The organism is Mediterraneibacter sp. HA8405 (assembly GCF_056148955.1).
In genome coordinates this window covers 748,743-806,413 of record NZ_CM148758.1, presented here as the reverse complement: position 1 = coordinate 806,413, position 57,671 = coordinate 748,743, and the positions used below count along the sequence as shown (strand labels likewise).

The following is a 57,671-nucleotide window of genomic DNA, read 5'->3' as shown; positions in this document are numbered from 1 at the left end:
AAGTCCCGCCAGTCCGATCACATAGAATACCGCCAGACCCGCGGCCCGGAATCCGATTCCCGAAAACAGGGGCAGCCCCACGATCTGCTGGGCCACTCCGGTGGTAAATGTATTCATCAGGCCTGAGGTAAAGCCAACCGTACTTCCCACAATCGCGAGCCCGGTTCCGACCATCCGGTCATATCCCAGCGCGAATCCGATGGTTACGGCAAGGGGATAAAACGGATATGCCGCTTCCCCGTATCCCAGCACTCCGAAGATCACAAAGATCGTATAGAAGATGCAGACCACGGAAAATTCTTTTCCTTTTGTCTTCTTCAGAATCGCGTTGATCCCGGCTCCAAAAGCTCCGCTGACCTCCAGAAGATAAATCATCCCCGAACTGATAAAAAGCGTGCCCATAATTGTGGCGCCGTTTACGAACCCGGTGTAGACTGCTTCAAAATAATCCATGAATCCGATGGGATTCTCATTTTCAACATAGGAAAATGTATCCGGATCGATTACAGTAATTCCTGCGCTGTCCTCAATCCGCTCATACATTCCGCTTGGTATTATGTAGGACAGCACTACGATAAACAGCATAATAACAAGAAGAATGATAAATACATGGGGCATGTGAAAGCCCTTTTTTTCTGCTTTCTGTTTCATTTTTTCTTTTCCCTCCCATGGTCTCTCAGCCAGGATACCGCCACATTGGCATGCACTGCCGCTCCGATCGGCAGTACGGCTTCATCCAGCACCATTCTCGGGCTGTGAAGCGGAGCATTCCCCGGCGCTCCTGCTCCGATAAACGCGAACATGCCCGGAACCTGTTCCGTCACATATCCGAAATCCTCTGTTCCTGTCATGGGAGGAATCTGTTTCACATTGTCCTCTCCCACAATTTCACTGATATACGGCACGGCCTCCCTGCAGAATGTCTCGTCCGTCCAGGTACAGGGCGTGTGGAAGACGGTCATCTCATACTCCCCGTTCCAGGCCTTTACATAATGATCCACCAGTTCCGGAATCCGTCTGGTCAGACGGGCTGCCGCCTCCACGTCCTGGGTGCGCAGTCCGATATGAAGCTCCGCCTCATCCGGTATAATGTTGACCGCGGTTCCTCCTTTTGCCACGCCGCAGGTCAGGGCCACCGCGGCGGCCGGATCTGCCTCCCGGGTTGCCAGAAGATTCACCGCCTGATAGAGCTGATTCATAATCATCAGCGGATCCACACAGAGCTGGGGCTGGGAACTGTGTCCCCCTTTCCCCTTTATTTTCACGATAAATGTATCCAGGGAAGAAGAATTTACTCCCACAGCATACCCCACCTGGCCGGTGGGATCCACGGACTGTACATGCAGGCCGAAGGCAGCGTCCGGTTTCGGATTTTCCAGCACCCCGTTTTCCACCAGGATGCGGGCCCCCGCTCCGGTTTCCTCGCCTGGCTGAAACATCAGCTTCACCGTACCTTCCAGCTCATCTTCCATTTCTTTTAAAATCCGGGCAGCTCCCAACAGCATGGCCGCATGGCTGTCATGGCCGCACATATGACCGTATCCGTTTTCCGAGCGGAACTCCAGGTCATTTTCTTCCTTAATCGGAAGCGCATCCATATCCGCCCGCAGCAGGATACAGGGTTCACCTTTCCCGATCACGGCAGTTACTCCTGTAGCCCGTTCCATCCGCGGAAATCCTGCTCTGATATAATCTTCCGTCATCTTCTCTGACAGTGGTCCTCCACAGGGCTGCCAGGGAATCCCCATCTCGTCCAGCCGGCGGCAGATATAGGCGGTAGTCTGCGGTACATCTGTCCCGATTTCCGGAATCTGATGAAGATATCTCCGGTCCTCTCTGATCTGTCCGAACAGTTCCTCCGCCCGTTTCTTTATCTTCCCGGCTTTCTTCTGCTCATTTTCCATAATGATCTCCTCAAAAAGCAAAGAACCCCGAATTTCAGACATTCCACATTCGGAGTTCTTTTATAATTATAACTGCTAATGAATAATTATTCTAATGTTATCACTTTCCCCAGAATTTATCAATGTTTCTGTTAAGATTTTGCAAAAATATGTAAAATTGCAATAACCGCTACCGCTGCATTCGCAAATTCACGAATTTTCAGGATGGAAATGAAACGCATCCTGACAAATCATTCCACTTCTGGTATGATTATAACATCGGTATGTACAACGCCATACCTTTTTATCAAAGGAGTGTGAAACATCATGTCATCAGACAGACACTTATTTACAAATGGAAACATTTTTACCTCCGCCGGTGATCAGCCCTGCGCGGACGCGATGGCAGTAGAAAACGGCCGCATTCTGTGGATCGGAAAACAGCCAGAAATGCCGGAGTCCCTTTCCTCCTGCCCTTCTGTCACAGATCTGGGCGGCAGGCGGGTCATCCCGGGATTCATTGACGCGCATATGCACCCGGTTATGCTGGCGGATATGCGCAAACAGATCACAGTCATGCCCCCGGCGATCAATTCGATAGAAGAACTTGTCTCAGCTGTGAAAAAGCGCCGGGAAACCCAGAAGCCCGGAGAATGGATCAGCGGCTGGGGCTACGACGAACACGGCCTGAAGGAACAGCGTTCTCCCAGCCGGTATGACCTGGACCGGGGATGCAGCGATTCACCGGTCTATATGCTGCGCACCTGCGCGCATATCTGCTGTGTCAACAGTATGGCCCTGAAGCTGGCCGGAATTGACCGGAACACACCGGATCCGCCGGGCGGAGAAATCGAGCGCGGAGAAGACGGAGAGCCCACCGGCGTTCTCAAGGAAAATGCCCGCAGCCTTATCTCTGTCCTGCTGCCCCCTGAGTCCCGGGAGCAGAAAGTACAGAACCTTCTGGAGCTGGGCGGTCTTCTCACCTCCCAGGGAATCACCGCCATCTGCGATATGGGCAACCTGGACCATGAAGATAATCTGCCCATCTATGAGGCGGCGGCAGAAAAAGGGTTCCGCCAGCACGTCGGAGTCTATTATATGTGGGATTTCTTTGCGGACGACAAAGACTTCCATATCCCCCCGGAACTCCTGGACCGGAACCGCTCGATTTTCGCGGCCGGTCTGAAGCTGATCGGCGACGGAAGCGTCTCCGGGCGGACCGCCTGGATGAACCGGCCTTACCCCGGCACAGACGGGGAATACGGCATTTCCGTATGCAGCGACAATCTGGTGGAATCCGCCGTTTCCTTCTGCAGGAAAAACCACTGTCAGCTCTCCATGCACGCCATGGGCGGACGGGCAATTTCCCGGATGATCGACCGGGCGTGCCAGGAGGAAAAATGGACGCCGGAGGGCATTCCCTACGTCAGAATCGAGCATGCCACAGATCCCTCAGACGGCAGTCTGAAAAAAGCTGCCGGACACGGCATTTCCTTTGTAACACAGCCCATTTTCCTGTACGCGGAAAGTAAAAGTTATCTGTCCAATCTGGGACAGGAGTGGACCCGCCGGTGCTATCCCATCCGCCATATCCTGGATGAAGGAGTTGTGCTGGGATTTTCCACCGATGCCCCGGCCACTTTCTGGGCCGTGCCTTCCGATCCGTTCCCGGGCATCAAACTGGCGGTAACCCGCACTGCGGCTGACGGCACTGACTGCGGCAGGGATCAGGCCGTAGACGCGGAAACCGCTGTAAGACTCTACACCGCCGGAGCGGCGCAGGCCGCAGGTTTCCCGGACATGGGAATGCTGGTTCCCGGATACCGCGCGGACTTCGCAGTGCTCAGCGATGATATTCTGAATATTCCTCCGGAAAAGATCGATCAGATCCGGGTGGAAGAAACCTATATCGGCGGGGAATGCGTTTACCGCCGGAACGAAAAATAACTGCAGCAGTAAATAATGAGAGGAAAGAGGAAATTTATATGTTTGAATTACCACGCTACAAAGAACCTGATTTTTCAGATCCCGGATTTGCCAATGCGCCGGATGCCGCATACGGAGAAGTTACCATCGACGGCGTTGCCCCGGAAAACTACCACAGCACTTCCATGTATCCGGAGTATTTTAAAATAAACGGAACCTGGACACTTGCCAGAGAAAGCCGAATGGACTCCAGTGTCGTCCTCCGCGACAGCGGAGAGCTGGACGTGGTGGAAAACCGCAATCTGAAAAAGGGAGACAAAGTGATCCTGGGCCGTACTGAAAACGGGGAAGAGGGCATCTACCTGCACAGCACCGGATTTGAATCACCGGAGGAGGCAGACGGCGACCAGTTCGTTTTCCGGCAGGGCCGAAGCAGGGAGACTTCTTATGCCAGAGATTACGACCGTCTTTTTGAGCTGCTCAAATACGAAAGAGAACACGGAAACATTCTCTGGGTTATGGGACCTGCCTTTTCTTTCGACGCTGACGCCAGAAGAGCCATGCAGGCCATGGTGGAGCACGGATATGTAGACGGTCTCATGGCCGGGAACGCGCTGGCTACCCACGACCTGGAAGGCTCCATGTTCCACACGGCTCTGGGGCAGGATATCTACACGCAGAGATCCCATCCCAACGGCCACTACAACCATCTGGATGTAATCAACCGGGTGCGCAAAAGCGGCTCCATCGCCCAGTTTATTGAAGACTATAACATTGACAACGGAATCATGTACAGCTGTGTAAAAAACAATGTTCCCTTTGTTCTCACCGGCTCCATCCGGGACGACGGTCCTCTGCCGGAAGTCATCGGGGACGCTTACGCCGGACAGACAGCAATGCGCGGCATGGTGAAAAAAGCAACCACCGTAATCTGTCTTGCCACCATGCTTCATACCATTGCCACAGGAAACATGACTCCCTCCTACCGTGTGCTGGAAGACGGTACAGTCCGACCGGTCTTTCTCTACACTGTAGACGCCGACGAATTTGTAGTAAATAAGCTGCTGGACAGAGGCAGCCTGGCCGCTACAACAATCGTAACCAATGTACAGGACTTCATCATGATCGTAGCCAAAGGACTGGGGATTCTGTAATCTGCGGCTGATGAGGCCGTAGTGTGGAGATCGTCCGAAACCACCGGGATACATGGTGGATGTTTACGTATTCCGGGGAAGAGGTGGGGAAGTTCGGTTCCGTTACCACGGCTAAGTAAAACTAACAACCGGGAATCTGGCTAAAACAAGATTCACAATGGCAACTCGCGTACCGCTCGAACAGTCCCATTGTGAATCTTAACGCCTGATTCCCGGTTTTAAGTTTTACTAAAGCCGTTCAAAAGTCACCGACCTCCCCCACCTCTTCCCCCGGAAGGTCGCATCCATCCGTCAGTATCCCGCCGCTTTCTGTGTTCCTCCAGACAAACAGCAGCTTCGTCAGCTGCAGATCACAGAAAAAAGAAGCACTCCATACCAGTCCGGGCCCTTTCCCGACACACTCCCGCCTTCCCGGCGTCCTTTTGCCGTTTATAAATTCTGTAATCTCAGCGGATCAGAATTTCATAGCTCTGCTGGAATTTTTCTCCTCCGGCAACTTTGTTTACACCATGTTTTTCAGAGAGCTCGGAAGTGAATCCCACATCGTCGCATCTGCCCATCCACGGTTCCAGGCATACGAACGGCGCGTCTTTTACGGACCAGATGCCGAAGCTGGGGAATCCCTGGCACTTCAGTCCCACATAGGGAGTGCGGTCTTTATGGCACAGCCATACTTCTTCAATCTGGCCGCCGTCAAAGATCATGGCATCTTTTTCAAACATTTCTTCTGTAACCGGAACATACCCTTCTTCCAGTTTCAACTCATAAACGGTATCCGGATCGGCTGCCGCCTGAGGCAGATCAATAAGAATATAATTCAGAGAATCTTTCCCCGGGAACCACAGCAGGTAATCTGATTTTTTCTCATTCTTCTCCGCGAAACGGAACGCCGGATGCCCGCCGATTGTAAAATACATTGTTTCATCTGCAGGATTTTTTACTTCCCACATTACCTGTATCCTGTCTTCTTTCAGAACATATGTAACCATGAGTTCAAAATCAAAGGGATATACTTCTTTTGTATCTTCTGTAGAGACAAGAAGAAATGATGCCTTCTCTCTGCCTGAAGCAATACAGCGAAATTCACTGTCCCTGGCAAACCCGTGCTGGGCAGTCGGATACTGAACTCCGTTAATAAGCACTGTATTCCTGTATGTTTTTCCTACATTTGGAAAAAGTACTGGTGAATGTCGCTTCCAGTATACCGGATCTCCTTCCCAGAGAATGTCTGTTTCCGTCTTTCTGTCGTAAATCCGGGTCAGCTCTGCTCCCAGTTCTGCTATTTCGACACAGAATCTTTCATTTTCAAGTCTCATACAGTTCTCCTCCTTTAAATAATTTTATATTATGTCAGCAGTATTTCCGCCTGTCCGCCTATTCTGCGCTGTCGGCAGAGTCAGAAGTATTCCCTGAGCCTGTGTCTTCCGAGCTGCTGTCATCGGAACTGCTGTCCGTCTGTTCTACCTGTACGCACTGGTCAACCAGGTACTGCATCACAGCGTCCTGACGGATTACATCTTTCAGGAGATCCTCTCCCACTGATTCTGCATAAGCTTCCACATCTGTTGTCCCGGCCATAACTGCATAACGGAGCATTCCCTCCTGATACTCTTCTTCAGAAGGCTCCAGATTCAGTTTGTCTGCCAGAAGTTTTACTGCCTCCTGCGTCTTGACAACATTCTGCGCGCTCTCCTTCATCTGTGCGTCAAAGTCTTCCCTTGTCATGCCTATATAATTTTCTATAAATGTATCCAGATCAAGTCCTACGCTTACCGCGTACTGATTATAGTACTCCTCCCCGTCGGAGATCTGGGCCTCTACCTCGCCCTCCGGATACTTCTTTGCTTCTATCTGATCCATAAATACGTCCTGCATTTCAGTTGCCAGCAGCTGATCAATGCAGAACTGGCGGATCTCTTCCTTATATTCATCTACTGTTTCAGACTCTTCACTGTTTTCCTTCACCCATTCATCCGTCAGTTCCGGAACTTCAGATGTGTAGATCTTGTTCAGCACAATGTGGAAGTCCGCAACAACGCCGGACATATCCGGGTTCAGCGAATAATCTTCCGGGAATTGAACCTGAATATCAAATTCATCCCCTGTATTGTGTCCGACAATCTGTTCTTCGAAGCCTTTATAGTCATCTGTCGCCCCGATCATTGCTCCTGAACCAAGCTGGAAAGCATATCCCTCTGCCGATCCCCCGCTGAATTCTTCCCCGTCTATAGTACCGGTGAAATCAATATCTACCATATCTCCGTCCTGAGCCGGTCTGTCCGTAATGGTCTCTTCTTTCACTGACATCTGCAGACGGATCTGGATTTCCGAATCAATGTCATCATCCGTTATGTCCTCCGGAAGCACCTGGGCAACTTCAAGGCCCTTATACTGCTTCACCGTCACATATTCATTTGACAGCTCTCCCGAGCATCCGGCAAGTGAAACAGCCAGAACACCTGCCGTAAGTAATGTAATCAGTTTCTTCTTCATTGTTCTTCTCCTTTTTCCGCGCGTATTATTTTTTTTGCGCTGTATTTTATTTTCAACCGTCTGATTTTCCTCTGTCTTTTACAGAAGAGGAGAAAGCAGACGCGAAAACTGCTCTTTTGCTTTAATCACAAGGCTTCTCTCGTCATATACTTTTCTCGTCACATGGGTACACCGGGTCATATCATTTTCAAAAGCGCTTTCCAGCCGCTGCACGGTTCTCTCACTGTAAATCACAGCATTTACCTCAAAATTCAGGCCAAAACTGCGGATATCCATATTTGCCGTACCCACGCAGGCTACCATGCCGTCTACACTCAATGTCTTGGCATGAAGGAATCCGTTATTATATACGTAACATTTGGCGCCTGCCGCCACCATGTCTCCGATATAGGAGTATGTGGCCCAGTAAACAAAAGGATGATCCGGTTTACACGGAACCATAATACGGACATCAATTCCCGATCTGCTTGCGATTTTCAGGGCATCCAGTATGGATTCGTCCGGTATAAAATACGGAGTCTGAATATATACATGATCTTTTGCGCTGTGAATCAGACGCAGGTAATTGTCATGGATCGTCTTAATCTGGGAGTCCGGTCCGCTGGAAATAATCTGCACCGGGTCTCTTCCCTTCCGCAGATACACAGGAAGCTCAAACAGTGTATCTGCCAGAAACAGATTTTCTTTTGCGGCATAATTCCAGTCCAGCACAAATCGGACCGCCAGTGATGTAACGGCGGCTCCTTCGATACACAAATGTGTATCCCTCCAGTAACCGAACTTTTTATCCCGGCCAAGGTACTCCCGGCCCACGTTAAACCCGCCTACAAAGCCGATTCTTCCGTCGATTACCACTATCTTTCTGTGATTTCTGTAGTTTACGCGAAGCTGAAGCTTTCCCAGAAGAGCCGGGAAAAACTCCGCTACCATAATCCCCTCTGCCTCCAGCCTCTTCCAGTCTTTGTTATGCATGGTTCTGCATCCCATACTGTCAAAAAGCACCCGGACCTGAACTCCCTCCCGGGCTTTCTGTATAAGAACCTTTTCTATTTCCTGCCACAGCTCATCATTACGGATAATATAATACTGCAGATGGATGTATTTTTGAGCCTGTTTCATCTCGTCAATGAGTGCGCGGAACTTTGCCTTTCCGTCCGTATAAATCCGGATATCATTATTATCCGTCAGAACCGCTTCCCCTGCTTCCAGATTATAAAGAATCAGGTCCTTAAACCGGTTCATTTCCGGATTGGCCAGGCGCAGCCTTTTGTGATATATGGTTTCCTCCTGCCTCCGGACCGCATATTTCAATTCGCCCTCAATTTCTTTTGCCTTGAACATCCTGCTTTTATGAAAATCCTGTCCGATGACCAGATAGAGAACAAATCCTAAAATCGGTATAAAATACATCAGAAGAAGCCAGGTCCAGACTGTCTGCGGGGATCTTCTCTGAAAGAACACAATAATAAGCGAAAGAAAGATGTTAATAATGAACAGATTGTCCATAATGAAATCAGAAACCGTCACCACTCCGCTCCAAATTGTTTCCGCCATATAGTAAAACTCCTTTATTTTATGCGGCCCGCCGCATGCAGTACCGCCGGCATACAAAAAGCCACTATACACAGTATACTCGTTTTCCTGTTGAAAAGTAACCCCTAAAATTCCACAATTACTTGCACATCAAAAAAAACAATGTTACAATACTACAAGCATAACAGCAAAATATTAAAGGTTTAGGAGGGTTTATTGTGAGTCCATTCTGGATTGCAATGATCGTAATCATTGTCATATTAGTCGTAGCATGTATCGTGTTATATTTTCTGGGTAAGAAAGCCGAAAAAAAGCAGGCTGAACAGCAGGAGCAGCTGGATGCCGTTGCTCAGACCGTCAGTATGCTGATTATTGATAAAAAGAAAATGAAGCTCAAAGAGGCGGGACTGCCCGCCGTAGTTCTGGAAAACACGCCAAAGTATCTCCGACGCGCCAAGGTTCCCGTTGTTAAGGCAAAAGTCGGACCGAAAATTATGACTCTGATGTGTGACGGCCGTGTATTTGAAGTAATCCCGGTAAAAAAAGAAATCAAAGCCGTAGTAAGCGGTCTTTACATAACCGGAATCAAAAGTGTCAGAGGCGGTTCCATCGAAACTCCCCGGAAAAAGAAAAAAGGCTTTTTCTCACGTTTCAGAAACAAATAAAAAAATGTTGGAAATCTGTATTCGGCATACAGATTTCCAACATTTTTTAATTCAGGACTGAAAACTCTCCGCTGTTTTTCGATACAATATCCATTCTGATCTTACAGTCGGCCAGCGGTTCATGATTTACATCCAGCTCATAATCGACCTGAACATTTATTCTGTCATCTTCCACACTGACCTCCATGTTTCTCGTATTTACCCCTACCAGCATCTGCCCGTATGGCGTGCGGTAATATGTCAGGTTTTTTCTGTTCTTTTCAAAAATCATATGCGAACTGGACAGCCCGCTTTTTACGATTTCAACACTGTCCGTACCGGTAATCTTAATTCTGTTCTTTATCGTTCCGGCCATTCCCTCCAGCACTTCATCGTAGATAATATAGTGTTTGCCGCCTTTACAGTAATAACTTGCGGGAGTTACTACTTCAATTGCGTCCCGACCGGATTCCATAGCCTCCGGTGTTTCTTCCGGCTCCGCCATAATATCAATATGATGCCCGGAAATACTGACTAATACATCCTTTGTCATGTTTTAAAATTCCTCAATATTCACCACATTCGTTGTCGGCACGTCAAAGGGCATCACTGTATTCGCAAATCTGCGGAATTTTTCCGCCGCGTCGCTTACATAGAACGAATAAGTGCTGTGGCTCCCTTCGCCGCCTTCATTCGCCATATCATGTTCGCTTAAAAGTTTCTTCAGATCCATTGCCGTCTCATATGCCGGATTGACGATCTGTATCTTATCCCCCATATATGCGCGGATCTTGGACCGCAGCAGAGGATAATGGGTACATCCCAGAATCATTGCGTCAATATCCGTGCTTCTCATAGACTCCAGATAATACTCAATTACTTCCTGCGTAACCACATGCTCCTTAAAGCCTTCTTCCACCAAAGGAACAAAAAGCGGACATGCTTTCTCAATCACTGTAATGTCCGGGGCCATCTCATGGATAACCCTGGTATATACACCGCTCTGTACAGTAGCGTCTGTTCCCACAACCCCTACCTTGCGGTTTCGTGTCGCCTCTACAGCTGCTCTGGCTCCCGGAATAACTACGCCCATAATCGGAATGTCAAATTCATCACGCACCGCGTCCAGGGCAAGGGCGCTGGCCGTATTACAGGCAATCACAATTGCTTTTACCTGTTTTGTCTTCAGGAAACGAATGATCTGTTCCGAAAAACGGATAATGGTGTTCTGGGACTTACTGCCGTAGGGCACACGGGCAGTATCGCCAAAATATACAATGTTTTCATCCGGCAGCTGCCTGGAAATCTCCCTGGCAACCGTCAGGCCGCCCACCCCGGAATCAAAGACTCCTACCGGGGCCGTCTTCCTGCTTTCTGTACTCACGTTTTCTAATCTCCTTTAAACCGCATTTAACTGAAACTCATGCGGCTTTTTTCCGGTATTTCCGGATTTTTTAAAGCGGACATACAGGTCCGCTTTTCTGCTTTCTTTTTGAATTTAAACCAGATCAGATTACAGTGCAAGTGTCTTCGCAACATCGTACTGATACTGCGGAATTGCTTTTTTCATAGCCAGCGCCTCTTCAATATCAAAGTCCACATACTGACCGTTCTTGTAACCTACCACACGGTTTGTTTTTCCCTGACAAAGAAGATCCACAGCCATGGCCCCCATAATTGAAGCATAAACTCTGTCTTTACATGTAGGGCTTCCGCCGCGCTGCATGTGTCCGAGAATTGTTGCTCTTGTTTCAATACCGGTTGCCTCTTCAATTCTTTTTGCCATGTTAATTGAATCTCCGATTCCCTCCGCATTGATAATAATATAATTCTTCTTTCCGCGCTTTTTGTTGGCCATAATGTCAGCGATAATAGCTGACTCATCGTAATCGTGCTCCTCCGGCATAAGAATACGCTCTGCTCCGTTCGCGATACCGCACCACAGAGCCAGATAGCCGGCGTCACGTCCCATAACCTCAATGATGCTGCAGCGCTCATGTGAGGTCGATGTGTCACGTACTTTATCAATTGCTTCCATTGCCGTATTTACAGCTGTGTCAAAACCGATGGTATAATCTGTACAGGCAATATCAAGATCGATGGTTCCCGGAACACCTACTGTGTTTACCCCAAGGTTCGCAAGCTTCTGCGCTCCTGCGAAAGAACCGTCTCCGCCGATAACAACCAGACCATCGATACCATATTTCTTACAGATAGCGGCAGCTTTCTGCTGTCCTTCCTCTGTACGCATGGACTGGCAGCGCGCCGTCTGAAGAATCGTACCTCCACGCTGAATTGTATCGGATACGTCGCGGGCCGACAGGTCAATGATCTCCTCCTTCAAAAGGCCGTGATAGCCTCTGCGGATTCCGCGGACTTTTAATCCCCGTGAAAGCGCTGTTCTGACAACTGCACGGATTGCTGCGTTCATTCCCGGAGCGTCTCCTCCGCTTGTAAGAACTCCTATTGTACGGATGCTGTCTTCAATTTCATCCAAATATCTTTCTTTGTCACTCATGTTGTTTTCTGCCATCTTATTTTCCCACCTTTCTACTGAAAATCAGATAAATGCCAAACCCGAGATTATTCTACCTTATTTAGAAATGGTTTTCAATAGCTTTTTCAACCACTTTCACCCGGCTTTCACCGTAATGATTCATCAATCTGCTCAGAATCTGCGGGTTTATCCGTATATTTCTGTTTTTCGGAAAACGTTTTACCGCCCGTTCTTTCGAGCAGTATATCACAACCTCGTCGTCTCCTTCAGAATCCGCCAGATACCCGTATACAATTTCCTCCTCATCCAGGTAAGATGCCTTATCCGGAAACTGAATCCACAACTCCTTTTTTGTCCTTTCAAAAGGGATCACTTTTTCGCAGATCAGCTTGCTGGCCTTTTCCTCTTCCTCAGATACCCGTCCGCGGATAAATACTTTGCTGTCCGGCTCCAGATACTCCCTGTTCTTCTCATAGTCTCTGGGAAAAACCACAACCTCAACGGTTCCCAGAAGATCCTCTACCGTGACAAAGGCCATCATCTGGTTCGTTTTTGTATGTTTCACCGTCTTATCTGTAATCATCCCGCCTATGATCTCTTTTGCGCCGTCCCGGACTTTCGTTCTTCCGGTCTCTTCATCCGGCTGAAAATCCGCGGTGGTAGCTGAAATCATTTTGCGCCATTTCCCTTCATATTCTTCCAGAGGATGCCCGCTGATATATATCCCCAGAACCTCTTTTTCAAACGCAAGAAGATTTTCTTTTGAATATTCTCCCACATCAGGCAGACGAATCAGGAATTCTTCTTTCTGGTCATCGGAAGCCATATCAAAAAGGCTCATCTGTCCTGCCATAGAATATTTTTTCTCCTGATTTACATGATCTACAATCTGAACATAAATGCTCATAAACTGTTTTCTTGTTCCTCCCAGCGTGTCCAGAGCGCCTGCTTTGATAAAGTTCTCAATGGCCCTTTTATTCAGCACATCTTTTGCCGAAAGCCGGGTAATAAAATCCTCCAGATTTCTGTAGGTCCCGTATGCGTTTCTCTCTTGTACAATCGCCTGAATCACCGGCTTGCCGATGCTCTTAATGGCCGCCAGTCCATACCGGATATTGCCGTTGTCAACCGAAAAATCTGCTTCCCCCTTATTAATATCCGGCGGAAGAATGCGGATATTCATCTGCCGGCAGGCGTAAATATATTCTGCCACTTTTGAAGGGTTTTCAATCACGGATGTCATAAGCGCAGCCATAAATTCCACAGGATAATAATATTTCAGCCACGCAGTCTGATATGCTACAACAGCATACGCCGCCGCGTGCGATTTGTTAAACGCATATTTCGCGAAATCAATCATTTCATCATATATCTTGTTCGCCGTCTTCTCATCAATTCCGTTTTTGATACATCCCGGAACATTTGCCGTTTCATCACCGTATACAAAGATCTGGCGCTCCTTCTGCATTACATCGCCTTTTTTCTTTGACATGGCGCGCCGTAGCAGATCACTTCTTCCAAGAGTATATCCGGCCAGATCCCGCACAATCTGCATAACCTGTTCCTGATACACGATACATCCGTATGTGGGTTTGAGAATCGGTTCCAGCTGGGGGCAGTCATAGGTAATGGAAGACGGATCGTTCTTTCCCCGGATGTACTGGGGAATAAAGTCCATCGGGCCGGGCCGGTACAGAGAAATACCGGCTATAATATCCTCCAGACTGTGAGGCTTCAGTTCTTTCATGAAGCTCTTCATCCCCGCGCTTTCAAGCTGAAAGATTCCGTCTGTTTTTCCGGTTCCGATATAATTTAAAACCGCCTGGTCGTTGTAGTCGATTTTTTCTATATCAAGAGACGGCTCTTTTTTTCCGGCCATCTCCACCGCATTTTGAATCACTGTCAGCGTACGCAGCCCCAGAAAATCCATTTTCAGCAATCCCAGTTCTTCCAGGGTAGTCATGGTGAACTGTGTGGTTATAGAACCGTCGGCCGCCCGGGATAAGGGCACATATTCATCTACAGGCTTCTGACTGATCACCACTCCGGCGGCATGCATGGAACTGTGTCTTGGAAGTCCCTCCAGACGTTTCGCCATATTGATCAGATCTTTCACCTGAGGATCTGTTTCATAGGTTCTGCGCAGTTCCGGATTCTCCACCAGCGCTTTATCAATGGTTATATTCAGTTCCTGGGGAACCATTTTGGCAATGGAATCCACAAACGCATAGGGAAGGTCCATGACCCGACCCACATCCCGGATCACGCCCCGGGCCGCAAGTGTTCCGAAAGTAACGATCTGAACCACCCGGTCTTTTCCGTATTTACGCACAACATAATCAATAACTTCCTGCCGTCTCTCAAAACAGAAATCCACATCAATATCCGGCATGGAGACACGTTCCGGATTCAGGAAACGCTCAAAAAGGAGCTGATACCGTATGGGATCAATAGTTGTGATTCCCAGACAGTAAGACACAATACTTCCGGCCGCCGAACCTCTGCCCGGACCTACAGCAATGCCGTGGTCCTTGGCATATTTAATGAAGTCCCACACAATCAGGAAATAGTCTACATATCCCATATTTTTTATGGTGCCAAGTTCATAATCAAGCCGCTCTTTCAGTTCATCTGACGGATCCGGATACCGTTTTTCCAGCCCCTCCCGGCAGAGTTTCTGCAGATATTCCCAGGATGTATAGCCGTCCGGCACATCATATTTCGGAAGTTTGGTCACACCAAACTCAATCTCCACATGACACCGGTCTGCTATTTTCTGCGTATTGTCCAGTGCCTGCAGCGCATAGGGGAACAGTTTTTCCATCTCTTCCGGAGATTTCACATAATACTGACCGCCTTCATAACGCATCCGGTTTTCATCTGTCAGTTTTTTTCCGGTCTGAATGCACAGAAGAATATCATGGGCCTTGGCGTCTTCCGCATAGGTATAATGAACATCATTCGTAGCCACAAGTTCAATGCCGGTCTCCGCTGACATCTTCAGAAGCTGTTGATTTACCAGTGCCTGATCCGGAATTCCATGATCCTGAAGCTCAAGGAAATAATTTCCTTCTCCGAAAATATCTCTGTATTCCAGTGCTGTCTTCTTCGCCTCTTCATACAGCCCTTTTACAATATATCTCTGCACCTCTCCTGCCAGACATGCGCTCAGGGCAATCACACCTCTGTGGTATTCCCGGAGAAGTTCTTTGTCTACTCTGGGCCGGTAGTAATATCCGTCCACGAATCCCTTTGAAACAATCTTCATCAGGTTGGCATACCCTTCATTATTTTCCGCCAGCAGGACCAGATGATAATACCTGTCGTCCCCTCCCGTCACTTCCCGGTCAAATCTGGAATTTGGGGCCACATAGACTTCACACCCGAGGATCGGGTTGATGCCCTGCTTTTTTGCCTCCCGGTAAAAATCAATTACGCCGTACATTACTCCGTGATCCGTAATCGCCGCGCTGTTCATTCCAAGCTCCCTGACCCGGGATACATATTCTTTTATTTTATTTGATCCGTCCAGCAGACTGTACTCCGTATGGACATGCAAGTGTACAAAACTCATCCGTTCCTCCTGATAAAAACTTCCGCTGTGCAGTATTTCAGTATACTCTGTTGAAGCTATATTATATGCAGCTGAACTGTTATGCAAAAAAGGGCGGTTTCCTCTCCGGAAACTGCCCTCTGCATCACTCTTGTTTCACATCCTCCTGTCAGAGGAATATGATTCGGTTCCAGGTCGGCCCTGATAACCTTATTTTCCTCCGTGCATCATAAAGTTGATCAGCTTATCTGTATCTTCCGGCTCATATGCGATCACTTCCAGCTCCGGAATCTCTCCGTTTGAAAAAATATTCGCCATGGACACATACTGAGAAAGCTTTGACTTCAGGTTCAGTCTGTCTCCCTCGCCTGTAACAAGCTCAACCTTACCTTTGCAGGAATCAACTACTTTAAAAAATCCTTCGATGTCTGATATATTCTGAACTTTCATTTTCTCTCCTCCTTAATGAAGCTTCACATTACGGTTACTCCCAGGAATGCTGTATCCGCACTCCTATTGCTTATTATACCCTATTTCCCGGGGATTGCAAGTTTAATTTCGGATTTGTCGAAGTGAACTTCCGGTATCGAAAAAGGAAAACAGAGGACAAAGAAGTTTTTATAAGACGGATTCAGAAGAGGGGGACAGGGAATTCTGTTTCCGTTCCATGAGTTAAGAAAAATAACGGAACCTGGAAATCAGATGCTGTGCCGACTTCTTCACCATTCAGATATAAGGACGCAGTCACGCCGTTTATAACTACAGCAAGATGCTGCCACTGCCCTGTCTGAAGTATGGCGCCGGCATTGATCTGAGAACTGTCGCCCTCGACCCATGTCAGTTCAGAAGGATACGTGATCTCAATTCTGTCTCCGGCATTTACGGTTACGGCAATATAACTTCCGGCTGTCACTGCGTCAACAGCTTCACCGTTAATCTTAACTGCCGGATCTTTTACCCAGTCCGGCACACGGATATTAAGTACTGTAGCTGCCGAAGCATCTGTCACTTCCAGAACAATCTCATCAGTTTCCGGATAATCCGTTGTCTGTTTCAGATGGATTGTGTTTCCGTTTTCCAGAGTAATATTTACTTCAGTTTCTTTTATTTTTTTCGCTTCAGATCGTTTCTTTCTGTTTTTTCCAAAACAGGCTCCTTTTTTGAGAGTTTTTAATATCTGTCTTGCTGCATATATGATTTTTTTCTCTTTCAGCCGAAGATAGTATCCGGAGATATCCGTCCATGTAAGCATAACGGCCGCCTGCCGGGCGTATCGCGCACAAAGCCGCCGGTCACCCCTGACCGACGGCTTTGATTCTTGCTGCCTATGCGAATAAATATCAGATTTTAAATATTTTTCCCTCTGTTTCGGCGATCCTGATTTTCCCCTGTTTCAGAAGCCTTCCTACGCCTCTTTTGAACGCCGCCTTGCTGACTCCGAATTCCTGCCTGATTTCCTCCGGATCAGATTTGTCTGTAAACGGCAGCATGCCGCCGTTTGCCTCAAGTTTTTTCAGAATCATCTGTGCGTCCGTGTCCATCTGCTCAGGAATTCTTCCCCGGATACTCAGGTCCAGTTTTCCATCCGTTTTAACCGCGGTTACCCTTGCTTCGATCTCCTGACCGGCTTCCAGGCGGCCTGACATTTCACTCCGCGGAATCAGAGCCGAAAACTGATTGTCAACGGCTACAAAGGCGCCGTATTCTCTGTTTATCTCATAGACGGTTCCTTTTACCATATCATTTCTTTTGTACGGGGAATCTGTGCGCAGCAGAGAATAAATCCGCATAGTCGCGCAGAGCCGCTGACTCTTATCAATATAGAGACTGACCAGACATCTGTCTCCCTTCGCCACCCTGGAAGTCTGCTCCCTGAATGGAAGCAGGAGGTCCTTTTCAAGCCCCCAGTCCAGGAACGCGCCGACTCTGCCCACATCTACAACATCAAGCACCGCCAGCTTTCCCAGCGTCAGCTTCGGTTCATTTGTTGTAGCGATCAGGCGGTCCGAAGAATCCTTATAAAGAAAGACCTCCACAGGATCTCCCGGTTCAATCCCTTCCGGCACCTGCTTCTTCGGAAGAAGCACTCGCTGCGTATCATCCCCCAGATACACCCCGAAATCCACTACTTTGACAACTGTTAATACTTGTTTTTCTCCTAATTTCATACCTTCGTCTCCTTTTGGGCAGCGCATCCTCACGCTGCCTCTGCTTCCGCTATCGTATACTATGGAAACCGGAATGTCAATCAAATCCACGTTATTCTCTCTGGTTTTCCTTCAGGTATTTCCTCCGGTTTCCTCACAGTTCAAAAAGACTCATCTGATGACAGGCCTCTTCCTTCTTTTTTTCTGCGTTTTCTTTCTGAATCAGATTGTCGTCAAGTCCGCGCAAAAAGTCCGAAGGTTCGCCCGACGTGGTCAGAACAAGCTCTTCTTTCGCCCGGGTCATTCCCACATAGAACAGCCTGCGCTCTTCTTCCGGGTCCTCCGGATGATTTTTATTTTCCAGAGGAATGCTGCCCTGGTTCACTCCATAGATAAAGACCGCCGGAAATTCCAGGCCTTTGGAGCCATGGAGCGTCATAATTGTAACCGCTTCCGCCATATGCCGTCTGTTCGGCGACCTTTTCAGGTCCCCCTCCGCGCCAAGTGCGAGCATGTTCATAAACTCCGTCATACTGCCGCAGAATACTGTCATCTGAAGGAGTTTCCGCATAGGCTCACATGCCTCAAGATGCATTTCCTTTATCCATTCTTCTACAAATTTTACCGGCTTTTTCTTCTTATATAAGGGGCAGAATGTTTCCGCCGCTGTGGACAGAATTGCTTCTGTCACAGGATTCCATTCCAGCTTCCAGACTGAGGCGGCACTCTCCTGCGCCGCGCCTGTATCAGCCGGGTTTTCCAGGTACCGGAAAAACGACAGGCTGCCCTGTACGGTTTCATCTTCCAGAAATTCTTCTCTCCCCGCCCGGATATAGGGAATACTTTCTTTCTGAAGGCACTTTTCGATCAGATCTGCCTGACGATGAGTACGGCAGAGAACTGCAATGTCGCCAAAGCCGCGCACTGTACGTTCTCCGTCCTTCCACACCGCCTGATGTGCCTCCAGCATCCCGATTCCTCCGGCCATCCGGTTGATTTCTTTCGCAATAAATACAGCCTCTCCCATAGGGCTCCCCGCTTTTACCAGCCGAACCGGAAGATTATCCGGGCAATTGGGATGCAGATCCGCCCTGTGCTCTGTTACTGTGGAAAAGCCCGCCTGCGAATCAGGCGTGTCGGTATTTCTCCTTTTCCGGTTCTCCCAAAGAGCAGCTGCCGCATGGATAATCTGTGGTGAAGAGCGGTAATTTTCCTTCAGCCGTATCATTTCCAGATCACTGTTTTCCGCAGCCAGCCGTTCAAAGCAGAACGGATCCGCGCCCCGGAAACCGTAAATCGCCTGATCCGGATCCCCGATTACGAAAAGTTCTCTGCCCGACCGGCTCCAGATGCGGATCAGACGCTGCTGGGCCGGATTAATGTCCTGAAACTCGTCCACCAGAAGATACCGGAACCGTTTTTTCCACTTCTCCGGCACATTTCCCTGTTCAAACTGTTTCGCGGCGCAAAGAAGCAGATCGTCAAAATCATACAGTTTCTGTTCCTTCTTCCGCTTCTCATAGTTTTCAAATGTCCGTTCCCAGACAGGATCCGTACCGCCGGCTGCCTTCCCGGCATCCGCGGCGCCCGACTTCCGCGCGGATACCTTTTCCAGGAATTCCTTAACACTTTCGGTCATTCCTGTTTCCGCGGAAGCCAGAGATGCCAGATGCTTCAGTTCCCCTTCTCCCGCCAGGCTGAACTCCGCCTCCTGATCTTTCAGAAATTCCAGACATATCGCATGAAAAGTCCCGATCTGAACCGCACGGACTCCCCGTTTCTTCCCTGCCGCCTTCCCAAGCCGCTGACGCATCTCCTCTGCAGCCTGATTGGTAAACGTTACCGCGGTAATCTCAGAAGGACTGACCCGGCGGTTTTCCAGAAGATACTGAAGCCTGGATGTCAGTGTTTTTGTTTTTCCGGTTCCCGGGCCGGCTTTTACGGCAATTTTAGCCGCCACAGAAGTAACTGCGCGCTCCTGTTCCGGATTCAGCGCGGTCCGCGCGCCCAGTTTCGCTTTCTCCTGCCGCGCTGCCGGCTGTTCCGCGGATATTTCTGTCTCTCCGCCGTTACATGGGGCTGTTCCGGTGTTTATCGACCGTATAGCGTGTTCGTCTTTTTCTGATTTGCTCCTGTCAGCTGTCAGATCTCCCAGCAGGCTGAAGAAATCCATCTGCCCCTCCATATTATTCAGTTCGTCGTCGCAGAAGAGCCGGATAACCCCATATTCCCCGTCAAATCCCGGAATCCGTTCCACTTCTCCCTGCCGGAGCCTGCGGATTCCTTCCGCGATCCTTCCGCCGGACACCCGCCGTATATCCTCCAGCGGCAGATTTCTCAGAATCTCAAATTCCGCGCCCAGTTCCTCGAGCATTTTTTCATATTCTTTCTGAACTTTTTTAGAGGCCCCGGAGCTGCCCACAGAAGCGCCGATTACTTCCGGAAGAGGCACAAGACTTTCAAATGCTTTCGCCCCTTCCCGGATATATCCTTCTTCGCGGTCCGCCAGCTCTTCCACACGGTGTGAAACACCTATAGTCAGTTTTCTGCCGCACACGGGACATTTGCCGTTATACTTCATTGTTTCAGAAGGTGTCAGACAAAGGTTACATTTCCGGTGCCCGTCCATATGATACTTGCCTTCTTCCGGGAAGAACTCTATGGTTCCGTAAAGCCCCCTGCCTGTCTGGATAGCCCGGGCCAGTCCTTCATAGGACATGGGGCAGTCCAGGAGATTTGCCTCTCTCCCCAGTTTTGCCGGAGAATGAGCATCCGAATTGGAGATCAGCTGATACCGGTCGAGAGAGGATACCCGCCAGTTCATAGGCGGATCCGAGGACAGTCCCGTCTCCATGGCATGGATATAGGGCGTCAGATCCTCAAAACATTCCTCTACTGTATTAAAGCCGGAAAACGCGCCGAAGAGAGAAAAATGAGGCGTCCAGATATGTGCGGGGACATACACTGCGGAAGGGCACAGCTCCAGTACAATTTCCAGCAGATCACGACAGTCCAGTCCCAGAATCGGGCGCCCGTCAGAATGAATGTTTCCGATCTGTTCCAGCTTCACAGATATCCGTTCCGCATCTTCCAGGCCCGGAAGCAGAATAAGGCTGTGCACCTTTCTCACCTTATCATTTTTCTTATAAATTGAACTGATCTCCCCGGTAATAACAAAACGCGGGATACTCTCTCCGGGGACATGCCCGTCCCTGATACGATATTCATCTTTCAGTACGTACATTCCCTCCCCGGCAGGCTCCAGTTTTTCCTCCAGCTCCTGCCGCCAGGCCGGATGAGTAAAATCTCCGGTTCCCACAATATGAATTCCCTTGCGCCGTGCCCAAAGATCCAGATGTTCCGGAGTACAGTCTTTGCTGGTAGCCCTGGAATACCGGGAATGAATATGCAGATCTGCAATGTACAATTCTGTCACCTTCTTATCCGTAAATCCTGTTTCTGACCTGCCCAGGCAGCCGGCAGCGAAATAATGGTCCGCTGCAGTTCCGGCCGCCGCGCCGTTTCAGTAATTTTATCTATTTTAGCATGTTTCACACTTTTTGTAAAAACGCAGAAATCCGCAGAACCTGCCTGCGTCAGCTCATATTTTCATATGCGCCGCGCCATGCAATGGCAGTTCTGCGGATTTATGTTTATGTAATCGTTACTATTTTCCCCTCAGACCGGTGAAGCTCTGCTCTCAGCGTCTGATTCACCGTCTGTGCGTTAATGGCATTTCAGTCCTTACTGTCCCAGCTCATTCTGCAGGTCAGTCTGCGCCTGATCCAGAGCTGTCTTCACATCTACACCATTTTCAAAGATATCGTTCAATGTTACAGTCGTGAACATATTATTGATGGACGGATAAGAGGATGAAGCGTGTGAATCCAGACCAACAATGCTCTCTCTGATTTCTTTCAGGACATCAAACGGATTGTTTACAAAGTACTGTACATACTGGTTATCCGGGTTATTTGTCACTTCTTCATTATCCCATACTGTCGTATTGCAGGGATCGAATCCAAGCATGTTCCAGATCTCAATATTTCCTTCTTCAGAAAGTTTTGCGTATGCAAGGAACTCAGCCGCAAGATCTGAACTGGGCTTGTCTGCAACTACGGCCGTACCTGTTCCGCCGCCGCCGACAGATACTTTCTGTCCGCTCTCAAGCTGCGGAGCTACTGCGATAGCAATCTTTCCGGACAGATCCGGCATATAGCTTGTGTATCTTGACATCTGCCACATCGGCATAATCGCGCATGCGAAGTCGCCGTTGTTAAACGCGCCGTAAGCCTCTTCCTTGTCCGGATTTCCTCCCGGCACTGTTCCGATTGCGTGTGCATCGTAGAGGTCTTTGAGAATTGTCATAGCTTCAACCATCTGATCACTGTTTACCGTTACAGTATCTCCGTCTGTATACTCTCCGCCAAGTTCAGCCATCAGCAGGTTCTCTGTCCACAGAGCGCTTGTATCAGCTGTTCCCAGATATTTTCCTGTAGCTTCATAGTACTTGCTTCCTGCTTCTTTGAAGTCGTCCCATGTCTCGATTGTCGTATAATCAATTCCCGCTGCCTGAAGAAGTTCTGTGTTGTAGAATGCAACTGTAGCTCCTACGTGAGTCGGAAGTCCGTAAAGAGCTCCGTCTTTGCTGTAAAGATCCAGACGGGACTGAACGATGCTTCCGTCAGCTGTATACTGGCTTGCAGCCTCTGTCAGATCCATCAGAGCCGGTGTTCCCTGTGTAAAGTTAGCGAACTTACCCTGCTCGATATCTACAAAATCCGGTGTCCCTTCACCATCGTTGAGTGCGATCTGCAGTTTGTTGTGCATATCGTCGTAAGGCATAACGTTTACGTTAATGCTTACTTTCTTGTCCGGGTTGGCCTCATTCCATTTCTCAGCCATTGTTTCATAGAAATCACCGTGGATCTCTGTGAATGTCCAAAATTCCAGCTCTGTAGCGCCGTCTGCCGTCTTCTTCGGCTCGTCTGAGCTGTCACTGCCGCCTCCGCCGCAGCCTGCAAGACTTCCAACGATCATTGCCGTTCCAAGAAGCAACGCAACTATTTTTTTCTTCTTCATGTGTTTTCCTCCCTTTCGTTTTATTAAACGTTTTACTTGTTTTCTATAGATATATCATACACCAGCTGCTTTGTAAACACTTTTTCAGACATTATTATCAATTTTGTCTGTTATGCACTATTTTTATCTCGTTTTTTTATGCATGTCGCATAGTATTTGTATTATATAATACGTTTAATGTTTTTTGAACCGAATCACATTCCAGGAAGCTTTTCCCAGCACGGTCGTCAGGTAGCCTTCTTCAATCTTTCCACAGGCTTTCTGAATCGGGAACACCTTTTCTCCGGCTGCGTTGTTTTCCGCTTTCAGATCATCGCACGCAAGGATAATCTGCTCCTCCGCCTCATATCCTTCGAAACTTCTTACATCCACTGTCAGAGCCACATCCTCTTCCAGATTGCGGTTTACGGCGAAGATCGTCACTTCTTCCTTTTCCTCGTTAAAAACAGCTACGCTGACAATGTCACTGACTTCGCCGTGTTCTTTGGTGGAATGTACCCCGCTGTCTGTCAGAAGCTCCAGCACTGTACCGCGTCCGTATTTTGAAGCGTGCAGAAACGGATAATAGATTGTCTGTCTCCAGGCGGGTCCGTCTTCTTCCGTCATCACAGGAGCAATTACATTAACCAGCTGGGCAAGACACGCAATCTTCACTCTGTCCGCATGGCGGAGCAGAGTAATCATCATCAGCCCTACCATAAGCGCGTCTTCGAAATTGTAGTGATCTTCCAGAAGATGAGGCGCAGTCTGCCACGGATGGTTGGTCGTAATATCGATTTCTTCATCTTTGGAATGGAACCATACATTCCACTCGTCAAAACTTAAGTTGATTGTTTTTTTGCTGCGCTTTTTCGCTTTCACAAAGTCGCAGGCAGCTATAACTGTACGGATAAAAGCATCCATATCTTCAGATCTTGCGAGATAGTCCGCCGTATTATTCTCCGGATTGCCATAATACTGATGCAGGGAAATATAATCCACATAATCATAGTCGTACTCCAGAGTCGTTGCCTCCCACTGGGGAAAGGTAGGCATTTCCATATATGAGCTTCCACAGGAGACAAGCTCGATTGTGGGATCAATCAGCTTCATGGCTTTTGCGGTTTCCTCAGCAAGCCGTCCGTACTCGTCCATTGTTTTTCTGCCCAGCTGCCACTCTCCGTCCATCTCATTTCCCAGACACCAGAGTTTGATATTATACGGATCTTTTACGCCGTGGCTGATTCTCAGGTCGCTGTACTTTGTACCTGACGGGTGATTGCAGTATTCCAGCAGATTACATGCGTCGGCTGTTCCCCTTGTTCCAAGATTAACCGCCATCATCGTATCGGCTCCGACTTTTTTCGTCCACTTTGCAAACTCTCCCAGGCCGAATGTGTTCGGTTCCAGGCTTCTCCAGGCCAGTTCCAGTCTCGGTTTTCTTTCACTTAAGGGACCCACGCTGTCTTCCCAGAAGAAATTAGACACAAAATTCCCACCTGGATACCGGATAATCGGCACTTCCAGTTCTTTTACAAGTTCAATGACATCTTTCCGGAACCCGTCCTCATCCGCAGAGGGATGTCCCGGCTGATAGATGCCGCCGTACACTGCCCTTCCAAGATGCTCGATAAAAGATCCGTAAATTCTTTTATCTACAGGCGCTATTTTAAACGCTTTGTCTACAATCATTTTTGCTTTTCTCATATTTGTTTATATACCTCCTGTTGTTCCGCCGCTCTCTGTGCGGTTTCCCCCGCATCAGAAAGCGGCGGCGTTTTCCTTTCCGGGCCGCGCAGCGGCCAATAATCATAATCCGGCTCAGGCTGTCATGGCATCAGCCTTTTACAGCGCCGGCTGTCATACCTTCGATAAAGTATTTCTGGAAGCACAGGAACAGGATCAGGATCGGCAGTACCGAGAAAAATGAGCCGACAATCAAAAGATCGTAGTTGTTCCCGTACGGTGTAACCAGTGTGTTCAGTCCGATCGGAAGCGTATATTTATCGCTGGAACGCAGCACAAGCAGCGGCCAGAGGAAATTGTTCCAGCTGTTCATACCGTTCAGAATTGCCATGGCGGCAAAGGAAGGCTTCATAATCGGCATAATCAGTTTAAAGAAAATTCCGTATTCCGTAGCGCCGTCAATTCTTCCCGCTTCAATAATCTCCTTGGGCATTCCTACCAGATACTGACGGAAGAAGAAGATTGTCATAGCGTTTGCCAGGAACGGAAGAAGCACAGCTGCATAACTGTCTGAAAGTCCCATGTCGTTAATCTGTACATAAAGAGGAAGCATCAGCATCTCAAACGGCACGGACATGATCAGCAGCACGATTACGAAGAAAAAGTTCTTAAACCGGAATTCATACGCCGCAAATCCGTATGCGACAAACGCGCTGATCAGCAAAGTTCCCACAACCTGCAGCACAGTCAGGAACACACTGTTAAAAAACCACGTAAAGTAGTCGCCTGAATCCGTAAAGAGCATAATCCAATTGTCAAAATTGGCTGCTGATAAATCAATCGACAGATTCAGTCCGTACCGTACCAGCATATTTCCTTCCTGGAAGGTTCCGATAAATATCGCCCAGAACGGAAGCAGGATCATAAGCCCGACCACTACCATGAGAAGGATCATAAATATTTTAACAATCAGTTTTCCACTTTTGTTTGTCTTCATTATTTATCGTCCTCCTTCTTAAATGTACCCGTAGCGACAAGCTGCGTAATATTGATCGCAAGAACGATAACAAGCAGCACTACGCCGACGGCACTCGCGTAGCCCATATCGTTTTTCTCTATTCCCTGACGATAAAGGTATCCGACGATTGTCAGGCCGATATTGTTCGGAGAATTGTTGCCCTGATACAGCATGTAGCTTTCATTGAACATTGCCAGGCCGCCGTAAATACTGATTGTAAGTACGTACACAAACGTTGGCTTAAGCTGCGGAATTGTAATCTTAATAAATTTCTGCCAGGTCGTAGCTCCGTCAATGGAAGCCGCTTCATAATAATCTTCGGGGATGCTCTGCAGGCCGGACAGGAAATACATCATGTTGACTCCCCACCAGCGCCAGCAGGCAAGCGTCAGCAGCGCAATAAATCCTGTAGCAGCTCCTTTCAGCCATTTGACAGGTTCCATGCCAAACAGTCCGATAAACTGATTCATAAGCGCCGTGTCCATCTCGCCGAACATCAGCCGGAAAATGGTACCTGCTACAACTACAGAAGTCAGGGCCGGAATAAACAATGACGCCTTAAAAACACCCTTGATTTTTCCTCTGACCAGCTTCGAATTGACCAGGCAGGCCAGAACCATGGGGATCGGGATCAGCAGAATCAGCGTAAATATCATGTATTTAAAGCTGTTCGCTACCGCAATCATAAAGATACGGTCGCTGAAAAGACGTATAAAGTTATCTGCCGCGATAAATGTTTCCTGCCCGGGCAGAATCTTCTGCGTACTCATAATTCCCGACTTGATCAGCGGTACAAGCCAGAACACGGCGAAAGTCAGAACAAATGGAAGAATAAATACATAGGGCGCCGCCTTCTTGGAATACAAAATTTTTTTCATTTCCTCTCTCCTCCTATCTCAATAATTCTTTGATCCAGACGAGCATCTCTCCCTTTTCACGGTTTCCCCAATAACCGTAAGGAATAAATGTCAGTTCCGTCTCCCCAAGGACAGGCGGGCCTCCCCTCCTGTACAGAGTCTGTCCGTCCCAGTCTTCCTCGGATATCTTCTTTCCGGGAACTTTGAGAACCATACAGCCTCCGAGAAGCTTTTTCTCATACACCTCCTGTATCTCCTGATCTGACTGAATAAACGCAGACGCCAGATTGGAGCCGTTGTCAGTCTCCTCCAGGCAGTAGACAAGAGGACCTTTCACCAGAGCTGTTTTCCCCGAATCGGCACGCACCTGCGGATTGGCATGGACAAACTGTGCCGGCGCCTCGAAAGAAATATCCAGGCATGCTTCCTGAAAGTCTCCTTCTACTTTTGCGTATCCGTTTTCGACCGTAAAGTCTACGTTCCGGCCGTCTCTGCGGATCTTGAACTGACGCGCATATGAGGGAATACGGAAATAAAATGAAGCATGTCCGCTTTTCTCGCCTTTAACATGGAACTTCATCTGGTTTTTCCACGGGAAATCCCCTTTCAGTTCCAGGGTAAAAGCGGTTCCGTTTATTTCCACTTCTGCCTGGTTGGATATGTAGAGATTTGTATAAATCCTGTCCTTCTCCTGAAAATATATATACTGTCCGAGAGACGCCAGTGTCCGCGCAATATTTGTCGGACAGCATGCTACTCCGTACCATGTCTGACGTACTGCCTTAACGTGTTCTTTTGATGTCTTCGGCATACAGTTCGGAGGCCAGACCTCCAGCGGATTGACGTAGAAAAAGCTCTTTCCGTCCATGGCGATTCCGGAAAGCACTGTGTTGTACAGGGCCCTTTCTACAGTATCCATATATGCCGCGTCTTTTGTAATATCAGCCATTCTCTTCCCGAACATGGCAAGTCCGATAGATGCGCAGCTTTCCGAATAGTTGGAATCGTTTGGCAGATCATAGTCCGTTGTAAAACGTTCCAGTATCCCGGACGATCCGATCCCGCCTGTTATATACATCTGTTTACTTACAATATTGTTCCACAGTCTTTCACAGGCCGCGAACAGAGACGCATCGTTATATTCACAGGACAGATCCGCCATCGCCGTATACATATATACTGCCCTGACAGCATGTCCTTCCGCCTTCTGCTGCTCGCGTACCGGAATATCCGACTGTGAATACACCGGGTCATAGTTCGCGAATTCAGGCATAATAAGCTTGTATTTTTCAGATTTTGTCTCCCGGAGAAAATAATTTTCTCCCACGCCCCGGGCGTCAATAAAATATTTTGCGGTCTCAAGATATGCTTTCTTTCCTGTAACCCTGTACAGTTTCACAAGTGCCAGCTCAATTTCCTGATGGCCCGGATATCCGTGTATCTGATCTTCTCCTGTACCGAATGTTCTGCAGATCAGATCCGCGAACCGGCATACAATTTCAAGGAATCTTTTCTTTCCTGTAGATTCGTAATATGCCACTGCCGCCTCAATCATATGGCCCGCCGTATACAGCTCATGTCCTTCCATCAGGTTGGACCAGCGCATTTCCGGCTCTTTGATTGTAAAATATGTATTCAGATATCCGTCCGGCTGCTGGGCACGCCCGATCAGATCAATCGTCTCATCCGCCAGTCTCTCCAGGCCCTCGTCTCTTTCATAATTCAGTACAAATCCCACTGCTTCCAGCCATTTCGCCACATCTGTATCCTGGAATACAGCGCCGTAGTACTCGCCCTGACTTTCTCCTGCGGCAATTCTGAAATTCTCAATGCAATGGCTTGTCTCCACCCCCTCTAACTTATCGTTGAGAATATCCCACTGGTATGGAATAATCACGTCTTTGACCAATTTGATGTACTTTCTCCAGAAGTTATCCGTAATATGAATATCCTTCAGAGAAATACTTGAATTCGCTGCCTTTTTCATAATTCTCCTTCCATCCCTCTTTTTATTAAACGTTTAACGAATTTGGCAAAAAAATAATTACGCCGCGTGCATCCTCTATAAATCTCTGCGTAATCACCTTTCTTCTGTCTATTCTTATATCATAGGCAGCATGTTTTGTCAATAAAACCCTATATATATCGTTTAATATTATAATAAGTGCACAAATTCCATTTTGGATTTTTGTGCACTTATTTTTGAAATTTAACTGTTTTACTTTGACAGCATATTTTATTGTAAAATGCTTCCTGTTACAAACCGTTTTACGTCTCAGCTTTTTCTCCGGTTCCTTTCAGATCTACTACCGAGTTTCTGATAAGAAGACTGCAGGCCTCATGGATTTCCCAGGGACTGCCGGCTGTCTTTCCGGAGTCTCCCCGCTCTTTTTTCTCGATCATATCAATAACCATCTTACATGCCGTATAACCGATATCACTGAGCGGAAGAGCAATTGTTGTAAGAGGCGGTTTATAATAATTTGAAAGATCACGGTTATCAAACCCTACAACGGAGATATCCCGTCCGGGCAGGACTCCCCTCTCTTCAAGCCTGTCGTAAACACCCCCGGCCATAATGTCATTCATACAGAAAATGGCGGTAACTCCTTTTGAGAGCAGGTAATCCGTATTATTATATCCGCTTTCTCTTTTCCAGTCTCCCTGTACTACGATATCCGGATCAAAAAAAATCTTCTGATCATACAGGGCCTTCTGATAACCTCTGAGTCGGTCAAGGGTATGAATACTCTCTTCCTTACCGGTAATCACTCCAATAGACTTATGGCCCCGGTCGATCAGATAGCGGATCAGTGTATATGCTCCGTTCTTATCATCCACCGCAACAGACGGATACTCGTCTGACTTGCTGTATCCATAAGCCATGCTTGCCGGCACCGGAAGATGCTCCGGGAGAGACTTTTTCAAAATCCGCTCATGTGAAGTTACATAGACAATGCCGTCTACCTGCTTAGACAGCAGTTCCCTTATCTCTTTATCCACAATTTTGACAAAATTGTCATTTGCATAATAAGCGTCCTGATATTTCCTGTACAGACGAAGATTAGTCAGCAGAACGTGATAGCCCCTCTCTTCACAACACTTTGTAATTCCATCTATAATTCCCGGCGTACAGAAGACTGTCAGGTCTTCCGCCACAACCCCTATCGCCTGACTTTTTTTCAGTTTCAGATTTTTGGCAATGCTGTTCGGCGTGTAATTCAACTCATCTACTGCCTTTAATACTCTCGCTTTTGTTGCCTCACTTGCATTTGGCTTGCCGTTTAATATATTAGATACTGTCGCGATCGAAACACCACATTTCTGCGCAATCTCTTTAATTGTTACCATTTCTGTTCTCCTTCAATAACAATGATAAACTTTTCTCAAGCCATAATTTTCCTGCATTCTGCGTATAGAATAACATATTTTTTACATATTTTTCAATGTTTTGCGGCTTTTCAATCGTCTCAATTTTTCAACCGGATCCGCCGTACACCTCTGTTCGGAGCCTCCGTATACGGTTCTCTCGAAACCACACATGAACAGTATTCCTTTTATGAAGAAAACCGCACCGCAGTGTCAACTGCCGATGCGGTTTTCCCTCTTACTTAACAGAGCGCGTCATTTCACGAACATCGCCGTTTTTATCTGCGGCGCTTTCTCATGCCAATAATGCAGATAATTCCTGCCGCCGCAATTACAACAAGCACACCGTATACCATAATCGGACTGTTGTCTCCAGTCTGTACAGCTGCTTCGTTATTCTGCTCTCCGTCTGCGCCTGATCCGGAATTTCCGTTCTCACCGTTGCCTGACCCGTTATTTCCGTCCGGTGTCTGTCCCGGCTTGTCGTTCGGGTTTTCTCCCGGTTCTTCTCCTGGATCTTCTCCCGGCTGGGCAATCTCAAGAGCCACAATTGCATCTCCGAGCGCTGCCGCCGCTTTGTCAATCTGATCCTGTGTTGCTTCCGGGTCTTCTGCCGCCGCGAGTGCTGCCGCAAGCGCATCCTGCAGCGCGTTCCAGCTCTCTGCTGTGTAATTGTCCTTATCAAGTCTCTGTGCCACATTGATCAGAGCGTTAATTGCCGCAAGGTTTACTTCCTCAGCCGGCTCTGCTGCTTTAAGACCTGTGATTGCATCAACAAGGGCTGCCGCCGCTTTATCGATCTGAGCCTGTGTAGACTCTGCATCTTCCGCTGCTGCAACTGCGTCTGCAAGCGCATCCTCCAGTGCTTTCCAGCTGTCTGCCGTATAGTCGGACTCGTTGAGTTTCTGAGCCACATCGATCAGAGCATTGATTGCGTCAAGATCAGCTTCCTCTTTTGCCTCCTCAAGAGCGTCGATAGCGTCTCTAAGGGCTGCTGCCAGCTGATCGATCTGCTCCTGAGTTACATCGGGATCACTTACTGCCAGAGCGGCATTTACAAGCGCATTCTGCAGCGCGTCCCAGCTCTCCGTTGTATAACCGTCGTTCTGAATCTGCAGAGCTTCATCAATCAGAGCTCGAATCTCCTCAAGATTTACATCTGCGTGAACTTCTTCCAGTCCGTCGATCGCTGCCTGCAGTGCTTCCGCCGCCTTGTCTACGTCATCCTGTGTTGCCTCAACATTCTGATCAACACTGTACGCATTTGTAAGCGCTTCCGCGAATACTGCCCAGGATTCTTCTGTGTAGTCTGTGCGGTTGTATCCCTCAGCCTCTTTAATCAGGGCCTCAAGAGCCTCTCTGTCCACATCTGCCGGCGGTTCCGGTTCTGCTGCCACAAGTGCTGCCATTGCTTCATTCAGAAGAGCTGTTGCCTCGTCAACTGCTGTCTGGTCTGCGTTCTCATCCGCTGCCACAGTTTTCGCATTTTCAAGAGCTCTTGCGAAATTCGCCCAGGAATCTGCCGTATAATCTGTTTCCACACGTTTCTCTGCTTCATCGATTGCCGCGTTCAGAGCGTCTTTAACAACCGGTTCTTCTTCTCCGCCTGCAGCAGTTCCATATACTTTCCACTCAATAACACCTACACCGCATGCCGGATCGTTGTCATTTAAGAACTGCGGTTCCATTGTCATGCGAAGCGCTGTTGTGCGGATGCTTCCAAGCTCTGTTGTGTTGTACTGGTCTGCCTCGCATCCCGGTGTAACGTCTGTAAGCTCTACCCATTCTCCGTCGTCATTCAGATACTCGAATGTCACAGATTCCGGCATCTGATGTCCTCCGTTGTCCGTAAAGTAATATACATCCGTGCTGTCCAGGATCATCGGTTCATCCCATGTATAGGCAACCCATGCGTTCTGAATATTACCGTCAGCATCGTAACGGTCGTTCCAGTTGATCCATGCGCCGTTTGACAGATCGCTGGATGATGCAGGTTCGATCTCATCATTCATCTTCGGAAGACCGCCCTGGTCATAAGGTCTGCCGTCCTGGCCGTCATAGTTGCAGATGCCGGATACAGCGGCCAGCGGAGCAATATTAGTCTTTTCCTCCGGTATCGGCGCTACAGTGCCGTATACTTTCCATTCCATGATGCCCACGCCGTTGCCGTCGTTAGCCTGTTTCATCATCGTAACGCGGATTGCTGTCGTGGTTACTTCATCGAATGTGGTGTTATTGTAGCCGTCCATCGCAGTATCGTATGCAGATGCGTTTTCTACCGGCTGCCAGTTTCCTTCACTGTCAAGATACTCGTAATAATACTCGCTGGGAACCTGAATTCCGCCGCTTGTATAATCTCCCTCCGTACCATCGTACCAGAAGTAGATATCCGCTCCGTTCAGAGTTACCTCAGAGTTCCATGTATAGGTAACTGTCTCATAAGCGCTTGCATTGCCCCAGGAACCGTATCTGGACATAGACGGATTGTATGAATTCTCCGGAATCGCTCCGTCATTTACCGCACTCAGATTCTCCCAGGAGGATACAAAGCTGGTAGCTACACTTGCGCTGTATGCCAGATTTCCGTCTGCTGTCGGAAGTGACAGAATCAGATTTGCAAGTTTTGCCGCTGCTGCGTCTACTTCTTCCTGTGTCGTATCACTGCTGTCGCTGATTCTCTGTGCTTCATCAATGGCAGCCTGCAGTTCGGCGAGCTGCTCCTCGCTTGCGTCAAACAGTGACAGATCCAGATTATTTGCGCTGTCAATCACACGTCTTAATTGTGTCTTATCAATTACATTATCCGCATATCCCATAACCTGCCATTCGATCACGCCGCAGCCCAGTGTTCTGGGTGACATATTCATACGGATCGATGTTGTGATTACGGGGTCGAAGGTTGTTACATTATACTGGTTCAGTTCTGTACCGCATCCCTGTACATTCGGAAGCGGACGCCACTCTCCGTTTGCATCCTTATACTCATACCACACTTCTGCCGGAACAAAGTTTCCGTCTGTATAGTAGTATGCGTTGGACTGATAGATTGTAACTTCAGAATCCCAGTCATACTGTACCCATGCGTCTGATCCCTGCTCACCGAGCCAGTTGTGCCATACGCCGTGAGAAGTATCTCTGGAGCTTGCAGGATCGTAGCCGTCATTCAGGCCTGCCACGCCGCCCAGATCCCATGGAGTGTCAATGATAGCGCTTGGTTCTGCGATCAGAGCAATGTTTGTCGCTTCCCCTTCTGCAACCATAACTGTCACTTCTACGCGCATCTCTGTACCGTCTACAGTTCCGCCTACTGTAAAGTTTCCTTTTTCAGCATAGCTGTCTTCAGCGATTTCATCCCATGTAATACTGCTGTCCTGAATTGTGCCGTCCGGATGAATCACCTCAAGTGTCTCTGGAAGCGTCGGCGCTGTTCCCACCTGTGTGATCACAGTTCCGGCACGCTCAATGCCGTCTACATTTCCGGTCATTTCAAATGTTACATCTTCGTAGGAAGATACATCTTCATCGTAAACAGTTGACTTTCTGTCTGTTACAGTAAGCCGTACCGTATAAGTTCCAGGTGCATATGCTTTCAGCATCGCATCCGGCTGGTCTGCATTTGCAAGCACTGCGTTGCCGCCTTCCGGCTGGTCCACAATACTCCATGCATATTCCAGTTCATTTCCATAAGTAGAATCTCCTGTAGCGGAACCGCTCAGCTCAGCCACTGTGGTATTTGTCGGATTCTGTACTGCTGTCGCTTCATCAATGACCGGCGCGCTCTTCTCCGGAGCTGTTCCTACATTGATTACCAGATCTTCCGTAACACTCAGCTCGCCGTCGCTTACTGTCAGTGCTACTGTGTACTGTCCGTCAAGAGATGCTGTCGCTTCAGCAAACGGTTTGTTATCAGCGTCAAATGTAAGCTCTCCGCCTTCCGGCGCGTCTGTAACTTCCCAGCTGTATGTCAGAGTTCCGTCCGGAGCTCCGTCATCATAAGCAGATGCTTCCACGCGGAACGGTACCAGAGCCTGAGGCTCTTCATCCGCTTCAAGGGAATAAATCTTCGGAGCCTGATTCTCTCCGCCATCCATCTTTTCAATAGTAATTGTTGCGGATTCGCCTGCCGGAATAACTGCATATGCTATGCCCTCGTTTCCTGATACATAGCACTGCTCGCCTTCTTCTCCGTTTACTTTCACACTGTAGTAGCCGTCTTCAATGCCCGCGCCGCTTAATGTAATCTTTGACAGATGTCCGGTACCTGTTGTATTGCTTACAGTCAGATCAATATAATTGCCGCTCTCATCAATTACAGCTGTTGTGCAGGAATCCTGTTCCAGTTCTACATATATTTTGTCATCGATAATGTTGATTCTCTTTCCGATTCCGTCCAGCGGAGTAACGGTATAGCGGGTTCCGTCCTTGGATACTTCCGCGCCGTAGCCTGTCAGACCGAATACCGGATCTGTTGTTACGTCAGCACTGATTCTCAGCAATGATCCGTAAAGTCCTTCTTCACTCTCACCTGAGAAATCGTTCCAGCCGTTGTTCATAACACGGGTTCCGCCGTCATTTACATTCTGTGCTCCCTGACCGCCTTTTGATGCTGTGTATCTCCAGCTTACAGCTCCTACAGAATCTGCGGAAATCTGTCCCATATTAATTGCGTTGAAGTTGGAAAGTTTCGCGGCATAGTTTACACGCTGTGCCCATGCGCTGGAATCTGTATCCCAGCCGTTGTCCTGGTAACGCAGCCAGTCGTCCATGATGGATCCCGCAAGTGACGCCGTATACTGGAAATTCCACCAGCTCTCGCCGCCCCGGAATACCGGATCTGCATAATAATACCATGTGGGCTGGATACCACGCATTGCACGTGTCTTCCACTCTGCTCTTTCCATATTGTTAAGAGCGTCATCTACATACTCGCTGTCCGGATAATATTCGATCAGCGCGTTTGCTGCAGCGTAAGCACCCTCTTCACCTGTATTATCATACTCAAACTCTGAGCCGTAAGGATAATCTGCGGTAGCCATAATAGTTCCTTTAGTCAGAGCGAACTGTTCCTGAAGGGTGTCCGCTTCTTCCGTCATGCCTTCCTCACGAAGCGCCTCGATAATCTGGGGCACCTGCTGCTCTCCGTAAAAGCCGACCGCGCCGGCTCCCACGCGTTTGTTGTAAATGTTGTATGCCTTCTCCAGATACCATTCTGCAGGCTCACGGTAATCAATCAGATCCGGATATGCCTTTTCGATCCGGTACATATTGAAGAATCCTGTGGCCTCCATCATCTCGGAGAATGTTCTCGTATATGGCGAACTTGTATCGCTGTACGCACCGGATGCGCTCAGATAGTTTGCCACTATATAGTCATCCTGCGTGTTCTTCATGTAAGTATTCCACATGAAGTCGATCAGATATTTTTCAATGGACTCTACCTCTTCCGGTTCCGGATCCAGATAGTTCTTCATTGTCATGAAGTTAATGTTATCGTGGCTCCAATCATCGCCCCAGTGTGTTCTCTGGGTTGCGTCTTTTCCGCTTGAAAGATACCAGTCGCTGTAGATACCATATGTAGCGCTGTCCGGATCATTGTCCTGTGTTTCATTTACCATGAAATCAGAGTGCGCTTCGATTGTCGCGTCCAGCTCTTCCAGTACGTTGAACTCGAACTGTGTAAATTTCTCTTCGCCGTCCAGCTTATACTCCACACGCACGCTGTTGTTTCCGATACATCCGAAATTCAGTTCATAGATGTTGTGCCATTCTCCGTCAACTTCTGTTGAACTCACATATGTAGCGGAATCTGTATCCGAATGCTCTGTCGTACGGGAGTTATTTACCATTCCGTCCACCTGTTCCGGAATGTGTTCTTCATCCCAGGGATCATTCTCATGCACACACTGAATCTCTACATTAACATCTGTGATCCTGCTGGGATCATAGTGCAGATCCAGCTTTGTCGGCATATTGATCGCTGTCTGGAATCCGGGTACTGCAACTGCGTCGATCATTCCTGAATCATACAGGATAGAACGCTGATTGTTCTCACGCTCTTCTACAGAATCTGACGCATTGTTCGGGTCCTCCGCACTGTCCTGAGGTGAGTTGTCTCCCGCCCGAACTGCCGAAAACTTGAATGAGTATGTCTTGCTCTCGCCCGGCTCCAGCACAAGGCTTGTCGCATCTGTAAAGTATCCGCGGCCCGTCTTCTGGATATCTTTTGAGTGAATATAATACACCTGCAGTCCCGGGAACCAGCCACCGGTATCACTTGTCCAGTTTGCATACAGATCGCCGTTACGGGTTCCCTGTACACCATTCATTCCGCCGCCGGTACTTCCGATCCACTGATCGATGTACTCAATTCTCGCGCCGGTCTCCGGTACCGGAGTAAACATCATGTAGTTTCCTTCACCGCTGGTACGGATCGCATAGGCATATCCACTGTCCGCACCTGCAAAGGTATGTACTGTCATGCGATTATTATATGTATCGCTGATATTCGCGTACTTGTTATTCCACGGCATCGGAAGTCCTACATCGCCGAATTCAATGTACTGATCGCTTGTATTTTCCAGTGTAATTGACCAGAGCAGGGAACCGTCGTCTGTGCCCATGTCAAAAACGGACTGTACATCGAATCCCTTCATTGTACGCTCGTCTGTAGAATCCAGATCCTGTCCCTTAAAGGTGACTTCAACCCTGTCATCCTCAACATTCTTCTCAATGTAAGGATTGGACTCCAGATTCTCGGAAGCGTCCGAATACGTAGTGGAACCGCCCGCAGCCAGAGTCCGGTTTGTGTCTACTTCAACAAATCCGCTTGTGTCCTCCGGGAAAGTTCCGTCCTCACTTGTTCTGTAGGAAAAGATCATCTCTCCCATCCACTGATGAGCCGTGTTGTTCTGCTGTGCCGAATCATTGGGAAGCACAAAATTTACATCCTGACCATAGCTGTTCTGCCTGTTATTGTTAATCGTCAGAGATGAAATCTGGCCCAGATCCCCGATCCCAGCCGTAAGACTGCTATTGGAGATCTCATCGGATGAAGGCGCCGCCTCAGCCTTTGCCGCCGGAATTACCGACAGTGTGGTTGCCACCATGGCTGCGGACAGAACAAGAGAAATACCTCTTCTCCTCACCAAACGTCCTTTTTTCATAACTTTTTTCCTTTCTGCCTGTGGCTTCAGTGTACTTAAGAACGCCTCTGTACACTAATGCCTGCCCTTTAGTTACTGGCTTCCGCAGACTTCTTTCCTGTGACAAAAGAACCCTGTATCAGCCTGCAGAGTATAGTTTTGAAGCATGACCGCCGTTAGTTAAACGTTTTATATTATTTTAAGGCTTTTGCTTCTCTCTTACACCCTGTCCATAAACTTTATCGCCTCTTCTACACCACACCCTCTCCACTTTATATTTATTTAGAATAATATCATGTATTTATTATATATGCAAATAGAAATTAAACGTTTAATATTAGTGAATATGCACAATTCTTATTTTTAATTTCCAGGTCTGCTGTCCGATGAACGGATTCTCCTGTCATTTTTCCAAAGCAAAAAAAAACAGGAACAGATTTCTCCATTCCTGTTTTGCCTCTTCTGTTGTATTCACTTAAAAGTCATATGATGAAACCGGAAGATATGACAGTTTCCATTCATCTCCGTCTTTTTCGTAAGTCAGATACTTTGTCATTTCATAATTGCTTTCTCCCGGATCATCGCTCCAGTACCGCCGGTAGGTTTCTTTTTTATCCATTGTAATATACAGATCAATACTTCCGGCGTCCGGCTGTGAGCTGAGCTCTGCATTAATATTATTAAGCTGCAGGGAGATGACTCCGCTTGTCTCTCCATCGCCTGCCAGTCCTTCTACAAGACTTTCATAATCATCTTTCACATAGCCTTCATCGAGAGCCTGCTCTGTAAAGCAGCTTTCTATTTCGCTGAAGTCTTTTCCCTGAAGAGCGCTTTCCATAATCAGCTTAATGTCATCACCGGCCTGAGCAGCCACCTGATCTACTGTCTCCTGTGACGGGATCAGTGTAATATACGACTCATCAATACCATAACTGGAAACCTCAAGAAGACGATTATAATCCATCATGCCTTCTTCTGTAACTGACATCTGATACTCGCCTGTAAACAGATACGGAATAGTGATTGTCTTCATTCCGTCATCCACTTCAGCGCCTGAGCTGTCCACTTCGGTTCCGTTCAAAGTCATTTCCGCACTTTCTGGAATTGTAATCTGCACATCCTGAGCCCAGCTGTCGGAGGAAGTTACTTTCCAGTCATCCCAGAACAGGAACTGCTTTCCGCTTGTCTTTGCCACAGTCAGATAGCTGTAACTCTTTTCCGAACTTCCTTTCACACGGTATTCGATCACGTAATACTTCATGTCATCATTATTCAGCGTCTCATCTGTTTCATCAGAAACATAATCTCCCAGGAGGGAGTTCAGATCACTGAGTTCATCCTGCGCCTGCTGTACTGTATCAATAACTTTTACTGACTCATAGTCTATGATTTCATCATTATTGGCGTTTGCGTTTACATACATCTGCCTGCTCAAAAGATCGCTGTCGGGAAAACTGCAGTAATCGTATGCCTTTCCCCACTCATGATTCATAGATGCTTCCCAGTAATTCAGCGCGACTGTCTCCGGAGAGAATCTTTTTCCCATCACCATTACCAGACCTATAATCAACGCAATTGCCGCTACAGCCTCTGCTATAACCACAAACATAAGCTTTGGAAGAGGTTTTCTCTGTGCCGTCTGTTTTGACGCCGCTCCTGCCGGCTGACCCTGATAGGCATTTCCTCCATAGCCCTGCTGCCATGACGTTCCTCCGTCTGCAGGCTGCCCCTGCCACGGCTGCCCTCCATCGGAAGGCTGCCCCTGCCATGACGGCTCTCCGCCGGACGGCTGACTCTGCCATGGCTGTTCTCCATCGGACGGCTGCCCGGGTGTCTCATATTCCTGAAATTCCGGTTCTTCCGGCGCTTCAACTTCTCTTAAGGGCGTTCCGCATGCCGCACAGAAAAGATCTGCATCGTCATTTTGGGCACCACAATTTGGACAAAACATCTTTTCACCCGCCTTTCCTAATTCCAGCCATTCGCGTCTTCAAACTCAAGAAGCTTATCGACATTTGATTTTTCGGTTTTGGAAAACTGTGCTGATACCTTTTCCATATCCGACTCTTTATCCATGTTTTTGTACCAGTCATACTGATTAAAGAAATCAATATTTTCCTGCATGGTAAATTCATATCCATGGCGGGCATAAATCTCATTGATTGCTCTTCTGCATGTATCTGCGTCTGTTACAGTCTCACTGATCCTGTCGTCTGTCAGAAGGACTTTGTCGCTGTCCGGGAACACAAAACCACTGTACATGCCGTCTTCATCATCAGTTGTCTCTGATCCGCCTGATGACTCCTTCAGACTTCCGCCCGAGAAATTAACTGACGCATCTGAACTGTACTCTGAATCGTACTCAATATCAGTATATGTATCTGCATTGGCAGTAAAATCTTTCGGAACATCCGCCGTAATGTCTGCGCCTCCGAATTCCGGAAGCACAAAAGCAGCGATCAGGAGTACAAGCAGTATCACGTCCGCCACACCTGCCGCAATCGCCGCGATCAGCCAGCCGGGGGATGATTTTTTTTCATTATTTTTCATATTGGTCGCTCTTTTCTAAACAAATTACCCAATCTCACTTATAAGCGCGGTGATGAAGCTTCTGGCTAAAAGATATACAACAAGCGCGCTTATAATAGACATACACAGTTTTGCTATAAAATATGCATATGGTTTCCTGTTTTCATTCATCTGCTGTACACAGCCCTGATAAACAGCAAACTGTATAAAAGTACTGATCGGAGAAAGGAGCAAAAATGCTACAAACGCCACTTCAACTGCCATAAGTCCCAGAATTATTACAATCAAAAATACAACAGTGTCATAGATTGCTCTTGCACCTATTACATTAATCATTGTATTTACACTTGTTCTTCCTCCAAATGCTCCGGTAAGCGCTTTCATTATAACCGCTTCCAGGAAATCAATGCCTGCCGTCAAAATCAGAATCACCATAATCATGCGGAAATACGGCATATCCACCTCTGCATATCCGTGACTTGCGCTCTCTATTTTTCCTGCAATAATAGCCATTGCAATAAGTACTACAACGAGAAATACAACGGTCTTGGCTACAATAAACTCAATCCCGACCGCAGCGCTGTTAGATGCGGAAAGTTCTCTGATTCTGCTTACAGGAGCTTTCAAAATAGGTATTATCTCGGAAAACATATTCTTTGTTCCGGATACAAACTCGTCCTTCCGTTTGTTCAGCCACTCCATTTCTTTTGTAGGACCCTGCTGATAATTCTGCTGGCCTCCCGGCTGGCCCTGCTGGTAGTACTGCTGGCCTCCCGGCTGACCCTGCTGGTAATACTGCTGGCCTCCCGGCTGACCCTGCTGGTAGTACTGCTGGCCTCCCGGCTGGCCCTGCTGGTAATACTGCTGGCCTCCCGGCTGACCCTGCTGGTAGTACTGCTGCCCCCCCGGCTGACCCTGCTGGTAATTCTGCCGGCTCCCCGGCTGGCCCTGCTGATAATTCTGCCGGCCTCCCGGCTGACCCTGGGATACCCCTGCATTCTGCGCGCCGCCCGCATTCTGGGCCGTACAGTTGCAGACTTCTCCTTCCTTCAATGGTCTTCCACATTTTGTACAAAATCTTGCCATGATTCTCTCCTCCTTGTCTTTTTCTATGGCTGTCTTTCTATATTTACTGCAGACCTGCTGCGCTTACAACCCAGTCACGTCCATCTTTCACCATCGGCAGTACCTGTGTGTCGGTATCCGATGTCCCCTGATATGTAACCGCGAAATCTACTGTCACGAGGCAGGTGTCATCTCCCGTATATTCTACATCCACCACTGTCAGATCGAACTGAGGCGTCAGCCCGGCTGCCGACATATAACCGCCAAGCCCGCTGGCGAGATCCGACAGAGCCCCGAGATCAAAATTCAGCAGTTCTCCGCCAACTCCAAGCAGTCCCGAATATATTCCCTGACTCTGCTCATCAAAACATTCGAGAAGAGCCTGCTGGTCCATCCGGTTCAAAGCATCTTCCATTTTCTGAACCGTATCTTCCGGTGTCCCTGCTTTAAAAAACAACAGATACAGCATTACCGCTATGGCAATCAGCGCCGCCGCTATAAGCAGCGTCAGCTTCAGGCGGATTGCTGAACCTGCCGCCTTTCCTGCTCCCCGCACCGCTCTCCCGGCCATCTGCGCACCGCCGGCTGCCATCTGCATGCCGGATCCCATCATGTGCGCGCCGCCGGACGGATAAAAGCCCTGATTCGCCGGACCGGCTCCATATCCCGGCCCCGACATATAGGATCCGCCGGAATTGTAAGAATTATGTTGCTCGCTGCCCGGTGCCCCCGGCTGATAAAAATGTCCGTTTCCCGGCTGCTGAGCATAATTTCCCGGCCCATTTGTATGCACGTTTCCGGCATTTTCATATCCGCTGCCCGTCTGTGGAGCACCATCTGACTGAACAGTTCTGCTGCCGCAGTATGCACAAAAAACTGAACCATCCCGCAGCTGCCGCCCGCATTTTCTGCAGAACATAATGCCACCCCCTCGAAAGAAAATTTCATTTATAAATTTTTTATAAATTCACCTCTTCATTATAAAAATAAACATTTTTTTTGTCAATGTTTTAAAGATGTTCATCTTTAATAATAATGCCGGAAGGACAGCTCCATTATCAGGACAAATTAACAATTAAATTCCGCATATTTTCCGCTTCATAACAGCAAAAAACATTTCTTCACCCTCTTTCTAAATCATGCTATAATAGTCAGAAGAGCCGGCTGAAGCTTCTTTACATATAAATTCTTCGCCGTTTTCCTTAAAACAGACACATTTTCGGAGGTCAGACTATGGCAGAAAAAAATATAACTCAGAAAATCATCCTGAGCGCGGACAGTACCTGCGATCTGGATGAAGAATTAAAAGAACGGTATCACGTGAATTACTTTCCGCTCCATATCATACTGGACGGAAAAGACTATATGGATAATGTGGATATTACGCCGGAGCAGATATACCAGGCATATTATGACCGTAAGATCCTGCCGAAAACTGCCGCTGTAAATGTAGAAGAATATATCGAACATTTCAGGCCCTGGGTGGAACAGGGATATGAAATTATTCACATCAATCTGGGACACGCACTGTCAAGCGTGTATCAGAACTGCTGCCTCGCGGCATCTGAGCTGGGGCATATCCATGTAATCGACAGCTGCAATCTCTCAACAGGAACCGGCCTCCTTGTCGTAGCTGCCGGCAAAATGATACAGCAGGGTCTGGATGCGGAGACAATTGCCCGTGCTCTCAGGGAGCGCACCTCCAGATGCCACGCCAGTTTTATCCTCGACACACTTACATTTCTTCACGCCGGCGGACGCTGTTCTTCCATTGCGGCGCTGGGCGCCAATATGCTGAAGCTGAAGCCCTGCATCCAGGTGGACAACCGCGATGGCAGCATGGGTGTGGGCAAAAAATACCGCGGCGCCCTGGATAAGGTTCTTGTCAGATATGTAAAGGATGAGCTGGGCCGATACACGGACATCAGCCCGGAGCTTCTCTTTATAACCCACTCCGGAATTCCTCAGGAATATATCCGTCTGGTGAAGAAAACCGTGGAAGAAACCATGCATTTTGATGAAATTCATATTACCAAAGCAAGCTGTACCATATCCTGTCACTGCGGTCCCAATACTCTGGGAATCCTCTTTGAGACGAAAAAATGAGGCGCATACGGCCATAAGCCCGCCAAAGCCCACGGCGTCTGAGGAATACAAAAGGAAAAATCGTGAATCATAAAAGAAAAAGGAGTACACATAGATGGATACAAAACCTGTATTTCACGGAAGTGACATTGAAAAGATCTGTGAATATTACAATCTTAAAAAAGAAGATATTGTAAATTTCGGAGCGAATGTCAACCCGCTGGGTCTGTCCCCCCATGTTAAGGAAGCAATTACGGACAATCTGAATCTTCTTTCTTCCTATCCGGACAGAGATTATACCGCCCTCCGCCGGGTCATCGCCGGATACTGCGATATTCCGGCGGACTATATTCTTCCCGGCAGCGGTTCCAGCGAGCTGATTGCCCTTCTGATCGAAGTGCGCGCGCCGAAGCATACACTTGTGCTGGGTCCTACTTATTCGGAATACTCCCGGGAACTTTCCTTTTCCGGAAGTACCCAGGAATACTATCACCTGAATGCATCGGATAATTTTTCCCTGGATGTGGATGATCTTTGCCGTGTACTGGACAACGGATATGATTTTCTTATCCTCTGCAATCCGAATAATCCCACATCATCCGCTATTTTAAACAGTGATATGAAAAAAATTCTTTCCTTCTGCAGGGAAAAGGACATCTTTGTGATGGTGGATGAAACTTACGCTGAATTTGCTCCGGATATTTCTGCCGTGACAGCTATCCCCTTTACCCGAACGTATCCGAATCTTATGGTCCTCAGAGGCGTTTCCAAATTCTTCGCCGCCCCCGGAATGCGTCTGGGATACGGCGTCACGGGAAACAGAGCGTTTCTTGAAAAAATGAAGGAGAAACAGATTCCCTGGTCCTTAAACAGTATCGGCGCCTTTGCGGGAGAGATCATGTTCCAGGATCAGGAGTATATCAGCAGAACGCGAAGCCTCATTCTCTCAGAACGGGACAGAATGTACAAAGAAATCGAAAAGCTTCCTGCTTTTAAGTCCTATTTCCCGTATGCCAACTTCCTGCTTCTTAAGATTCAGAAGCCGGATGTCACTTCCTTCGATGTATTTGAATTATGTATAAAAAACAATCTTATGATCCGGGACTGCAGTTCCTTCCAGTGTCTGGACGGCGAATTCATCCGGTTCTGCATTATGATGCCCGAAGACAATTCCCGGCTTCTGGAAGTTCTCAGAACCGTTTAAGCCCGGCTGTATAAATCTGTAAAGCCAGAACAGACCTGCAGATAAAAAAGAAGAGAGTGCTGCATCGGCTGCATATACTCTCTTCCTGTTATCTGCCTGTTTCTTTTCTGCTGACTCTGCTTTTCCTGAGCAGACGCCTTTCACTCCTCAATCTCTTCTCCCAGATAAAATACTTTAAAAAATAACTCCAGGGACTCAAACAGCTCCCGTTTTTTCTGCTGAAGCTCCTTGATCTTGAGCACGCTTCCGATCTCGTCAAAGGCAAAATCCCCTTCCTCATGGTCCACTTTCAATTCAAGATTTCCACCTTCATCAAACACCAGAAGCAAAACTCCTCCCACATCCTCCGTATAAAGCACACACATAATCTGCAGCTCCTGTTTGATTGTTTCCGGAAGCGCGTCAAATTCCGGATTCAGATAAAACTTCTGTTCATAAGAACTGGCTGCGCACAAAACAATTTCGTCATTCATAATTCTCCTTTCTGACAATTTGCCCCAAAGGGGACAGACCCTTTTGGAAAGGGGTCTGTCCCCTTTGACTGAAATTTTCAGACATATCCGTATACACCGCGCACGGACACTTCTCCTGCGCAAATTTTTTCTACTGTGCCGTCTTCTCTCCGGACAACCAGTTCTCCTTTCTGGTTGATCCCCTCCGCAAAGGCCTTATACTCTGAATCTTTTTCCAGTATAAGAACCTCCCGTCCCCGGTTTATAAGAAGACCGCTGTATTTTTCCATAAGTCCCGACATGTCTTCTGTCTGCATAAATATTTTATAATCTTCCTCAAAATGCCTCATCACTGCCGCAATAACGGGAGCCCGCTTTACCCGTTTCCCGGTCTCTGAGAGGAGGGATGTGGCCGTCTGTATTTCTTCCGGAAAGCTCTGCACATTTACATTAATTCCCACTCCTACAGTGACATGGTTGATATAATCCACCTGGGTACTCATCTCCGTCAGAATTCCCACAAGTTTTTTCCCGCTGACAATAATATCGTTAGGCCACTTGATCTGAACCTTCACATCTGCGCAGTCCATGATGCCTTCCGCTACGCTGCATGCCATGACAAGCGTAAGCATGGGCGCTTTTTCCGGAGTAAGCTCCGGGCGCAGAAGAATGGACATATAAATACAGGAACCGCCCGGGGATTCCCATGTGCGGCCCCTCCTGCCCCGTCCGGCCGTCTGTCTGTCCGCAACTGCCAGAGTTCCGTGGGGGGCGCCCTCATCCCCCAGATGCCGGATTCTGATGTTTGTCGAGTCTGTTTCCGGATAGTAAACCACAGGCTTTCCTGCCCATTCCGTCTCCATCAGGCTTGCCACTTCCTCGGCCGTTATAACATCCGGTTCATCAAGAATACGATATCCTTTGCTCCGGACAGCTTCCACCTGATACCCCTCTTCCTGGAGCTGCCGGATCACCTTCCACACCGCAGTCCGGGAAACGCCGAATTTCTCACAGATTTCCTGTCCCGACACATAGTCACCGGTCTCACGAAGCATTTTCAGAATTTCCGCTTTCATAATGTAGCCATCATCACAGCTTTGATCGTATGCATACGGTTTTCCGCCTCGTCGAATACTTTTGACTGTTCGGACTCAAATACTTCGTCTGTGACTTCCATATCCTCAATACCAAACCTCTGACCCATTTCTTTTCCGATTTTTGTCTTCAGATCATGGAACGCCGGCAGGCAATGAAGGAAAATCGCGTCTTTTTTCGCATTTGCCATAACTTCTTTAGTTACCTTATACGGAGTAAGCTCACGGATTCGTTCTTCCCACACCTCATCCGGCTCACCCATAGACACCCACACATCTGTATAAATAACATCTGCGTCTTTCGTGCCTTCTTCCACATTATCAGTCAGGGTAATGGTTGCGCCGGACTCTTCTGCGTAACCCCGGCATGTCTGAACCAGTTCTTCATTCGGGAAATATTTTTCCGTCGTGCAGGCTACAAAATGCATTCCAAGTTTGGAACATGCAACCATAAGAGAGTTGCCCATGTTGTATCTCGCGTCTCCCATATACACCAGCTTAATGCCTTCCAGTTTTCCGAACCGTTCACGGATGGTCAGCATGTCCGCCAGCATCTGTGTCGGATGGTATTCATTTGTCAGACCATTCCACACCGGCACTCCCGCGTATTTTGCCAGTTCTTCCACAATTTCCTGGCCGAATCCACGGTACTCGATTCCATCGTACATCCTTCCCAGCACCCTTGCCGTATCCTCTATACTTTCCTTCTTTCCCATCTGGGAACCGGTGGGCCCCAGATATGTAGTTCCCATTCCCATATCGTGCGCCGCCACCTCAAAAGCGCAGCGGGTGCGGGTGCTGTCTTTCTCAAAAATCAGAGCTACATTTTTCCCTTTATAATTGTCCACCGGGATGCCTTTTTTCTTTTTTTCCTTCACATCCGCGGCCAGATCAAGCAGATAAACTATTTCTTCCTTTGTGAAATCCTTTAATGTAAGAAAATTTCTTCCTTTTAAATCCATAATTCTGTCCCTTTCTATCTGTATTAATGTGTGCACAAATGCCGGCAGCTTCATCCGGCTGACTGCACGGTCATACCGTTCCTCAATCAGCCTGAAAAGCTCATCTACAGTGTAAATCCTGTATTTCGAAATCCTCAGCTGCTTTGCGCAGGCTTCCAGCATGGCCATGTACAGTTCTTTATCCGTACTTCTCAGCGGCAGCTTCAATACAAAAGCCAGTTCTGCTTTCTCCATATCGCTGACGCCGCGCATCCGGCGCTCAAACCACGCTTCCTCATGCTCCTGGTCAATATAATAAATGATTCCTTCCAGACCGTAAAGCATCCGCTTAGCATCATAATAACCGATTTTCAGATTTTTTGCACTGCGTTTCCGGTCAAATTCGATAATACTTCCCAGTTTTACCCGGGGGCCGATCCTGTATACCTCCGCGTCTTCCGGCATCTTCACCCTCGGTTCTCTTCCCGGTCCGTAAATCCGTATCTCTATGATATCTGTATATCCCCGTTTCACAAGCGACCCCAGGGGCACATTGTTGATCACTCCTCCGTCAATATAACGGCGGCCGTCCAGCTTCTCATTGCGGAAGCCGATCAGATATGCGCTGGCCAGAAGATAATCCTTAAGCTTTCCCTCCGGAATATCCGAAATACTCAGATCCAGTTCCTTAAAATCTGTAAGGGAAAATGTGAGAATACAGAATTCTTTTCCTGACATTCTTATTTTTCCCTCATCTATATTTTTCTGAATGAGATTTTTAAGCGGTGTGATATCCACTCCCCGCTCAGTCAGGATCCGCCTTGCCTCTGCCAGAATCTCGCTGAACCGGTGCTCTCCGTCAAAAAGCTGTTCCATCCATGTATCATCTACATCCATTACCTGAGAAAATGAAATATTCTTCCAGATCTGCTCCGCTTTTTCCGGGTCGTCCATGCAGATCAGCGCGCCGTTCAGCGCTCCCACAGATGTTCCGGCAACGGCGTTAATCCTTACACCTGCCTCTTTCAGCGCTTTCCAGGCTCCGATCTGATACGCTCCTCTGGCTCCTCCTCCGTCAAGAACGAGACCGTATTCTTTTAACAGGTCAATCAACGGTTCCATCAGCACTTTCCTCCTGAATCTCTTATACCGGACCATATCAGTATACACTCATATGTATAAAAATGCAATATATATGTATAAAAATTCATTCTGTGTCATCAGGCAAAAATCGCCGCGGACATTTATGCCGCGGCGTATCTTATTGCTTTATTTTCTTCAGTATTTCTCTATTTTCCTCTTCTCTGTCTGGCTGCCTCAAACAGCAGAATGGAGGCCGCCACCGCCGCGTTCAGCGACTCCGTACATCCTTCCATGGGGATACGTATCCTGCAGTCTGCGCATTCCGCAACTTCCTGACGCAGACCGTTTCCTTCATTTCCGATCAGGAACGCACAGCCCCGCCGGTAGTCTTCTCCGTCGTAAGTGCGCCTTCCTTCCAGATGTGCCGCATATACGCGCAGCCCTCCGTCTTTCAGCTCCATTACCGCCCCCGGCAGATCCTCAACACGGTAAAACGGAAGCCGGAAAATAGCGCCCATTGTAGAACGGATTACTTTCGGATTATAAACATCCACACAGTCTTTGCTCATAAGTATGCCGGATGCTCCGGCAGCCTCCGCAGAGCGAAACACTGTTCCCATGTTTCCCGGATCCTGAAGATTATCCAGAACAAGAACAAGAGGCAGTCTTGCTCTTCCTGCAGCGCCGTCTCTGGCTGCAAAATGTCCTTCAAAGGGATCCTGCATAAATGCACGCTGTACATGAGTATGCGCAGCCGCTTTTTTCACACCTAATATATCCGCGAAACTGTATTCCGGCATATGTACCGCAGCCAGTACGCCCTGAGGCGTCTTTGTATCTGAAACCCGGGCAAACACTTCATCCGACAGCGTCTCCGTCCGGACTCCGGCCTTTTTGTATGCAGCTGTCTGCTCCCCGCATTTTTTTTCATAACTTTCGGATACATAAAGGCAGTCAATCCATTCCATCGGGATCTCTTCCGCCATGCGGGGCCCTTCTGCCAGGAACAATTTTTCTTCTTCCCGGATCCTGCTTTTTTCTTTTAACCGAATCAGTTCTTTTACCTTCTGGTTTGATGTACTCGTTATCATAATTCTCTCTTTTCAGTCAGCTGTTATTTTTTCTTTGAATCAAATTTTTCCAGGATGTCGTTGGCGCCGATCAGGATCAGTATACCTTCTGCCGGCAGCGGAGCAGCAGGATCAAAAGTTACGTTTACTTCTTTTCCGAGAATAATGCCTACGACATTAATGCCGAACCGCTCACGCACTTTCAGTTCCGCCAGACTCTTTCCAACCCATTTTTCCGGTACGATTGTTTCCACCATACTGTAATCGCTGGACAGTGCGATCCAGTCTGTAAACTCTCTCGCCACAAGATTCTTTGCCACACGGCTTCCCATATCAATTTCAGGATACACGACAATATCCGCTCCTACCCGCTCAAGAATTGATCCCTGAAGCTTATCTTTCGCCTTTACCAGTACTTTGGGTATTCCCATTTCCTTGCATAACATTGTTGCCATGATACTTGCCTCAAAGTTTTCGGATACGGCAATTACCACGCCGTCCAGATTTCTGCTTCCCAGAGATTCCAGTGCATCGGGATCCGATACATCCGCTTTGATTGCATAGGCAACCTGTTCCGATATTTCCTGAATTTTTTCATAAGATTCATCTACTGCAAGGACATCACACCCCATGGTTTCCAGTGTGGTCGCCACACTCCATCCAAAACTTCCGAGTCCTAAAACCGCATACTGCTTTTTCATAATTCTTTCCTTTCTGTTTCCTGTTATTCGCACAAAATAAACTTTCCCCTGTTTCCTTTTTCCAAACTATCCTATCATAACCCGTTTTTCCGGCAGTTCTCTGAACTGAGTGGACTTATTGGCGCGCCCGGAAAATACAAGTGCCATTGTCATCGGCCCGATTCGCCCCGCATACATAAGAATCATCAGGACAATGTGACTTCCGCGCGTCAGATGCGGAGTCAGATCAGCAGAAAGTCCCACAGTTCCCATTGCTGATGAAGCTTCGTACATCAGATTGAGCACATCCTTTCCCGGCTCAAAAATCGTAAGCGCCGCGACACCGCACAGCCAGAATGTAAATGTAACAACAAGAATGGTAACCGATGAACGGATTACATCTCCTTCTATCCTTCGTCCGAAACATTCCGTATCTCTCTTTCCCCTGAGAACACAGATTACAGTCAGAAGCACCATGGCCATTGTCGTTGTCTTAATACCGCCTGCTGTTCCCCCCGGAGATCCTCCAATAAACATCAGCACACATCCCAGAAGCCGGGAGCTTTCTGTAAGCCCGGACTGTGATACAGTGGCAAATCCTGCTGTCCTGGTCGTTACCGACTGAAAAGCAGACGCCATAAACTTTTCAAACACATTCATATTGCCGATGGTTTCCGGATTGTTGTACTCCAGAATAAAATATCCCAGTGTACCGGACAGAAGGAGAACCGCCGTCATGGTAATTACAACTTTGCTCTGCAGCTCCAGTTTTGTGGCTACTCTCCGCTTTGGCATCTTCTTTTTCACTACAGTTCTGATTGTAGACGCCACGTCATGCCATACTGTAAATCCGAGACCGGCTGACACGATCAGGAACATAGTTGTAAAATTAATCAGCGGAGAACTTACATACTCCATAAAACTGCTGTTTCCGATAATATCTACTCCTGCATTACAGAATGCGGAAATAGAATGGAAAATACCGTACCAGATTCCCTTGATTACTCCGAACTCGGGGATAAATTTAATCATGAACAGCACAGCGCCAATTCCCTCTACAAGGAATGTACCCTTCAAAATCCTGATGATAAATTTGACCATTCCGGACAGGGTATCCAAACCGTATGCCTGCTGGATCAATATCCTTCCTTTCATACTGATGCGCTTTCCAAGGATCAGAAAAAAGGATGCCGTACATGCAATAACTCCCAGTCCTCCGATCTGTATCAGAATCATCATAATGAACTGACCGGCCAGCGTAAACTGTTCTGCCGGAACGACCGTCACAAGACCGGTCACACAGACGCAGGTCACTGATGTAAAAAGTGCGTCTATGAACTCAATCGGCTTCTGATTACTAAACGGCAGCCAGAGCAGCACGCCGCCAAGAAAAATTACGCCGAAAAACCCCAGCGCTACAATCTGCATTGTTGTCAGCCTGACCCTTCTGGGGCTTTTTTTCTTTTCTTCCATAAACTTACTCTCCTGTTTCTTCGCTTTTACAGTCCGGCATTCCGCACACAAAAAAAGCCGGAACACCGGACTGTTCACAAGGCTATACTAACACACGCACCTGCCAATGACAAGCTAAGGAATCGTAAAAAAAGAGCCTCTGACGGCTCTCTTTTCGCTTATACTTTAAACCTGTATCCCACGCCCCAGATCGTTTCAATATACTGGGGATGTGAGGTATCGTATTCAATTTTTTCCCTGATTTTCTTAATATGCACCGTAACTGTGGCAATATCCCCGATAGACTCCATATCCCATATTTCCCGGAACAGTTCCTCCTTGGTGTATACGTGGTTCGGATGACCTGCCAGGAAAGTAAGCAAATCAAACTCTTTGGTTGTAAAGGACTTCTCTTCTCCATTAACCCACACACGTCTTGCCGTTGTATCAATCTTCAGTCCCCGGATCTCTATAATCTGGTTTTCCTCCACATTACTTCCGATCAGACGCTCATATCTTGCCAGATGCGCCTTAACCCGGGCTACAAGTTCGCTGGGGCTGAATGGTTTTGTCATATAATCATCTGCCCCCAGCCCGAGTCCTCTGATCTTGTCGATATCATCCTTTTTCGCGGACACCATGATAATGGGCGTGTTCTTTTCGCTCCGTATCTGCCGGCAGATCTCAAATCCGTCCACACCGGGCAGCATCAGATCGAGGATGATCAGATCAAATTCGCCGTTAAGGCCTTTGTTAAGACCTGTTTCTCCGTCGTTTGCCACCTCGACCTCAAAATTACTCAGCTCCAGGTAGTCTTTTTCCAGATCGGCAATACTCTCCTCATCTTCTACAATTAAAATACGCTTATTCATCAATCGGTACCTCCTGATATTTTCTTACAACAAAATACATTGTTGTGCCGGCGCCCTCTTCACTGGTGGCCCAGATATTTCCGCCATGCTCTTCCACAATTTTCTTGACAATAGAAAGGCCGATTCCGCTTCCTCCCTTGGAAGAATTTCTGGAAGCATCCGTCCGGTAAAACCTGTCAAATATGTACGGCAGATCCCGTCCGGATATGCCCTTTCCATTGTCGCCCAGTTCAACCTGAATAAAGTCTCCCACGTCCTTTATCTGCATTGTGATCTTTCCCCGAGGCTTATCCATATATTTGAGGGAATTTGATACAATGTTGTTGATAACCCTTCTCAGCTGTTCCGGATCCACTATAATTCTGCAGTCCTGCTCCATAAAATTATGATAACTGAACTCCACATTTTTGGCATCAAGTTCCATGGAAAGATCCTCCGCGCAGTCTTCAAAATAGCCTCTGGCGGATACAGTCGCGAAATTATACGGTATCCTGTTTGTATCAATCTTGGAATACAGCGTCAGCTCATTAATAAGAAGGTCCATCTCATTAGCCTTATTATAAATCGTCTTAATGTATCTGTCCATCTTTTCCGGCGTATCAGCCACACCGTCCATAATGCCTTCCACATAGCCCTTGATGGCTGTAATCGGTGTCTTCAGATCATGGGAGATATTACTGATCAACTCTTTATTCTCCCTGTCAAACTCCACCTTCTCCTCCGCGTTTGCCTTCAGCCGCAGTCGCATCTCCTCAAAATCCTGACACAGCTGCCCGATCTCGTCGTCTGATTCCTGACGAATCTCAAAATCAAGATTTCCTTCCTTAATATTTCTGGCCGCCTTCTGAAGTTTCTCCAGCGGAACAGAAACCGAACGGTATATCCAGTAAATCAGAAGCCCCGCTGTAAAAAAAACAACTGCAAGATAAAGCTGTTGAAGTTCATCCGCTTTGCCCGGAACAAACGTATGCATGGCAACCGTCATAAAAATCATCGGCAGAATCATAACCGCCATAAACACAATTACAAGTTTTGTACGAAGCTTCATCGAATTATCCTTTCTGTCAGAATATTCTTCACAAAGGGGTCCGCCCCCTTTTGCCGAAGTTGTCTGACTTCTTTCTATTTTACAGGTCTTCGTTTTTTCCGTCAACCCATTTACTTTATATCGCCGCTTCTCTCCCGGTCCTCCATCTTACGACAAAGGACCGCTCCTTCCGGTTTCCCGGAAAGGAACGGTCCTTCCTTCTTCTGATTATTTTATTCGCACTGTGGTTTTATCCGTCTGTACGTTTTTCACTGCGTCCAATCAGCTTCTTTTTTTCCGGACATACACGGCAGTTCCTGCCATTCCCAGCGCAAGAACGCATGCAGCCGCTGCTCCGAATACATTAGTTGTATCTCCGGTCTGTACAGCATTGGAGCTGTCCGCGCCATCTGTACCCTGGCCGTTTCCGCCTGTCTGCTGGTCGTCTCCGCCCTGAGGATCTGACGGCTGATCCGGTTCGCTCGGATCTGTCGGGTCAGTCGGATCACTCGGGTCGGTCGGATCACTCGGATCTGTCGGGTCGGTCGGCTGCTTCTCCTCTACTGTTACTGTAAAGGCTGCCGTTTTTCCGCCATAGGTTACTGTCACGGTCTGTTCCCCTGCTGTATCCGGGTCATAACCGCTTACTGTGTAATCTCCGTCCTTAACTTCAGCTTTGCTGCCGTCGCTGTATACTGCGGTAACAACAAGGCCGCTCAGATCCAGTTCTTCTCCCTGAACGTACTCTGTCTTTGTCGGGCCTGTAATCTCGATCTTCTCAAGGACCGGCTCCGGCTCTTCACCTTCTATTACTGTTACAGTAAATGTTGCAGTTTTGCCTTCATACGTTACAGTAATCGTCTGCTCACCTATCGCGTTCGGATCATAGCCGCTTACCGTATAGTCACCAGTCTGAAGCTCAACTTCGCTGCCGTCGCTGTATACTGCGGTAACAACAAGGCCGCTCAGATCCAGTTCTTCTCCCTGAACGTATTCTGTCTTTGTCGGGCCTGTGAGCCTAATCTCATCAAGGGTCGGTTCCGGCTCTTCTGCTGACTTCACAATTGTAATTGTATAATTCAGCGAAGTCTCATGATCCTGTGCATAGCTGGTAAGCGAAACTGCCGTTTCATCACCGTCAAGGCGAATCATGCGCTCATTGCTGTTGTCAAACAGGATATCCCCGATATAAACCAGTCCGCTTTCTTTCATTGTTGAGGCAAGCATATTAACTGCCTCAACATCTTTGCCGACTGTAAGGGTATATTCATTCACATCCGGATCAAACGCCGGCTCCAGTGTTCCCTGATCAAACGTAAGACCGGAAAGTCTTGCATCTGTATCATATGTCTGAGAAGTAATCACACGGAGACCGAACAGGCCGCCTGCGTATCCGCCGGTGCTCTGGAATTTCACCGTCACTTTCGAGGCTCCGTCCTCAATATAATCTGTAATATCATACAGATCCTCATAGAACACGTTTGTTCCTGCTGAATTGTTAATTGTAACAGTCCGAAGCAGCTGATCGTTTACATAAATCTCAAAGCTGCGGCCCTGATCGCCTGAATACCAGGTACATCCGAGATAGTTGTGCTCTGCTTCCGGATCTACGTTAAGATCATAACTCCACCAGCCGCCCGCGTTTGCATGACGGAATGTTCTTCCGTTAAATGATCCTGTGCTGGTGTCTCCGCCTGTCTTCAGATTCTTCGCGAACTCAGAATTGTTATTGTCAAAACTGTTAAGATAATCCACGCTTACTTCCTGCTCGCGGAGCGCTTCTTTCTCAGCCAGAATTCTGTCCTGAGAAGCCTGAGAATCCGGCTCTTCCAGATTCATATAGATACCGTACCTCTGCTCATGCTGCATGTAATACGGGCTGTAAATCAGTTCCTCTGAATCTGTATTCTTTAACTGGAACTGAATTCTTCCATCCTCACTATCCTCAATCCGGACAAAGTTTTCCACAATATTTGCTTTCCACTCTTCAACGGACATATTCTGAACCGTGATTGTATCTTTCGCGGATGTATCTTCAGTTCCGACTCTTACCAGGATTCCATTTCCCTGGGAAGCGTCAATATCTTTGTCGCCAAGTTCCGCTGCCAGTACAACCGGGCCATACTTGAATGCTACAAAGTTCTCATTATCTGCAGTTGACTCGATTTCCACCTGCATCGGCATTGTGTAGGAAATTTCATCTCCTGCCTTCAGACCCTCCAGTACAAAGAATCCGTTCTCTGCCGTCACATCCTGTTCTTTACCGTTTACTTTAATAACTGCATCACCTGCCAGCCACTCCGGCTGACGAAGCGCTACAGACGTTCCGTCCGCAATATCATTTACCGTATATATAACGGTATCATCGTTCGGAATGTTCGCATCCTGTGTAAGACTGATTCCAAGTCCTTCATCTTCAATGGCTGAGCTGTAGAACATATTTACATACAGGGTATTTCCCTTAATCTGATAAATATAGTCGCCCAACTTGGAGAAGTTCTCCATACCGGTTCCTGTACAGCACCAGAATTCATCATACGGTCTGTTATATACCTTGTTGTATCCGGCTGCCATCGGCTGGAAGTACATTGTTGTACCGGTCTCCGGATTCTGTGACGCAAGAATCGCATTTGTAAATGTTCTCTCAAAATAATCCAGATATTTGGGATCCTGTGTCTGATCGTAAAGCGCTTTTGTAAGTTTCAGCATATTATATGTATTACATGTCTCACAGGTCAGCGCTCCGTCATAAGATCCTTTTGTCGCGTCATAGCACAGTTCACCCGCATTGTGGAAATGCTCGCTCTGGCTGTTTCCTCCGGTGATATATGTGTGGTCATTTACCACGATATCCCAGAAGTTCTCAGCGGCAGTAAGATACATATCCAGATTGTCTTTTTCTTCCTGCGTCAGTTTATCGTAGTATTCTTCATTTTCAGTAAGCACGCTGTATCTCTTTACTGCTCCCGTGAATTTCGGAATTGTGGTATTTGCGTGTTTACCGCTGAGCACGTCCTGGCCTGCTGCCAGCTGCTCGAACAGAGACACTTCATCAAAGCACTCTGCCGCCTCTTTGATGTGATCGTTTCCTGTAATGCGGTACAGTTCATAGAGAGCCTCATTCATACCGCCGTACTCGATCCAGAGTACCTGCTGTTTATTCGGAAGATTTGTACAGCGGTTGTACAGATACTCTCCGAAGTTCTCTGCAATTGTGATAGCTTTGTTCTTTACTTCCGTATCATCTACATTTTTTGCAATGTCAATCAGTCCTGCCAGCACTTTATGCAGATTATAATATGGAACAAGTACTGTGCCGTCGTCCGCTGTAGGAGCGGTTCCGCCGTCAAATCTGGCAAGTACGCCCTCCGGGAACGCGGAAATATATCCTGCGCTCTGCGGATATGTCTCGGCATATGCATTCTGACATTTCTCCAGTCCGTTTACAGCTGCCTCAATCTGTTCCATAAGCTGTGCCTTTACATCCGCATCGTCCTCACTCAGATATGCCTGAGAAAGAGCTGACATATAATGCCCGAATGTATGACCACGGAAATTGGATGCTCCGGTTCTCTCCCATCCGCCGTATCCTTCCTCCGTAGTAGGTTCCAGTCCTGCCACATTATAGAATTCATACAGGAATTTCTCGGAGCTCAGGCTGAGGAGATACTCCTTTTCTTTTGTAAACGCATTTACCATATAATCATCAGACAGTGTAACATCATCCATAAGGCTTGTGTCTGACAGATCCATCGGCTTCTTCGCAAGTACGGTCACATCAAAAGTCTTTGTTGCCGCTTCTCCATCCATGAATACTGCAGTTGCTGTCAGCGTCACTTCTGCATCCGGTTCGCCGACCTCCGGTCTGGTAATCACACCGTTATTATCCATTGCTGTTCCTGCAGTTACTTCCCAGGTAATCACAGAACCCTGTGCGCCGACCGACGGAAGCGCAAGATTTCGGCTTGTCTCAGAAGGAATACTCAGCGCCTCCAGGTCATCCTTTGCAATCTGCGCCTTGTCAATCTCACCGCCGTTTTCTTCATACAGCGCCATTGCCTCTTCCTTTGTTGCCGTATCGTTGAACAGTTCGTAATGATCCAGCGCTGCCTTCAGATATGAGCCATTATAAGCCGGTCCATTGTAACCGATTGACTTCTGCATACTCTCGTCTGATCCGAGCACGCCGTCACGGTCATCATTAATTGCATAGTCTACTGTAGATGTCTGCTCAATACCATTGCGGTAGAATACCACTTCTTTGCTTGCACTGTTATATGTCACAACAATATGCGTCCACTCGCCCGCCGGGAAGAACTCCGAACGATTCGCCTTTACGCTTACCTTGTAAGGCTGTCCCGCATTTTTTCCCTCTCCGATGGATAATGCAAGCGGCACATTATCGTTTTCTGATGACAGATACCAGCCGTCTGTGTAGTATTCGTTTTTATTCCACGAAATAATTCCCTCACCGGTCATTGTCTGCTCCGGATTGATCCAGAATGACAGTGTCAGATTCTTCGGCTGCAGATCTGTATTTTTGCCGAGATCAATGTATGTATTTCCGGTAAGTTCCAGGGCTTTTCCGCCGTTTGCTCCTTCTACATATTCATAACCTGATCCGGAAAATTTGATGTCCGTATTTATTCCGGTACCATCTGTCAGGTTATCCTCAAACTCCAGATCCAGCACCTGGTTTTTCAGTCCGGAAGTTTCTGTTTCTTTGTTTTCCTCATAAAGAGCCAGCGCCTGTTCAGCCGTTGCTGTATCATTAAACAGCTCATAGTGGTCCAGCGCTGCGTTCAGAAAAGCATATCCATACACAGGTCCGTTGTAACCTATAGATTTCTCCATATCCGGATCTGAACCGAGAACGCCGTCCCTTCCCTCACCGACAGCATAATCCACGTTTACGGACTGTGCTTCACCATTGCGGTAAAATGCAACGTCTTTTGTTTCGCTGTCATAAGTAACAACAATGTGTGTCCACTCGCCTGCCGGGAAGAATTCCGCGCGGTTTCCTTTCACGCTCACCTTATACGGCTGTCCGCCATTTGCCCCTTCTCCTACAGAGAGGGCCAGCGGGGTATTGTCGTTTTCTGATGTAAGATACCAGCCGTCCGTATTATATTCCTGTTTATTCCAGGAAATAAT

38 protein-coding genes (2 of these 38 cut by a window edge) are annotated in these 57,671 nt (G+C 47.9%); 5 read left to right on the top strand and 33 right to left on the bottom strand.

The window, feature by feature from the left end:
* Together AC0QUU_RS03660 and AC0QUU_RS03655 are read right to left on the bottom strand one after the other, a co-directional pair.
* Window positions 1-651, bottom strand: partial view of a YfcC family protein gene (locus tag AC0QUU_RS03660; RefSeq protein WP_474544655.1) — the start only. The gene continues 747 nt to the left of window position 1, outside the view; the window shows 651 of its 1,398 coding nt (coding positions 1-651); it begins with the start codon at window positions 649-651; the stop codon falls past the left edge of the window.
* Entirely contained in the window at window positions 648-1,904 is a 1,257-nt protein-coding gene (locus AC0QUU_RS03655) for a M20 metallopeptidase family protein (RefSeq protein WP_474544653.1), read from the bottom strand. The genes AC0QUU_RS03660 and AC0QUU_RS03655 overlap by 4 nt, the downstream gene beginning before the upstream one ends.
* Before the next feature lie 306 nt (window positions 1,905-2,210).
* Here AC0QUU_RS03655 and AC0QUU_RS03650 point away from each other — a divergent pair, with 306 nt between their 5' ends.
* Together AC0QUU_RS03650 and AC0QUU_RS03645 are read left to right on the top strand one after the other, a co-directional pair.
* On the top strand, window positions 2,211-3,830 hold the full coding sequence (locus AC0QUU_RS03650) for an amidohydrolase (protein WP_474544651.1): 1,620 nt from the start codon (window positions 2,211-2,213) through the stop codon (window positions 3,828-3,830).
* Window positions 3,831-3,868: 38 nt separating this feature from the next.
* Complete coding sequence (locus AC0QUU_RS03645; protein WP_474544650.1) at window positions 3,869-4,963, top strand: putative NPN-dependent ornithine cyclodeaminase; 1,095 nt, start codon at window positions 3,869-3,871, stop codon at window positions 4,961-4,963.
* Between the two features lie 446 nt (window positions 4,964-5,409).
* Here AC0QUU_RS03645 and AC0QUU_RS03640 read toward each other — a convergent pair whose 3' ends face one another.
* The 3 genes from AC0QUU_RS03640 to cls all read right to left on the bottom strand — a co-directional run bounded on the left by AC0QUU_RS03640 (window position 5,410) and on the right by cls (window position 9,010).
* Complete coding sequence (locus AC0QUU_RS03640) at window positions 5,410-6,279, bottom strand: aldose 1-epimerase family protein (protein WP_474544649.1); 870 nt, start codon at window positions 6,277-6,279, stop codon at window positions 5,410-5,412.
* 58 nt (window positions 6,280-6,337) lie between these two features.
* Complete coding sequence (locus AC0QUU_RS03635; RefSeq protein ID WP_474544647.1) at window positions 6,338-7,456, bottom strand: trigger factor; 1,119 nt, start codon at window positions 7,454-7,456, stop codon at window positions 6,338-6,340.
* A 78-nt stretch (window positions 7,457-7,534) separates the two neighbouring features.
* Window positions 7,535-9,010 carry a cardiolipin synthase gene (gene cls, locus AC0QUU_RS03630; RefSeq protein ID WP_474544646.1) on the bottom strand — a complete coding sequence of 492 codons (1,476 nt, stop codon included), beginning with the start codon at window positions 9,008-9,010 and terminating at the stop codon, window positions 7,535-7,537.
* A gap of 197 nt (window positions 9,011-9,207) precedes the next feature.
* On the opposite strand from cls, the gene AC0QUU_RS03625 reads away from it, so the two are divergent.
* Window positions 9,208-9,654: a hypothetical protein gene (locus AC0QUU_RS03625; protein ID WP_474544645.1), complete on the top strand. Its 447-nt coding sequence runs from the start codon at window positions 9,208-9,210 to the stop codon at window positions 9,652-9,654.
* Between the two features lie 46 nt (window positions 9,655-9,700).
* Here AC0QUU_RS03625 and AC0QUU_RS03620 read toward each other — a convergent pair whose 3' ends face one another.
* The 19 genes from AC0QUU_RS03620 to AC0QUU_RS03530 all read right to left on the bottom strand — a co-directional run bounded on the left by AC0QUU_RS03620 (window position 9,701) and on the right by AC0QUU_RS03530 (window position 41,476).
* Window positions 9,701-10,186 (bottom strand): YwiB family protein, encoded by a 486-nt coding sequence (locus tag AC0QUU_RS03620; RefSeq protein WP_474544644.1) that lies wholly within the window; start codon window positions 10,184-10,186, stop codon window positions 9,701-9,703.
* Between the two features lie 3 nt (window positions 10,187-10,189).
* Window positions 10,190-11,017: a glutamate racemase gene (gene murI, locus AC0QUU_RS03615; RefSeq protein WP_474544642.1), complete on the bottom strand. Its 828-nt coding sequence runs from the start codon at window positions 11,015-11,017 to the stop codon at window positions 10,190-10,192.
* A gap of 129 nt (window positions 11,018-11,146) precedes the next feature.
* Window positions 11,147-12,166, bottom strand: a complete 1,020-nt coding sequence (gene pfkA / locus AC0QUU_RS03610; protein WP_474544641.1) for a 6-phosphofructokinase — start codon at window positions 12,164-12,166, stop codon at window positions 11,147-11,149.
* 64 nt (window positions 12,167-12,230) lie between these two features.
* Window positions 12,231-15,704 (bottom strand): DNA polymerase III subunit alpha, encoded by a 3,474-nt coding sequence (locus AC0QUU_RS03605; protein WP_474544640.1) that lies wholly within the window; start codon window positions 15,702-15,704, stop codon window positions 12,231-12,233.
* Between the two features lie 189 nt (window positions 15,705-15,893).
* On the bottom strand, window positions 15,894-16,133 hold the full coding sequence (locus AC0QUU_RS03600) for a polya polymerase (RefSeq protein WP_474544639.1): 240 nt from the start codon (window positions 16,131-16,133) through the stop codon (window positions 15,894-15,896).
* Window positions 16,134-16,314: 181 nt separating this feature from the next.
* Complete coding sequence (locus tag AC0QUU_RS03595; RefSeq protein ID WP_474544637.1) at window positions 16,315-16,935, bottom strand: LamG-like jellyroll fold domain-containing protein; 621 nt, start codon at window positions 16,933-16,935, stop codon at window positions 16,315-16,317.
* Between the two features lie 88 nt (window positions 16,936-17,023).
* A complete protein-coding gene (locus AC0QUU_RS03590; protein ID WP_474544636.1) occupies window positions 17,024-17,851 on the bottom strand; it encodes a CvfB family protein in 828 nt (275 codons plus the stop codon).
* A 133-nt stretch (window positions 17,852-17,984) separates the two neighbouring features.
* A complete protein-coding gene (locus tag AC0QUU_RS03585) occupies window positions 17,985-21,257 on the bottom strand; it encodes a UvrD-helicase domain-containing protein (RefSeq protein ID WP_474545513.1) in 3,273 nt (1,090 codons plus the stop codon).
* Between the two features lie 317 nt (window positions 21,258-21,574).
* Window positions 21,575-22,912, bottom strand: coding sequence for an ABC transporter substrate-binding protein (locus tag AC0QUU_RS03580; RefSeq protein ID WP_474544634.1), 1,338 nt, complete (start codon window positions 22,910-22,912; stop codon window positions 21,575-21,577).
* Window positions 22,913-23,086: 174 nt separating this feature from the next.
* Complete coding sequence (arfA, locus tag AC0QUU_RS03575) at window positions 23,087-24,598, bottom strand: arabinosylfuranosidase ArfA (protein WP_474544632.1); 1,512 nt, start codon at window positions 24,596-24,598, stop codon at window positions 23,087-23,089.
* A 130-nt stretch (window positions 24,599-24,728) separates the two neighbouring features.
* Window positions 24,729-25,520, bottom strand: coding sequence for a carbohydrate ABC transporter permease (locus tag AC0QUU_RS03570; protein ID WP_474545512.1), 792 nt, complete (start codon window positions 25,518-25,520; stop codon window positions 24,729-24,731).
* A 53-nt stretch (window positions 25,521-25,573) separates the two neighbouring features.
* Entirely contained in the window at window positions 25,574-26,473 is a 900-nt protein-coding gene (locus AC0QUU_RS03565; protein ID WP_474544630.1) for a carbohydrate ABC transporter permease, read from the bottom strand.
* A gap of 13 nt (window positions 26,474-26,486) precedes the next feature.
* A complete protein-coding gene (locus AC0QUU_RS03560) occupies window positions 26,487-28,439 on the bottom strand; it encodes a glycoside hydrolase family 127 protein (protein WP_474544629.1) in 1,953 nt (650 codons plus the stop codon).
* A 281-nt stretch (window positions 28,440-28,720) separates the two neighbouring features.
* Window positions 28,721-29,803 (bottom strand): LacI family DNA-binding transcriptional regulator, encoded by a 1,083-nt coding sequence (locus AC0QUU_RS03555; protein ID WP_474544628.1) that lies wholly within the window; start codon window positions 29,801-29,803, stop codon window positions 28,721-28,723.
* Window positions 29,804-30,099: 296 nt separating this feature from the next.
* The gene (locus tag AC0QUU_RS03550; protein ID WP_474544627.1) at window positions 30,100-36,984 is read right to left on the bottom strand and encodes a DUF5695 domain-containing protein; all 6,885 of its coding nucleotides are present in this window, start codon (window positions 36,982-36,984) and stop codon (window positions 30,100-30,102) included.
* Window positions 36,985-37,438: 454 nt separating this feature from the next.
* Window positions 37,439-38,914 carry a zinc ribbon domain-containing protein gene (locus tag AC0QUU_RS03545; protein ID WP_474544626.1) on the bottom strand — a complete coding sequence of 492 codons (1,476 nt, stop codon included), beginning with the start codon at window positions 38,912-38,914 and terminating at the stop codon, window positions 37,439-37,441.
* A 17-nt stretch (window positions 38,915-38,931) separates the two neighbouring features.
* Window positions 38,932-39,513 (bottom strand): YARHG domain-containing protein, encoded by a 582-nt coding sequence (locus AC0QUU_RS03540; RefSeq protein ID WP_474544624.1) that lies wholly within the window; start codon window positions 39,511-39,513, stop codon window positions 38,932-38,934.
* A gap of 24 nt (window positions 39,514-39,537) precedes the next feature.
* A complete protein-coding gene (locus AC0QUU_RS03535) occupies window positions 39,538-40,578 on the bottom strand; it encodes a hypothetical protein (protein WP_474544622.1) in 1,041 nt (346 codons plus the stop codon).
* A gap of 43 nt (window positions 40,579-40,621) precedes the next feature.
* Window positions 40,622-41,476 (bottom strand): zinc ribbon domain-containing protein, encoded by an 855-nt coding sequence (locus tag AC0QUU_RS03530; protein ID WP_474544621.1) that lies wholly within the window; start codon window positions 41,474-41,476, stop codon window positions 40,622-40,624.
* Between the two features lie 314 nt (window positions 41,477-41,790).
* Between AC0QUU_RS03530 and AC0QUU_RS03525 the strand changes: the two genes are divergently transcribed.
* Together AC0QUU_RS03525 and AC0QUU_RS03520 are read left to right on the top strand one after the other, a co-directional pair.
* Window positions 41,791-42,663, top strand: a complete 873-nt coding sequence (locus tag AC0QUU_RS03525) for a DegV family protein (protein WP_474544619.1) — start codon at window positions 41,791-41,793, stop codon at window positions 42,661-42,663.
* Between the two features lie 94 nt (window positions 42,664-42,757).
* Complete coding sequence (locus AC0QUU_RS03520; RefSeq protein WP_474544617.1) at window positions 42,758-43,846, top strand: pyridoxal phosphate-dependent aminotransferase; 1,089 nt, start codon at window positions 42,758-42,760, stop codon at window positions 43,844-43,846.
* 140 nt (window positions 43,847-43,986) lie between these two features.
* Here the strand turns inward: AC0QUU_RS03520 and AC0QUU_RS03515 are convergent, their stop codons facing one another.
* The 9 genes from AC0QUU_RS03515 to AC0QUU_RS03475 form a co-directional block, all read right to left on the bottom strand.
* Window positions 43,987-44,319: a DUF6145 family protein gene (locus AC0QUU_RS03515; RefSeq protein WP_474544616.1), complete on the bottom strand. Its 333-nt coding sequence runs from the start codon at window positions 44,317-44,319 to the stop codon at window positions 43,987-43,989.
* A 77-nt stretch (window positions 44,320-44,396) separates the two neighbouring features.
* A complete protein-coding gene (locus AC0QUU_RS03510; RefSeq protein ID WP_474544614.1) occupies window positions 44,397-45,374 on the bottom strand; it encodes a biotin--[acetyl-CoA-carboxylase] ligase in 978 nt (325 codons plus the stop codon).
* On the bottom strand, window positions 45,371-47,455 hold the full coding sequence (gene argF / locus AC0QUU_RS03505) for an ornithine carbamoyltransferase (protein WP_474544612.1): 2,085 nt from the start codon (window positions 47,453-47,455) through the stop codon (window positions 45,371-45,373). Before argF ends, AC0QUU_RS03510 begins: the two co-directional genes overlap by 4 nt.
* Window positions 47,456-47,622: 167 nt before the next feature.
* Window positions 47,623-48,507, bottom strand: a complete 885-nt coding sequence (locus AC0QUU_RS03500) for a TrmH family RNA methyltransferase (RefSeq protein ID WP_474544610.1) — start codon at window positions 48,505-48,507, stop codon at window positions 47,623-47,625.
* A 23-nt stretch (window positions 48,508-48,530) separates the two neighbouring features.
* The gene (locus AC0QUU_RS03495; RefSeq protein WP_474544608.1) at window positions 48,531-49,187 is read right to left on the bottom strand and encodes a potassium channel family protein; all 657 of its coding nucleotides are present in this window, start codon (window positions 49,185-49,187) and stop codon (window positions 48,531-48,533) included.
* A 66-nt stretch (window positions 49,188-49,253) separates the two neighbouring features.
* Complete coding sequence (locus tag AC0QUU_RS03490; RefSeq protein WP_474544607.1) at window positions 49,254-50,690, bottom strand: TrkH family potassium uptake protein; 1,437 nt, start codon at window positions 50,688-50,690, stop codon at window positions 49,254-49,256.
* A 107-nt stretch (window positions 50,691-50,797) separates the two neighbouring features.
* Window positions 50,798-51,490 carry a response regulator transcription factor gene (locus AC0QUU_RS03485; protein WP_474544606.1) on the bottom strand — a complete coding sequence of 231 codons (693 nt, stop codon included), beginning with the start codon at window positions 51,488-51,490 and terminating at the stop codon, window positions 50,798-50,800.
* Window positions 51,483-52,538 carry a sensor histidine kinase gene (locus AC0QUU_RS03480; RefSeq protein WP_474544605.1) on the bottom strand — a complete coding sequence of 352 codons (1,056 nt, stop codon included), beginning with the start codon at window positions 52,536-52,538 and terminating at the stop codon, window positions 51,483-51,485. Before AC0QUU_RS03480 ends, AC0QUU_RS03485 begins: the two co-directional genes overlap by 8 nt.
* Before the next feature lie 261 nt (window positions 52,539-52,799).
* A protein-coding gene (locus AC0QUU_RS03475; RefSeq protein ID WP_474544604.1) for a beta-L-arabinofuranosidase domain-containing protein crosses the window boundary here: on the bottom strand, window positions 52,800-57,671 show its 3' portion. Its footprint extends 360 nt past the window's final position; 4,872 of the gene's 5,232 nt are visible here — the last part of the coding sequence; its start codon lies off the right edge, out of view — the gene reads right to left on this strand; the stop codon is at window positions 52,800-52,802.

Excerpts from the sequence above, each read along its gene's own strand:
- AC0QUU_RS03590 (WP_474544636.1), bottom strand. The coding sequence starts at position 17,851 with ATGAAATTAGGAGAAAAACAAGTATTAACAGTTGTCAAAGTAGTGGAT.
- AC0QUU_RS03560 (WP_474544629.1), bottom strand. The coding sequence starts at position 28,439 with ATGAAAAAGGCAGCGAATTCAAGTATTTCTCTGAAGGATATTCATATT.
- AC0QUU_RS03545 (WP_474544626.1), bottom strand. The coding sequence starts at position 38,914 with ATGTTTTGTCCAAATTGTGGTGCCCAAAATGACGATGCAGATCTTTTC.
- AC0QUU_RS03525 (WP_474544619.1), top strand. The coding sequence starts at position 41,791 with ATGGCAGAAAAAAATATAACTCAGAAAATCATCCTGAGCGCGGACAGT.
- AC0QUU_RS03620 (WP_474544644.1), bottom strand. The coding sequence starts at position 10,186 with ATGACAAAGGATGTATTAGTCAGTATTTCCGGGCATCATATTGATATT.
- AC0QUU_RS03515 (WP_474544616.1), bottom strand. The coding sequence starts at position 44,319 with ATGAATGACGAAATTGTTTTGTGCGCAGCCAGTTCTTATGAACAGAAG.
- AC0QUU_RS03565 (WP_474544630.1), bottom strand. The coding sequence starts at position 26,473 with ATGAAAAAAATTTTGTATTCCAAGAAGGCGGCGCCCTATGTATTTATT.
- AC0QUU_RS03480 (WP_474544605.1), bottom strand. The coding sequence starts at position 52,538 with ATGAAGCTTCGTACAAAACTTGTAATTGTGTTTATGGCGGTTATGATT.
- AC0QUU_RS03495 (WP_474544608.1), bottom strand. The coding sequence starts at position 49,187 with ATGAAAAAGCAGTATGCGGTTTTAGGACTCGGAAGTTTTGGATGGAGT.
- AC0QUU_RS03580 (WP_474544634.1), bottom strand. The coding sequence starts at position 22,912 with ATGAAGAAGAAAAAAATAGTTGCGTTGCTTCTTGGAACGGCAATGATC.
- AC0QUU_RS03535 (WP_474544622.1), bottom strand. The coding sequence starts at position 40,578 with ATGGCAAGATTTTGTACAAAATGTGGAAGACCATTGAAGGAAGGAGAA.
- AC0QUU_RS03510 (WP_474544614.1), bottom strand. The coding sequence starts at position 45,374 with ATGAAAGCGGAAATTCTGAAAATGCTTCGTGAGACCGGTGACTATGTG.
- arfA (WP_474544632.1), bottom strand. The coding sequence starts at position 24,598 with ATGAGAAAAGCAAAAATGATTGTAGACAAAGCGTTTAAAATAGCGCCT.
- AC0QUU_RS03650 (WP_474544651.1), top strand. The coding sequence starts at position 2,211 with ATGTCATCAGACAGACACTTATTTACAAATGGAAACATTTTTACCTCC.
- AC0QUU_RS03485 (WP_474544606.1), bottom strand. The coding sequence starts at position 51,490 with ATGAATAAGCGTATTTTAATTGTAGAAGATGAGGAGAGTATTGCCGAT.
- AC0QUU_RS03655 (WP_474544653.1), bottom strand. The coding sequence starts at position 1,904 with ATGGAAAATGAGCAGAAGAAAGCCGGGAAGATAAAGAAACGGGCGGAG.
- pfkA (WP_474544641.1), bottom strand. The coding sequence starts at position 12,166 with ATGGCAGAAAACAACATGAGTGACAAAGAAAGATATTTGGATGAAATT.
- AC0QUU_RS03540 (WP_474544624.1), bottom strand. The coding sequence starts at position 39,513 with ATGAAAAATAATGAAAAAAAATCATCCCCCGGCTGGCTGATCGCGGCG.
- AC0QUU_RS03595 (WP_474544637.1), bottom strand. The coding sequence starts at position 16,935 with ATGCTTACATGGACGGATATCTCCGGATACTATCTTCGGCTGAAAGAG.
- AC0QUU_RS03645 (WP_474544650.1), top strand. The coding sequence starts at position 3,869 with ATGTTTGAATTACCACGCTACAAAGAACCTGATTTTTCAGATCCCGGA.
- AC0QUU_RS03640 (WP_474544649.1), bottom strand. The coding sequence starts at position 6,279 with ATGAGACTTGAAAATGAAAGATTCTGTGTCGAAATAGCAGAACTGGGA.
- cls (WP_474544646.1), bottom strand. The coding sequence starts at position 9,010 with ATGGCGGAAACAATTTGGAGCGGAGTGGTGACGGTTTCTGATTTCATT.
- AC0QUU_RS03550 (WP_474544627.1), bottom strand. The coding sequence starts at position 36,984 with ATGAAAAAAGGACGTTTGGTGAGGAGAAGAGGTATTTCTCTTGTTCTG.
- AC0QUU_RS03635 (WP_474544647.1), bottom strand. The coding sequence starts at position 7,456 with ATGAAGAAGAAACTGATTACATTACTTACGGCAGGTGTTCTGGCTGTT.
- AC0QUU_RS03605 (WP_474544640.1), bottom strand. The coding sequence starts at position 15,704 with ATGAGTTTTGTACACTTGCATGTCCATACGGAGTACAGTCTGCTGGAC.
- AC0QUU_RS03500 (WP_474544610.1), bottom strand. The coding sequence starts at position 48,507 with ATGATAACGAGTACATCAAACCAGAAGGTAAAAGAACTGATTCGGTTA.
- argF (WP_474544612.1), bottom strand. The coding sequence starts at position 47,455 with ATGGAACCGTTGATTGACCTGTTAAAAGAATACGGTCTCGTTCTTGAC.
- AC0QUU_RS03555 (WP_474544628.1), bottom strand. The coding sequence starts at position 29,803 with ATGGTAACAATTAAAGAGATTGCGCAGAAATGTGGTGTTTCGATCGCG.
- AC0QUU_RS03600 (WP_474544639.1), bottom strand. The coding sequence starts at position 16,133 with ATGAAAGTTCAGAATATATCAGACATCGAAGGATTTTTTAAAGTAGTT.
- AC0QUU_RS03520 (WP_474544617.1), top strand. The coding sequence starts at position 42,758 with ATGGATACAAAACCTGTATTTCACGGAAGTGACATTGAAAAGATCTGT.
- AC0QUU_RS03530 (WP_474544621.1), bottom strand. The coding sequence starts at position 41,476 with ATGTTCTGCAGAAAATGCGGGCGGCAGCTGCGGGATGGTTCAGTTTTT.
- AC0QUU_RS03570 (WP_474545512.1), bottom strand. The coding sequence starts at position 25,520 with ATGGTAGTGGTCGGGCTTATGATCCTGCTTCCGTTCTGGGCGATATTT.